Source organism: Bifidobacterium scaligerum (genome assembly GCF_002802865.1).
GTDB lineage: Bacteria > Actinomycetota > Actinomycetes > Actinomycetales > Bifidobacteriaceae > Bifidobacterium > Bifidobacterium scaligerum.
Window position 1 is genome coordinate 403,699 of record NZ_PGLQ01000001.1, and the last position, 57,671, is coordinate 461,369.

At 53.2% G+C, this 57,671-nt stretch carries 41 protein-coding genes; 31 read left to right on the top strand and 10 right to left on the bottom strand.

Features of this window, described 5'->3' with window-relative positions; genetic code table 11:
• Positions 1 to 19 precede the first annotated feature (19 nt).
• Both CUU80_RS01665 and CUU80_RS01670 read right to left on the bottom strand, forming a co-directional pair.
• Positions 20 to 580 (bottom strand): YczE/YyaS/YitT family protein, encoded by a 561-nt coding sequence (locus tag CUU80_RS01665; protein WP_133119380.1) that lies wholly within the window; start codon positions 578 to 580, stop codon positions 20 to 22.
• 209 nt (positions 581 to 789) lie between these two features.
• Positions 790 to 1,401, bottom strand: a complete 612-nt coding sequence (locus CUU80_RS01670) for a TetR/AcrR family transcriptional regulator (RefSeq protein ID WP_100495646.1) — start codon at positions 1,399 to 1,401, stop codon at positions 790 to 792.
• A 213-nt stretch (positions 1,402 to 1,614) separates the two neighbouring features.
• On the opposite strand from CUU80_RS01670, the gene CUU80_RS01675 reads away from it, so the two are divergent.
• Both CUU80_RS01675 and CUU80_RS01680 read left to right on the top strand, forming a co-directional pair.
• Positions 1,615 to 2,316: an ABC transporter ATP-binding protein gene (locus CUU80_RS01675; RefSeq protein ID WP_100495647.1), complete on the top strand. Its 702-nt coding sequence runs from the start codon at positions 1,615 to 1,617 to the stop codon at positions 2,314 to 2,316.
• 2 nt (positions 2,317 to 2,318) lie between these two features.
• Positions 2,319 to 5,717: an ABC transporter permease gene (locus CUU80_RS01680; protein ID WP_243388592.1), complete on the top strand. Its 3,399-nt coding sequence runs from the start codon at positions 2,319 to 2,321 to the stop codon at positions 5,715 to 5,717.
• A gap of 366 nt (positions 5,718 to 6,083) precedes the next feature.
• On the opposite strand, the gene CUU80_RS11075 is transcribed toward CUU80_RS01680, so the two are convergent.
• A complete protein-coding gene (locus tag CUU80_RS11075; protein ID WP_277348143.1) occupies positions 6,084 to 6,209 on the bottom strand; it encodes a hypothetical protein in 126 nt (41 codons plus the stop codon).
• Positions 6,210 to 6,321: 112 nt separating this feature from the next.
• A complete protein-coding gene (locus CUU80_RS11080) occupies positions 6,322 to 6,450 on the bottom strand; it encodes a hypothetical protein (protein WP_277348144.1) in 129 nt (42 codons plus the stop codon).
• A 399-nt stretch (positions 6,451 to 6,849) separates the two neighbouring features.
• On the opposite strand from CUU80_RS11080, the gene CUU80_RS01685 reads away from it, so the two are divergent.
• The 12 genes from CUU80_RS01685 to CUU80_RS01745 all read left to right on the top strand — a co-directional run bounded on the left by CUU80_RS01685 (position 6,850) and on the right by CUU80_RS01745 (position 23,373).
• The gene (locus tag CUU80_RS01685; RefSeq protein ID WP_100495648.1) at positions 6,850 to 7,884 is read left to right on the top strand and encodes a LacI family DNA-binding transcriptional regulator; all 1,035 of its coding nucleotides are present in this window, start codon (positions 6,850 to 6,852) and stop codon (positions 7,882 to 7,884) included.
• Positions 7,885 to 8,322: 438 nt separating this feature from the next.
• Positions 8,323 to 12,894 carry a glutamate synthase large subunit gene (gene gltB / locus CUU80_RS01695; RefSeq protein ID WP_100495649.1) on the top strand — a complete coding sequence of 1,524 codons (4,572 nt, stop codon included), beginning with the start codon at positions 8,323 to 8,325 and terminating at the stop codon, positions 12,892 to 12,894.
• A 1-nt stretch (position 12,895) separates the two neighbouring features.
• On the top strand, positions 12,896 to 14,434 hold the full coding sequence (locus tag CUU80_RS01700; protein WP_100495650.1) for a glutamate synthase subunit beta: 1,539 nt from the start codon (positions 12,896 to 12,898) through the stop codon (positions 14,432 to 14,434).
• Between the two features lie 333 nt (positions 14,435 to 14,767).
• A complete protein-coding gene (locus CUU80_RS01705) occupies positions 14,768 to 15,673 on the top strand; it encodes a C39 family peptidase (RefSeq protein WP_100495651.1) in 906 nt (301 codons plus the stop codon).
• A gap of 225 nt (positions 15,674 to 15,898) precedes the next feature.
• The gene (locus CUU80_RS01710) at positions 15,899 to 16,360 is read left to right on the top strand and encodes a hypothetical protein (RefSeq protein WP_100495652.1); all 462 of its coding nucleotides are present in this window, start codon (positions 15,899 to 15,901) and stop codon (positions 16,358 to 16,360) included.
• A gap of 311 nt (positions 16,361 to 16,671) precedes the next feature.
• Positions 16,672 to 17,922, top strand: coding sequence for a glycogen synthase (gene glgA, locus CUU80_RS01715; protein ID WP_100495653.1), 1,251 nt, complete (start codon positions 16,672 to 16,674; stop codon positions 17,920 to 17,922).
• A gap of 28 nt (positions 17,923 to 17,950) precedes the next feature.
• A complete protein-coding gene (locus tag CUU80_RS01720; protein ID WP_100495654.1) occupies positions 17,951 to 18,799 on the top strand; it encodes an ABC transporter ATP-binding protein in 849 nt (282 codons plus the stop codon).
• 480 nt (positions 18,800 to 19,279) lie between these two features.
• Positions 19,280 to 20,020, top strand: coding sequence for a glycerophosphodiester phosphodiesterase family protein (locus tag CUU80_RS01725; RefSeq protein ID WP_133119381.1), 741 nt, complete (start codon positions 19,280 to 19,282; stop codon positions 20,018 to 20,020).
• Between the two features lie 2 nt (positions 20,021 to 20,022).
• Complete coding sequence (locus tag CUU80_RS01730) at positions 20,023 to 21,279, top strand: MFS transporter (RefSeq protein ID WP_100495656.1); 1,257 nt, start codon at positions 20,023 to 20,025, stop codon at positions 21,277 to 21,279.
• A 143-nt stretch (positions 21,280 to 21,422) separates the two neighbouring features.
• The gene (locus tag CUU80_RS01735) at positions 21,423 to 22,265 is read left to right on the top strand and encodes an HAD family hydrolase (RefSeq protein WP_100495657.1); all 843 of its coding nucleotides are present in this window, start codon (positions 21,423 to 21,425) and stop codon (positions 22,263 to 22,265) included.
• Between the two features lie 3 nt (positions 22,266 to 22,268).
• The gene (locus tag CUU80_RS01740) at positions 22,269 to 23,129 is read left to right on the top strand and encodes a nitrilase-related carbon-nitrogen hydrolase (RefSeq protein WP_100495658.1); all 861 of its coding nucleotides are present in this window, start codon (positions 22,269 to 22,271) and stop codon (positions 23,127 to 23,129) included.
• Between the two features lie 16 nt (positions 23,130 to 23,145).
• A complete protein-coding gene (locus CUU80_RS01745) occupies positions 23,146 to 23,373 on the top strand; it encodes a hypothetical protein (RefSeq protein ID WP_243388593.1) in 228 nt (75 codons plus the stop codon).
• A 61-nt stretch (positions 23,374 to 23,434) separates the two neighbouring features.
• On the opposite strand, the gene CUU80_RS01750 is transcribed toward CUU80_RS01745, so the two are convergent.
• Entirely contained in the window at positions 23,435 to 24,286 is an 852-nt protein-coding gene (locus CUU80_RS01750) for an SDR family NAD(P)-dependent oxidoreductase (RefSeq protein ID WP_243388594.1), read from the bottom strand.
• 163 nt (positions 24,287 to 24,449) lie between these two features.
• Positions 24,450 to 25,298 (bottom strand): aldo/keto reductase, encoded by an 849-nt coding sequence (locus CUU80_RS01755; RefSeq protein WP_100495943.1) that lies wholly within the window; start codon positions 25,296 to 25,298, stop codon positions 24,450 to 24,452.
• Positions 25,299 to 25,523: 225 nt separating this feature from the next.
• On the opposite strand from CUU80_RS01755, the gene CUU80_RS01760 reads away from it, so the two are divergent.
• Together CUU80_RS01760 and tenA are read left to right on the top strand one after the other, a co-directional pair.
• Entirely contained in the window at positions 25,524 to 26,249 is a 726-nt protein-coding gene (locus CUU80_RS01760; protein WP_279324967.1) for a putative ABC transporter permease, read from the top strand.
• A gap of 288 nt (positions 26,250 to 26,537) precedes the next feature.
• Positions 26,538 to 27,275 (top strand): thiaminase II, encoded by a 738-nt coding sequence (gene tenA / locus CUU80_RS01765; RefSeq protein ID WP_165775783.1) that lies wholly within the window; start codon positions 26,538 to 26,540, stop codon positions 27,273 to 27,275.
• Between the two features lie 255 nt (positions 27,276 to 27,530).
• Here tenA and CUU80_RS01770 read toward each other — a convergent pair whose 3' ends face one another.
• Positions 27,531 to 28,142 (bottom strand): alpha/beta hydrolase, encoded by a 612-nt coding sequence (locus tag CUU80_RS01770; protein ID WP_100495662.1) that lies wholly within the window; start codon positions 28,140 to 28,142, stop codon positions 27,531 to 27,533.
• Positions 28,143 to 28,261: 119 nt separating this feature from the next.
• On the opposite strand from CUU80_RS01770, the gene CUU80_RS01775 reads away from it, so the two are divergent.
• The 4 genes from CUU80_RS01775 (at position 28,262) to brxC (ending at position 34,580) form a co-directional block, all read left to right on the top strand.
• Positions 28,262 to 29,305: a DUF6508 domain-containing protein gene (locus CUU80_RS01775; protein ID WP_100495663.1), complete on the top strand. Its 1,044-nt coding sequence runs from the start codon at positions 28,262 to 28,264 to the stop codon at positions 29,303 to 29,305.
• A gap of 38 nt (positions 29,306 to 29,343) precedes the next feature.
• Positions 29,344 to 30,024, top strand: coding sequence for a DUF1819 family protein (locus tag CUU80_RS01780; RefSeq protein WP_100495664.1), 681 nt, complete (start codon positions 29,344 to 29,346; stop codon positions 30,022 to 30,024).
• An 87-nt stretch (positions 30,025 to 30,111) separates the two neighbouring features.
• Entirely contained in the window at positions 30,112 to 30,861 is a 750-nt protein-coding gene (locus CUU80_RS01785) for a DUF1788 domain-containing protein (protein ID WP_165775784.1), read from the top strand.
• Positions 30,858 to 34,580 (top strand): BREX system P-loop protein BrxC, encoded by a 3,723-nt coding sequence (brxC, locus tag CUU80_RS01790; RefSeq protein WP_100495666.1) that lies wholly within the window; start codon positions 30,858 to 30,860, stop codon positions 34,578 to 34,580. The genes CUU80_RS01785 and brxC overlap by 4 nt, the downstream gene beginning before the upstream one ends.
• 106 nt (positions 34,581 to 34,686) lie before the next feature.
• Here the strand turns inward: brxC and CUU80_RS01795 are convergent, their stop codons facing one another.
• The 3 genes from CUU80_RS01795 to CUU80_RS01805 are packed head-to-tail and all read right to left on the bottom strand — an operon-like array spanning position 34,687 to position 36,213.
• Complete coding sequence (locus tag CUU80_RS01795; RefSeq protein ID WP_100495667.1) at positions 34,687 to 35,079, bottom strand: hypothetical protein; 393 nt, start codon at positions 35,077 to 35,079, stop codon at positions 34,687 to 34,689.
• A complete protein-coding gene (locus tag CUU80_RS01800) occupies positions 35,079 to 35,573 on the bottom strand; it encodes an EndoU domain-containing protein (RefSeq protein WP_100495668.1) in 495 nt (164 codons plus the stop codon). Before CUU80_RS01800 ends, CUU80_RS01795 begins: the two co-directional genes overlap by 1 nt.
• Complete coding sequence (locus CUU80_RS01805) at positions 35,560 to 36,213, bottom strand: DUF4417 domain-containing protein (RefSeq protein ID WP_165775785.1); 654 nt, start codon at positions 36,211 to 36,213, stop codon at positions 35,560 to 35,562. The genes CUU80_RS01800 and CUU80_RS01805 overlap by 14 nt, the downstream gene beginning before the upstream one ends.
• Positions 36,214 to 36,366: 153 nt before the next feature.
• On the opposite strand from CUU80_RS01805, the gene CUU80_RS01810 reads away from it, so the two are divergent.
• From CUU80_RS01810 to CUU80_RS01860, 11 genes are all read left to right on the top strand, one after another.
• Complete coding sequence (locus CUU80_RS01810) at positions 36,367 to 37,347, top strand: ABC-three component system protein (RefSeq protein ID WP_100495670.1); 981 nt, start codon at positions 36,367 to 36,369, stop codon at positions 37,345 to 37,347.
• A complete protein-coding gene (locus CUU80_RS01815) occupies positions 37,337 to 37,783 on the top strand; it encodes an ABC-three component system middle component 2 (RefSeq protein ID WP_133119382.1) in 447 nt (148 codons plus the stop codon). The genes CUU80_RS01810 and CUU80_RS01815 overlap by 11 nt, the downstream gene beginning before the upstream one ends.
• Positions 37,783 to 39,693 carry an ATP-binding protein gene (locus CUU80_RS01820; RefSeq protein WP_100495672.1) on the top strand — a complete coding sequence of 637 codons (1,911 nt, stop codon included), beginning with the start codon at positions 37,783 to 37,785 and terminating at the stop codon, positions 39,691 to 39,693. The genes CUU80_RS01815 and CUU80_RS01820 overlap by 1 nt, the downstream gene beginning before the upstream one ends.
• Positions 39,690 to 43,388, top strand: a complete 3,699-nt coding sequence (gene pglX, locus CUU80_RS01825; protein ID WP_100495673.1) for a BREX-1 system adenine-specific DNA-methyltransferase PglX — start codon at positions 39,690 to 39,692, stop codon at positions 43,386 to 43,388. The genes CUU80_RS01820 and pglX overlap by 4 nt, the downstream gene beginning before the upstream one ends.
• A 79-nt stretch (positions 43,389 to 43,467) precedes the next feature.
• Positions 43,468 to 44,835: an ApeA N-terminal domain 1-containing protein gene (locus CUU80_RS10645; protein ID WP_133119383.1), complete on the top strand. Its 1,368-nt coding sequence runs from the start codon at positions 43,468 to 43,470 to the stop codon at positions 44,833 to 44,835.
• Positions 44,836 to 44,865: 30 nt separating this feature from the next.
• Positions 44,866 to 46,371, top strand: coding sequence for an ATP-binding protein (locus CUU80_RS01835; RefSeq protein ID WP_243388597.1), 1,506 nt, complete (start codon positions 44,866 to 44,868; stop codon positions 46,369 to 46,371).
• Between the two features lie 142 nt (positions 46,372 to 46,513).
• Complete coding sequence (locus CUU80_RS01840; protein ID WP_100495676.1) at positions 46,514 to 50,041, top strand: SIR2 family protein; 3,528 nt, start codon at positions 46,514 to 46,516, stop codon at positions 50,039 to 50,041.
• A 120-nt stretch (positions 50,042 to 50,161) separates the two neighbouring features.
• The gene (locus CUU80_RS01845) at positions 50,162 to 51,466 is read left to right on the top strand and encodes an ATP-binding protein (protein WP_243388598.1); all 1,305 of its coding nucleotides are present in this window, start codon (positions 50,162 to 50,164) and stop codon (positions 51,464 to 51,466) included.
• Positions 51,463 to 54,099 carry a BREX-1 system phosphatase PglZ type A gene (gene pglZ, locus CUU80_RS01850; protein ID WP_100495677.1) on the top strand — a complete coding sequence of 879 codons (2,637 nt, stop codon included), beginning with the start codon at positions 51,463 to 51,465 and terminating at the stop codon, positions 54,097 to 54,099. Before CUU80_RS01845 ends, pglZ begins: the two co-directional genes overlap by 4 nt.
• A gap of 42 nt (positions 54,100 to 54,141) precedes the next feature.
• The gene (brxL, locus tag CUU80_RS01855; protein WP_207760063.1) at positions 54,142 to 56,328 is read left to right on the top strand and encodes a BREX system Lon protease-like protein BrxL; all 2,187 of its coding nucleotides are present in this window, start codon (positions 54,142 to 54,144) and stop codon (positions 56,326 to 56,328) included.
• Between the two features lie 179 nt (positions 56,329 to 56,507).
• On the top strand, positions 56,508 to 57,632 hold the full coding sequence (locus CUU80_RS01860) for a tRNA (adenine-N1)-methyltransferase (protein ID WP_100495678.1): 1,125 nt from the start codon (positions 56,508 to 56,510) through the stop codon (positions 57,630 to 57,632).
• Positions 57,633 to 57,671: the final 39 nt, after the last annotated feature.

Sequence of the window (57,671 nt, forward strand, 5' to 3'; positions counted from 1 at the left end):
TAATCACGATTGCCCCCGTTTAATCAGCGGTGTTCGCAGCTGCTGAAGTCTGTACGCCCTTCTGGTTGTTTGGTTCGACGGGGGAGACGAAACGAACATGGCGGTTGAAGAAGTTCACAATCAGCCCGGTGATGGCCGCGGCGATAATCGTGCCGATGCCGAGCTCGTTAAGCCGACCGAAGAAGATGAACGAGAGTACGCTGGCGATGACGATCAGCGAGATGTCGAAGCAGACTTTGACCGTGCCGAAACGCACTTTGGTCACCATCGAAAACGCGCGCACAATGCCTTCACCGGGCACCATGATGAGTTTTGGGGCCACTTCCATGCAGATGCCGAATGCCAGCAGTGTGGTGCCCAACAACAATCCGATGCCACGAAGCCACCAAGAATCGGGGGAGAACCAGTTCAGCAGCAGCATGCTTACGTCGAGCGTTGCGGCGAACCAGAACGTAACCGCTAATTGCAGGTATTGTACGGCGTGGAAGTCACGGCGCAGCAAGATGACCTCGATAAGCACAAATATCGCATTCATCACAAACGTGGTGATGCCGAAGCTGCCCCGTTTGGTCCCTGCCAACAGCCGTTGGCAGTCCCGCGCGGTGACGAGTGAATTGCTGCGTAATGCAATGCGACGTATGGGTCGATGTTGACCCGAATTGAGCGTTGACTGGGATGAGGTTTGCAAGCATTCGGAGGAGTGGCGGATATGGAAGAGGCATGTCTCATTCGCAAGAGACGCCTCTTCCCCCCATATGACTTGCAATGGATAATAGATAGGTTACCGCTTCACCACAACACGTCAATCGGCGCGGTGGTTTTGTTGGTTTCAATGATGTGGCAGATCTGCTCAGGGGTTTCATTGCAGCCGCGGCGAATCCACAGCCAGATGATCGAGGAGACGGCGGAGACGAGGATTTCCATCGCATAATCGGCGGGAATACCGTTGTAATCATGCTTTGGCTCCTCGCCGAAACGCTTGGCCTGCGCCACAATCAGCTGCTTCAACACGTTCTTCAGGCGATCATACAGTTGCATGTCGGTGCCTGAACGGGAGATGGCGTTGAAGAAGGCGTAGTCATTCTTAACGTAATGCAGCGCTTTGGCTATGGCTTCTTCCTTGAACGCATCGCAAATCGCCTTGCCGTCGGTGGTGATGGTCTGCCCGTTATCATCCGAATTCTCCACAAGAATCTCAGTCAGATCGTCAATGGTGTCGTCGATGAGCTGCTGGCGAAGGTCGAACTTATCGATGTAATGCATATAGAATGTGCCGCGATTGATACCGGCAGCGCGGGCGATGTCGCTCACGGTCATGGCATCGAATCCTTTGGATTGCATCAGCGAAGTAAACGCCGCCTTGATTTTCGCCTCGGTTTTGGTATTGCGCTTACCTGCCATATCTGCCTCCGTTCTTGATTCGTATTCTGTCTAACTGTGTTGTGCAATCATTGATTCTATCAACACGTTGTCCGATTAGCGTGCGGAATCGGCAATATTGCCTGAAGTGTTCAATTTAGACAGTTCGTCCAATTGTGGTTATTGACCGACTGTTCTTCGCGAAATTACGATGCAGGAAATAAATCAACACGTTGTTTAATCAAGGATATTTTCATGGCATACATCGAAATGGTTCATAGCTTCAAGCGGTATCAAACCGGCAGCACCACCATCACCGCCAATAACGATGTCAGTTTCGGCATTGAACAAGGCGAGTTGGCTATCATCCTCGGTGCATCCGGTGCCGGCAAATCCACCGTGCTCAACATTCTGGGCGGCATGGACACCAACTCCGAAGGTCAGGTGATCATTGACGGCAATGACATCTCCAACTACAACGCCCATCAACTCACCGACTATCGCCGGTACGACATCGGCTTCGTCTTCCAGTTCTACAATCTCGTGGCCAACCTGACCGCCAAAGAGAATGTGGAACTCGCCTCCGAAATCGTCAAAGATGCACAGGACCCAGTGCAGACACTGATTGACGTCGGGCTCAAAGACCGCATCGATAATTTCCCCGCTCAGCTTTCCGGTGGCGAACAGCAGCGCGTGGCCATCGCCCGAGCTGTGGCCAAGAATCCCAAAATCCTTCTGTGTGACGAGCCGACCGGCGCACTCGACTACAACACCGGCAAACAAGTGCTGCAGATCCTGCAAGACCAAAGCCGTAAGAAAGGCGCCACCGTGGTCATCGTGACCCACAACTCAGCCATCGCACCGATAGCGGACCGCGTCATTCATATGCACGATGCGCGCGTCAAATCCATCGAAATCAATGAACATCCGATGGATATCAAGGATCTGGAGTGGTAAATATGACTGATTTCAACGATTTCCTGGTGGCCGACGAAACCGATGCTCGACAGTCATCGGCTCGTCGCAGCCATAAACGAAGCATGACATCACGCACTGGAATGCTACGCAAACACATGCTGTGGAAGGACATCTTCGCGACCCTCAACAAATCCAAGGGCCGGTTCCTGTCTATCGTGAGCCTGATGTTGCTCGGCTCGTTCGCACTCGTAGGACTGTTCGTCACCGGACCGAACATGCGCATCACCGGCACCGATTACTACCGCGACAATCATCTGGCGGATATCACTGTTGTCAGCGACTACGGTCTGACCGATGAGGATACGCGCATCATTCGAAATACCTCGGGCGTCAAATCCGCGGAATTCGGCTACTTCAAAGATGTGACCATCAAGAACAGCAACCATAGCCTGCGCGTCTACTCCAATCCGAAAACCATCTCCACGTTTGACGTGGAGGAAGGTCGATTGCCAAGCAAAGCGAACGAAATCGCCTTGGACCGCACCGAGCGGAACAAGTACGCCATCGGCAGCACCATCACCTTGAGCGAGCAGCCGGATATCGCGGGGGACAAGGTCCTGAAGCGCAGCCGATACACGGTGGTGGGATTCGTGAATTCCACCGAGGGGCTATCGAATGTAAACCTCGGCCAATCCACGGCAGGCACCGGCGAACTCGACGGTTACGCAGTGGTGACGGATGCCGCTTTCGATTCCAAGGTGAAGATGATCGGCCGCGTGACCTTCAAGGACACGCAGAACGTCGATTACTGGACCGGCGAATACCGCGATCTCGTACAGGCGCATAAGGACACCTTGACCAATCGCCTTGCCGATCAGCCCAAGGCCCGTGAGGAATCCATCAAAAACGAACGCCGTGAGCAGATTGACAAGGCGCAATCCCAAGTCGATGCAGCCAAGCAGCAGTTGAGCGATGCGCAGACACAGCTGGACGATGCCAAAGCCCAGATTGAATCAGGCAAAGATCAACTCGCCGATGGTAGCGTACAAGCAGTTGATCAAGCGTCATCTGCACTGGCAGAACTTTCCGGTGCAAGCGCGCAAATCGCTTCCGCAGGCTCGCAGCTGACTGCGGCGCAAACCAAGTTGGCGTCAGGCGGCCAGCAGCTGAGCCAGGGACAAGGCCAACTTGACGTGGCTTGGCAGCAGCTGTCAGACGCCAAAGCGCAATTGGATATGGCCCGCACGGCGTTGGATGCTTCCAAAACAGTACTGGACAAAACCGGTGCGACGCTGCAATCCTGGGCTGATACGGGGCTTACCGGCAACGCATACGACAGCGTGAAGGCACAGTACGACAAGGCATTGCAGGCATACAACGATGCGGCAAAGCAATACAACAGCAAGCTCGGTGAATACAACACCGCATTACAGCAGTGGAACTCCAGTGCCTCGGCTCTCAAACAGGGCAGTGAGGAATATCAGCAGAATGCGGCCGCCATTGCGGATGCCGGCAATCAACTGGCCAACAAACAGGCCGAATTAGGCGCAGCAGTATCCAGTGCTCCGGCCAGCGTATCAGCAGGAGCCAGCCAGCTGATCGAAGGCAGTCGGAGTATCGAACAAGCAGAGGAGGAATACAACCAGAAACTGCAGGAATTCAACGATGCCAAGCCGGCCGCCGAAAAGAAAATCAAGCAGGCCGAGCACGATATCGCACTGGCCCGCGAAAAGGTGGATACACTCGAAGTTCCCGTATATTCAATAGACGGGCGCCGAGAGGGATTGACTTCGGAAGGTTACCGAGTCTACGAGATCATAGCGAATATCGTGGAAAAACTGGCGATGATTTTCCCGGTGTTCCTGTACTTTGTGGCTGCTCTCGTGACTTTCACCACGATGGGCCGCATGGTGGATGAGGAGCGCACCAACTCCGGTACATTGAAGGCCTTGGGCTACGGCAATCAGGACATTCTGAAGAAGTTCGTATTCTACGGGTTCACCGCCTCCACCATCGGCACGATTCTGGGCGTGCTGCTCGGCCACACCTTGCTGCCGATGATCGTCTACCATGCGTACAGTGACGGGTTCACCGTGCCGCGCATCGCGCTGGTATTCCATCCGGTTGTGACCGCGATGGCGTTCCTGCTCGCTTGGGTGAGTGCCGTGGTACCGGCCGTACTCGCCGCATATCGTGAACTTCGGGAGAAGCCAGCGGCACTGCTGCTGCCGAAGCCGCCGGCCAAAGGTTCGAAGATCTTCCTGGAGCGCATCAAGCCGCTATGGAATCGGCTGAACTTCACGCGCAAAGTCACCGCACGCAATCTGTTCCGCTACAAGACCCGAGGACTCATGACCATTGTCGGCGTGGCCGGAGCCGTAGCACTGCTCACGGCAGGACTTGGTGTGCAAGCCTCCATCGGGCAGATCGGCGAGCGGCAGTTCGACGAAATCATCCACTACGACCTCATCGTGGCCGAACGCAGCGATAACAACGAGGAACAGAACAAGACGGTGGCCGATTCCATGAAACGGTCGGCTGTCGATTCCTCCACGCCAATTCGTTACGAGGAACTCACCAAAACCGCCGGCAAGGAGCATGACAAGCAGAGCATCACCTTGTTGGTCACTGATGATACCTACAACTTCGGCGATTACCTGACGCTGCGTTCGCGCGTCGGCCGCAATCCACAGGTGCTCACCGACCGCGGAGCAATCATCTCTGAACGCATGGCGGACATGCTGAACGCCAAGGTGGGGGATACCATCACCGTAACTGACAGCAATGGTGTTGATCGTCGTGTGCGCGTCGACGGCATCTCCGAAATGTATATCGGCCATTTCATGGTGATGAGCTCGGGCGAATACGAGCATGTGTTCCATAAGGATTACCAGTCGAATGCATATATGGTGAAGCTCACAGACAACAGCATAGAGAACGCTGAGCGTCAAGGCGCGAAGTTCATGAAAGTGGACGGTGTTAGGTCAGTGGTGCAGAACACCACGATGAAGAACCAGGTGGCCACCATCGTGAACTCGCTCAATCAGATCATGGAGGTGCTGATTCTGGTGGCGGCATTGCTTGCCATCGTGATCCTCTACAACCTCACCAACCTGAACGTCTCCGAACGAATCCGCGAGCTCTCAACCATTAAGGTGCTCGGCTTCCACTCGAACGAGACCACGATGTACATCTACCGCGAAACCATCGTGTTGTCTGTGATAGGCGTGCTTGCCGGCTATGGGTTTGGTGCCGGGCTTCATCGGTACATTATCAACGAAGTGCCGCCGGACGAAGTCATGTTCGACCCGGCGCTTGGCTGGTCTGCATGTGTGGCACCCGCTGTGCTTGTTGCTGCAGTGCTAGGTGCGCTTGGCGTGGTTGTCTATCGGCAGCTGCGTGACGTGGACATGCTTGCCGCCCTCAAATCGGTGGAATAATCGCGACGAATTATTACTGGTAGATGTGGCGTAACAACGAACTATTCCGATCTTTGGGACCACTCCAGTTGTTGCGCCACATATATTGAATGTCGTGACTGTTGCCATGATGACGATACATAACTAATACCTAGGTTGGCGCGCACGATGACAGGCACGATGACGAACATGACGGTGTGGATAGAGATGGTATGTAGGAAAGAAGAATGAAGCGGACGCCGTTGTCCGATTATTCATTGCATCGGCTACGAGCCGATTGTTGAATTATCGAATCTTCAGTTGTGTGACCTCTGTGCATTGATTACAAGGCCAAAAGAAACGTTACAATCATACGTTTCTGCTGTTAGACAGCGGTGGGCTGAATACTCAGCGAGCGGACTCGTTGTCCTTGAGAATGTCGTTCAGCATCTTGCCGTTGGACATACCGTGCTGAATCATCGTGTTGGCGCCGAGGGTAGCGAGACCGCGAATCATGGAATCCTTGAAAGACATGGGTGCTTCCTTACTCTAATGGTGTTTATATGTGGGGCTTTCGCCCTTTTGGTTAGTGGTGGCGCAAGCCATCCAGTCAGGCTTTGATGTCAATCAGCCTTGGTGAAATAGTTCAGCGAGCGGTCTTAGTGACGTCGTTGAGAATGTCGGCGATCATCTGGTTGTTGGACGGGCCAGACTGAGCCATGGAGTTAACGCCGTACATTGCCAGACCGCGCAGCATGGAATCCTTGAAAGACATGATTTTTCCTTTCGTATGTCCGAAGTAAGGCTTCGGTTTATTTGTTGTTTTCGTTGGCCTCATTTCTGAAACCGGTTTCAGAATAGCGTGGCCTGCGGTCTAGGTCAAGTGGGGGACGAGTTTCGGCGTTTCTTAGTTATATTGCGGGAAATGAGGAGTTATCTATATCGAACCGGTTTGAGAAAAAATACTATCTAATGAATATTAGATTCATTGACGAAGCGATGTGAGCCGGGGCATGCCGGATACTTCGTGTCCTGTTCCCGTCCTGTTCCTATTCTGAGAACGGCATATGGATGTCGCGGGAGCAAAGCTTTATATAGTGTCCGACCCGGGATCGTTAGCCATGGAAATAATTAGTGCAGTAAAAATGGCTGCTGGCCAGGGAATGGGGAAACAATGACACGGGGTGCGAAGCGGGATCGTCCGGTGATTAAAGATGTCGCACGCCTTGCTGGGGTTTCCGCTCCTACGGTTTCCCGATATCTTAACGGTACGGTCAACGTTACCGAAGAGAAACGGCGTCGTATCGCGGAAGCTATCAAGGAACTCGGTTACGAGCCGAGCGTAGTGGCGAGGGCTTTGTCGAATCGTGAGATGGATGCTGTAATCGTGTTTGCCTCGAAGCCGGACATGTTTTCCACATCCGCTACCAACCATGGCGTGGAGGCGGCTGCACGCAAGCGTCGTTTCTTGACCAACATCGTCTCGTTGGATGAATCGGATATGAGTTCCGTCGAGGCTCGTGTACGTATGGGTTTGTCGGTTCGTCCTGCTGGCGTGATCGTCTACGAATATGGCTGGGCTGGCGTGGAGGCGCTCAAATGCCTGCCCCATGACATACCCACCGTGGTTGTCGGTGGAGGCTTCGGCGATGGTGACTATCAGATTATCAATGCCGAGCGTGATGGCGGTCGTTGGATGACCATGCATCTGCTGGACCTAGGACACGAAACTGTGTTCCATGTGGCTTGGGATCGGCAAGAGGGAGACAATTCCCGGACAAATGGTTGGCGTGATGCACTTGAAGAGCGCGGTATCGAAGTACCTGAACCGATTGTGGTACCGTCCGGTGATCTGAGAAAGGCAGTGTCAGCCGGTAAGGTTCTGGGAAGGCGTAAGGATGTGACTGCCGTGTTCGCCGCCAGCGACGAAATCGCCATCGCGGTGATGAAGGGGCTGCGGGAAGCCGGACGCCGTGTGCCGCAGGAAGTAAGCGTGGTGGGCTTCGATGGTATGAACTTCGACGTATTGTGGGAGCCGCCGCTGACGAGCTACACCCAGAACTTTCATGAGATGGGGGAGCGGGCGTTCCGTATGCTCTACGAGCAGGTACGCGCCAAACGTGCCGGGCATGAGCCGCCACAGCCTCAAGTCGAAGTCGTTCAAGGCAAGCCGTTGCTCCGTGCCTCTGATGCCGCGCCGTTCGTGTGACCGCAGCGTGCTGCGGCCCCGGTGCGGGCAGTATCCAGGCCGTATCTATTGTGTATTGATATCTGGTCGTGTTCCTTTGTATGTGCGCGCGGTTGACGGGTAGTGCGCGAACATACGATTATTGTTGCCACCTGATTCGTTTGTATGTGCGCGTAGGCCTCGTTATTTGCGCGAACATACAAACTCCGGTCTTTCCGCATGTGTAAATCCTGAGACATTGCGATCGAACTATGGGCGAATATGGATGGGGAAACGGCTACGACATGGCCGGTGCCTTGTTGATCGAAAAAAATGCGTAAAATTGACTCTTGACTTTTTCCGCAACTCGGTATATGGACAGCGAAACGTAAATGACATACCGCGACGCTACGCTGTCAACAGCAACTTAGAGGAAGAGGCACGTTGTGAGCGCGCCCATAACCAATTGAGGTGATTTCGGTGACATTCAAAGCCCCGCTTGATCTCACGGTCCATGCTCCGGACGGCATGTACGACCCCTCCAACGAGCATGACGCCTGTGGTGTGGGTATGGTCACCACTCTGAACAAGCGCCCTGAGCACAAGATCGTTAAAGACGCCATCGAGGTGTTGGTCAACCTCGATCATCGTGGTGCCGTGGGTGCCGAGGAGAACACTGGTGATGGTGCCGGCATTCTGATGAGCATGCCGGACGAGTTCATGCGTGCCACTGTGCCCGCGGAACTGCCGGAAGCTGGCCACTACGCCGCCGGCATCGCATTCCTCGACCGCGATATCGAAACTTCTGGTCAGCAGGAGCAGGCCATCGCCAAGATCGTGCGCGAGGAAGGTCTCGAAGTCCTCGCGTGGCGTGTGGTTCCCACCAACCCGGATGGCCTCGGTCTGCAGGCACTTGCCGCCATGCCGGGCTTCAAGACGCTGGTCATCGCCTCCGAAGACGGTTCCTTGGGCGGTGTGGAGCTTGACCGCAAGACCTTCCGCATCCGTAAGCGTGTAGAGCATGAGGTCGGCGTCTACTTCGCTTCCCTCTCCGCCCGTACCATCACGTACAAGGGCATGCTCACCACCATGCAGCTCACTCATTTCTTCCCGGATCTGGTTGATGAGCGCATGAAGGCCACGGTAGCTATCGTCCACTCCCGTTTCTCCACCAACACATTCCCGAGCTGGCCGCTGGCTCAGCCATTCCGTCTGTTGGCTCATAACGGCGAGATCAACACTATTCAGGGCAACCGCAACTGGCTGTCCGCCCGTGAAGGCCGCCTGAGCTCTGAACTGCTCGGCGAATTCAAGCCGTTGCTGCCGATCACCACCCCTGGCTACTCAGATTCCGGCACTTTCGACGAGTGCCTCGAACTGCTGCACCTCGCCGGACGCTCCCTGCCGCATGCCATCTGCATGATGCTGCCGCCGGCTTGGGAGAAGAACAACGATCTCGACCCGGACGTGCGCGCCTTCTACGAGTACAACAACACGTTGATCGAGCCGTGGGATGGTCCGGCGGACATCGTGTTCACCGACGGCACTCAGGTCGGTGCACTGCTTGACCGCAACGGTTTCCGTCCCGGTCGCTGGCAGCTCACCGATGACGGCTACATCGTGCTCGCCTCCGAAGCTGGTGTACTTCCCGAGACCGAGCAGGACCACATCGTGTCTAAGGGCCGTCTGGAGCCTGGCAAGATGTTCCTCGTGGACACTGCCGAAGGCCGCATCATCCCGGACGAGGAGATCAAGAAGAACCTCGCCGCCCAGCACCCCTACCGTAAGTGGGTCGAGGGTAATTCCGTGGAGCTCTCCGACCTGCCCAAGCGTGAACACGTGAGTCACTCCGGCCAGTCCGTGCAACGCCGCCAGCGCGCATTTGGTTATACTGAAGAGGATTTGAAGATACTTCTGGCTCCGATGGCCAATACCGGCAAAGAGCCGCTCGGATCCATGGGTAACGACACTCCGCTGCCGGCTCTTTCCAGTCGAAGCCGCATGCTGTTCGATTACTTCACTCAGAAGTTCGCACAGGTCACCAACCCTCCGCTGGATTGGGAGCGTGAGGAAATCGTTACCTCACTCGAATCCGCTATCGGCCCTGAGCCGAACCTGTTGGCTGATTCCGAGCTGCATGCCAAGAAGATTCTGATTCCGCTGCCTGTGGTCAATTCCGACGAGATGGCTCAGCTCAAGCGTCTCGACCGTGCCCGCATTCTGGGCGATTATTACCGTCCGTACGTGGTCAAGGGCCTCTATCAGGTAGCTGGTGGTGGCAAGGCGTTGAAGGAGCGCCTTGACGAGATCTTCGCTGAAATCGACGAAGCCATCGAAAACGGCAAGAACTTCATTGTGCTTTCCGATCGTGACTCCAACCACACGTGGGGTCCGATTCCGTCCCTGCTGCTGACCGCAGCCGTGCAGCATCACCTGCTGCGCCGTCACACCCGTACCCAGATTTCCATGGCCGTCGAGGCCGGCGATGTGCGCGAGATTCATCATGTGGCACTGCTCATCGCTTATGGCGCCGCCTGCGTGAACCCGTACTTGGCCTTCGAATCCGTGGAGAACCTGGCCCGCACCGGCTACCTCAAGGTGGACGAGCGCACCGCTGTGAAGAACCTCACCAAGGCTCTCTCCACCGGCGTACTCAAGATCATGTCCAAGATGGGCGTTTCCACCATCATGAGCTATCGTGGCGCACAGCTGTTCGAAGCCGTGGGCCTGAACCAAGAGGTTGTGGACGAGTACTTCACCGGCACCACCTCCCGTGTGGGAGGCGTCGGTCTGGATGAGATCGCCGAAGAAGTGGCTATCCGCCACCGTGTGGCCTATCCGAACCAGTGGACCGCAGCTCCTCACCGCAACCTCAGGACCGGCGGCGACTACAAGTGGCGTCGTACTGGTGAAGACCACTTGAACGATCCGGAAGCCATCTTCCTGCTTCAGCAATCCACCCAGCGTGGCGATTACCAGATGTTCAAGAAGTACTCGCATCACATCAACGACACTTCGAACCGACTCATGACCTTGCGCGGTCTGATGAAGTTCAAGAACACCCGCAAGCCCATCGACATCTCCGAAGTTGAGCCGGCCAGCGAAATCGTCAAGCGCTTCTCCACCGGTGCCATGAGCTATGGCTCCATCTCCCAGGAAGCTCACGAGACGCTCGCCCTTGCAATGAACTCCATTGGCGCACGCTCCAACTCCGGTGAAGGTGGCGAATCCGAGGATCGCATCAACGATCCGCAGCGTTACAGCCGCATCAAGCAGATCGCATCCGCTCGCTTCGGCGTCACTTCCGATTATCTGGTGCACGCCACCGATCTGCAGATCAAGCTCGCACAGGGCGCCAAGCCTGGCGAAGGTGGACACCTGCCGGGCGCCAAGGTCCCGCCGTGGATCGCTCACGTGCGTCACGCCACCCCGGGCGTGGAGCTCATCTCCCCGCCTCCGCACCACGACATCTACTCCATCGAGGATTTGAAGCAGCTGATCAACGATGCGAAGATGGCCAATCCGAAGGCCCGCATCCACGTCAAGCTCGTCTCCGAGTTCGGTGTGGGCACGATTGCCGCCGGTGTGGCCAAGTGCCATGCCGACGTGGTGCTGATCTCCGGCTACGACGGCGGTACGGGCGCAGCCCCGCTCAACGCCATCAAGCACGCCGGCACCCCGTGGGAGATCGGCCTGTCCGAAACCCAGCAGACGCTGATTCTGAACGGCCTGCGCTCCCGAATCGTCGTCCAGTGCGACGGCGAGCTCAAGACCGGCCGTGACGTGGTCATCGCAGCACTGCTCGGTGCCGAGGAATTCGGCTTCGCCACTGCTGCTCTGATCGTCGAAGGCTGCGTTATGATGCGCGCCTGCCAGAAGAACACCTGCCCTCAGGGCATCGCCACCCAGGATCCTGAGCTGCGCGCCCGCTTCCGCGGCAAGCCCGAGCACGTGGTCAACTTCTTCATGTTCATCGCAGAGGAAGTGCGCGAGATTCTGGCCGAGCTCGGCTTCAAGACCCTCGAAGAGGCCATCGGCCACGTCGAGTGCCTCGACCAGAACGAAGCCATCAAGCGTTGGAAGTCCGACGGCATCGATTTGAGCAACGTGTTGAAGCAGGCCGGCCCGGTCCCGGGCACCATCCTGCACCAGACCATCGAGCAGAACCATGAGCTCGAAAAGGCTCTGGACAACGAGCTCATCAAGCTCGCCGAGCCGGCGCTTGAACGCAAGGAGCCTGTGCGCATCGAAATGCCGATCCGCAACGTCAACCGTACGGTCGGCACGATGGTCGGCTACGAGATCACCCGCCGTTACGGCGAGGAAGGTCTGCCGGACGACACCATCGACATGACCCTGCACGGCTCCGGCGGCCAGTCCATCGGTGCCTTCATCCCGCGCGGCGAAACCCTGCGCATCTACGGCGAAGTCAACGATTACGCCGGCAAGGGTCTGTCCGGCGGTCGCATGATCGTCCGTGCCGAGGAAGGCGTCACCTTCGACAAGCACGAGAACGTCATCGCCGGCAACGTCACCGGTTTCGGTGCCACCTCCGGCCAGATGTTCGTGGCTGGTCGCGCAGGCGAACGCTTCGCCGTACGTAACTCCGGTGCCACGTTCGTGGTGGAAGGCGTGGGCGACCACGGTTGCGAATACATGACCGGCGGCACCGTTGTGGTGCTTGGCCCGACTGGACGCAACTTCGGTGCAGGCTTCTCCGGCGGCAACACCTACGTACTTGACCTCGACATGAAGAAGGTCAACCCGGGTGCCATCAAGTCCGGCAGCCTGCTGTTCAAGTCGCTGAACGCCGAAACCTCCAAGCTGGTGTACGACCTGATCAAGCAGCATGCCGAGGAGACTGGTTCCCAGTTCGCAGCGGCACTGCTTGAAGACTGGAACGAAACCGTCAAGCGTTTCACCCACGTTGTTCCGAAGCAGTACCTTGCTATGACCCGCGCCATGGAAGAAGCCAAGGCCAACAACATCGATTTCAACTCGCCCGGAGCCTGGGAGAAGGTTTACGAGCACGTCACGGAAGGAGTGCGCTGACATGGGCGACCCAAGAGGATTCCTGAAAGTCCGTACCCGCCGCGAGCTGGCCGAACGCCCCATTGAGGAACGTATCAAGGACTGGTTCGACGTGCACGCCGAATCTGGCCTCCAGCCGTGGACTCGCGAACAGGCGGCACGCTGCATGGACTGCGGCACCCCGTTCTGTATGACCGGTTGCCCGCTTGGCAACGTGATCCCTGAGTTCAATGATCTGGTCCGCCAGGGCAAGTGGGAGGACGCCTACAATCGTCTGTCCCAGACCAACAACTTCCCTGAAGTGACCGGTCGCATCTGCCCGGCACTGTGCGAGCAGGCCTGTGTGCTCGGCATCCACCAGCCGCCGACCATGATCAAGAACGATGAATGCACGATCATCGATCAGGCATGGGATTTGGATTACGTCAAGCCGCTGCCGCCGCAACGCCTGACCGACCAGACCGTAGCCGTGGTCGGCTCCGGCCCTGCAGGTCTGGCTGCCGCACAGCAGCTGACCCGCGCCGGCCACACTGTAGTCGTGTATGAGAAGGACGATGCCATCGGCGGTCTGATGCGCTACGGCATCCCGAACTTCAAGCTCGAAAAGGGCTTGATTGATCGTCGTGTGGAGCAGATGGAGGCTGAAGGCACCCGCTTCCGCACCAACGTGGAAATCGGCAAGGACATCTCCTGGGATGAACTGCGCGACCGTTACGATGCCGTGGTTGTGGCCATTGGCTCCCGCGTGCCACGTGACATGAAGATCCCGGGCCGCGAGCTGGACGGCATCCACTTCGCCCTCGACTTCCTGCCGGATGCCACCCGCCGCGTTTTCGGCGTCAAGCCCGTTAACGACATCACCGCCAAGGGCAAGCATGTGGTGGTCATCGGCGGTGGCGACACCGGTTCTGACTGCCTCGGCACATCTATTCGTCAAGGTGCGAAGGATGTTACCGTGTTGCAGATCATGCCGAAGGAGCCGGAGACACGTCCGGCCAACCAGCCGTGGCCGACCTTCGCGCGCACCTATCAGAAGACCACGTCGATGGCCGAAGGCGGTACGTACCTGTACAGCACCGATTCCGTGAACTTTGTCGGTTCCGAAGAGGAACAGTCCAAGGTCACCATCGAGAACTCCGCCACAGCGGAAGGCTTCGTGGCTGATGAGCATGGCCACGTAACCGGCTTGAAGATCGTGAATGTTGCTCCCGGGGAGAATGGTCCATTCACTCGCCAGCCCGGCACTGAGCGTGTCATTCCGGCCGATCTGGTGCTCATCTCCGTGGGCTTCCTGCACCCGGATACCACCACGCTGCTTGACCAGCTGCCGGTCGAGCTTGACAAGCGTGGCAACATCGCCCGTAACGACAACTTCGCCACTTCTCAGGATGGCGTGTTCGTCTGCGGCGATGCCGGCCGTGGCCAGAGCCTCGTGGTCTGGGCCATTGCGGAAGGCCGCTCCTGCGCCGCCGCCGTGGACGAGTACCTCTCCAGTGAGCAGACCAGCGAGCTGCCGGCACCGATCAAGGCGTCCGATCGCCCGATGATGTTGCCTCGTTGATTCGGTCCTCCGTTTCGGTTTTCGCATCCTGTCAGCTCCTCTTCCATCCGGGAGGGGAGCTTTTTGTTCTTTGGGCCATCCTCGGCACCCTGCCAGGGAGCTATCCGCCGGAAGCGGTTTGGGGGAAGTGAACGGGCGGGCCTCGGCCTCAGGAAAACAGTATCGCTCGAAACCGGTATTCAGTATACGGCTGCACGAAGGCCTCGCATACTCAGTGTCGGTTAGGACCGCAAAAGTGACATTAAGTATGCGGGAACATGGTCCGAGCGTATACTTAATGTCGTTTTGCGTGCCCGCACGGTACCATGGATTCATAGGGAAAGGCGGCACGCAATGAAGCGCACGCGAACAACCTTACTGGTTTTCATCATCGTTCCTGCTGTACTGTTCGGAGCTGTCGCACTGATGTGGAATACGGCCTGGCTTCCGGCGTCCTCCATGGCCAAACCCAACGCAGACCAGTCCGGTCAATCGCAGGAAATCACGCCTAGCGAAGACCGATCGGCAACGAAACAGGCTGTGCCGGAACCTACGACACTGCACAACCCCAAGGAGCTCGCCGGACTCAACGCAGATGTGGACGAATCCTATCCCGGCGATGAATGGCTCTGCAACGCTGCTGGCGAGAAAGCAGAATCCCTGCCGGAATGCGCGGACAGGGAAGTCCAAGCCGAATCGAACACCGGTCGCGTGATGCTCGACGTGCCACAGCGTGTGCAGGAGACCGGCTACTGGTGCGTGCCTGGCTCCCTGCAGATGGTTCTGGCATATAAAGGAGTAGACGTAGACCAAGCCACACTGGCCGAACGCATGGACACCAAGCCGGTGACCGGTACGGAATACGTGGATCTGGCCCGCGTTGCCAACGCCTATCTGTTCGGTGAGGAAACGCCGACGCCTTCTGGCGCAGGATACCGTGTGCAGACCATTGCCATAGGGGATAAAGATCCGTCCGTCGCGCAGATGTTCGCCCAACGGGTGAAGACGGATCTAGCCGACGACTATCCGGTGTTCGCCGCCGTGGACGTCCACGTGCTCTACCCATTGTTCGGCCATGGCAACCATGTGGTGGTTGTCATGGGCTACGACATGGACAAGAACGGGACAATCACGCAATACCACATCCTCGACCCGTCCTATAACGTGCAGGATCCTGTCCATGCAGGCCACAAGGTCGTGGATGCGGACACGATGATGAGCGCCATCGTGGATAACGAAGAGCCCGCTTACGTGTGGTGATCCATATGGATGACTGCGCTATCGACGTGAAGTGAGCAAGCCTTACTCCGTATTTCAGGTCACGGACGGCAGCCACCTTCATGTCGTTGCAGGAATCTGCGGTCAAAAAGCTCAGTACAACGAGGTGCTCCAGTGCAACCGTACGTTTCGTGGATTCCGTGCGCCCGGCCGTCGGCAAGCGAGTAATATAGCCAACAGTGTCATCGTTGAAACAGGAGTATTGAAATGCCAAATCGTGCAGAACGTCGTGCCCAGGCCAAAGCCAATCGCAAGGGCATTCCGTCGCAGTATGATGCCACCCGCGGTCGTGGCCGGGCCGGCATGATTGATGAATATCAGCTGCAACAGAAGTCGATCCGTCTACAGGATGGCACGGATGGCGAGTGGAAGCCAAGCGGCGGGCGCATCGCCGAAGTGGAAACTGTTCTGAACACCAATCCGGATTATACGGATCCGAAGATGTTCAAGGCACCTCACTCCGTGCGCCAGTGGTTCCGAGTGGGAAGTTGGACGCTTATCGCATTAGCCATCATCGCGTTCTTCGTGGTGATGTGGCTGCCGAGTCATCCGATGTGGCTGATTGCCACCGTTTCCGGTGTGTTCATCGTGGGTGTTGTGAGCCTGTTCTTCACTGCCGGCGATTCCAAGCACAATCCGAATCTCGACCAGAACGGCACTGCAGTCTGACTCGGTGGTTGTAACGGGCAGTAACTGTGCGCATGTACGAATAGGACGCGCGGATACTGCCCGTTTTGTAATGAAAAAGAGGCAACAACTGCGCGGTACTCAGGTGGGCCAGCACAGTTGCCGCCTCTTTCTGCCGAGAGAATGGCAGCGTCTGTGCGGCACCTTGGTCACTACGCGCACATGAAACACTTATACACGGCAATACGGGAGCAATAACAAAACGCACGCTGGAAATTGTGCGTTTTTGCGGGTCTCGTGCTTTAAAGTGGGTATTGCTTGATTTTCTCGATGCACGAAGGAGAGCTAATCCGATGAAAGTTGACATTCTCACCCGTGAATATCCACCGCACGTTTATGGTGGTGCCGGTGTACACGCCGAAGAGCTGTCCAAGGTATTGGCCGAACGCATTGATGTGACCGTACGCGCTTTTGATGGCAAGCGCACCGAAGCCGATGTACCGGCTATTCCGAATGCTGCCGAAGCCAAGGGCAGTCTGAAGGTTGTGGGCTATGACACTCCATCCGAGCTCGCTGATGCAAACCCTGCTTTGAAAACCTTTGGCGTGGACCTGCAGATCGCCAACGATGTCGATGCTGACATTATTCATGCGCATACTTGGTACGCCTGCCTCGCTGGCTATCTGGCGAAAATGCTGCACGGTACTCCGCTGATCATCACTGCGCACTCCTTGGAACCGTTCCGCCCGTGGAAGCGTGAACAGCTCGGCGGCGGCTACAACCTGAGCTCCTGGGCCGAAAAGGACGCCTACGAGCACGCCGACCGTGTGATTGCTGTTTCCGGCGGCATGCGTAAGGATATTCTGACTGCCTATCCGAATCTCGACCCGGACAAAGTGGTCGTGGTCTACAACGGCATCACCATGTCTGAATTCGCCACCCCGGCCGATGACGATCCGGGTTGGAAGGTCTTTGAGCGTTACAATATCGATCGTTCCAAGCCGACCCTGCTGTTCGTGGGCCGTATCACCCGTCAGAAGGGTCTGCCGTACCTGCTGAAGGCCCTGCACTTCGTGAACCCGGATGTTCAGGTGGTGCTGTGTGCCGGCGCTCCGGACACCCCGGAGATCATGGAAGAGGTCAAGACCTCGTTCGCCGAGCTCGACAAGGAGCGCGGCAACATCGTCTGGATTGAGGAGATGCTGCCGAAGAACGAGCTGTCCGCGCTGGAACATGGGTGCGACGCCTTCATCTGCCCGTCGATCTACGAGCCGCTGGGTATCGTGAACCTTGAGGCCATGGCTTGCGGTCTGCCTGTGGTCGCTTCCGCTACCGGCGGCATTCCTGAGGTCGTGGTCGATGGTGAGACCGGTTTCCTGGTGCCGATCGATCAGCTGCACGACGGTACCGGTACTCCGACTGATCCGGATAAGTTCGTGCATGACATGGCCGATGCGATCAACAAGATCATGGCCGATCCGCAGCTTCGCAAGAAGATGGGTCAGGCCGGCTATGAACGCGCCCGTGACGTGTTCAGCTGGGAATCCATCGCCGACGAAACCGTGAAGGTCTACCAGTCCGTCCTCGACGAACAGAAGAAGTAATCGCAGTAATCAATAAGGACAACCGAGCATGCCTACCACCGTTCTTCAGCTCGACAACGTTGAGTTCCGTCGCAATCGTCGTGTGATCATCACCGATGTGAACCTGACTATCAAGGCAGGGGAGCGATGGGTGCTCTTCGGCCCCAACGGCATTGGCAAATCAACGGCGGTGGGCATGCTTGCCACGCGTACCTTCCCCTCTGAAGGGCGTGTGTTTATTCTGGGACATCAGCTCGGCAAGTACGACGTATTCAAGCTTCGCACACGAATCGGTCTTGCCTCCGCTGATTTGGGCCGCCAGTTTCCTGATTTCGAAGATCCGCTGGACGCTGTGGTCACCGGACTTTCCGCTGTGACCGGACGCTGGCAGGATACCTATTCCGAAGCTGAGTATGCGCGAGCCCGTCAGCTTCTTCATGATTTCCGGGTGAGCTACTTGGAAGGCAAGCAGATGTGGCGTTTGTCCGAAGGCGAGCGCACGCGTGTACTCATTGCCCGCGCACTGATGGGCGATCCGGAACTGCTGATTATGGATGAGCCGACTACGGGCCTTGATTTGGGTGGCCGCGAACAGGTAATGCGCACGTTGAGCCGTATCGGCGAGGAAAGTTCCGATCGTGCGGTGGTGCTCGTAACCCACCGTCTGGAGGAAATTCCAGCTGGCTTCGACCATATCGCCATCATGGGACGCGAGCCAATTCCGGCCGAGGATGCCACGAGCGATGGCATCGATGCAATGGGCAACCCCGGTGCCGGCACTATTATCTACTCCGGTCCGCTTAAGGAAGGCCTGACCGACGAGCGTCTTTCCGACCTGTTCGGCATGCCCATCGAAGTCGAGCACAGTCACGGCCGCTGGTCCGCCTACGCGGTGTGACTTATGCGGTGTGAACGGTGGCGGAAGCTGGATGCCCATAGAATCAAAGTTTGTCGTTTAATTGAGCAATCAACACCTAGCTTTGGGATCCGTCATTGACATGCCAAAGAATCAGCGAAGAATGCCCTGAAACTCCCACCTATGTGGTGGGCGATCATCTCATGGTTTACGAATATCCCGATAGGTGCAACGCAAGACTTGATGAGTTCCTCGATCCTATGAAGTAATCGGTGTATTCGGTAGTCGGCAGATTCCAGTGAAAACGGTAACGGGAAATCATCGATATGACTTGATTGTCGTTTCGTGCTTTCCTCAATGAGAGACGATACGAAACGGCAATCAAACCACATCGGTCTTGTTGTGTCTTTCCGCAATATCTCGCTTTTCAAGAACCATCGAATCCGTTTGTTCACCCAGTATTCGCGTTCCGGTATTGGCCCTGCATCGTGTTGAACATGTTGCATGGATAGTACTTAAAGCGTGAGCACTACAATTCTTGGGCATGCAGGCGCTGCCCATGCCGCACCGTCCAATACAATGGAAGCCTTCCGCCTTGCGATCGCAGAAGGCGCCGATGGTACCGAACTCGATGTCCAGATGACCGGTGACGGTCAACTGGTTTGCATCCATGATGCACAATTGGATGCCATGACCGACGGTCATGGATTCCTCAGAGACAAGACATACGACTATGTAAGTCGCCTGAACTTCTCGATCCAAATGCCCGGTTACATGAAGCCGACACGAGTCCCACTGCTCAGCGAAGTGCTTGAACTCTTCCGGAACCAGCCTGGATTCGTCGTGAATATCGAGATCAAAAGCGCTGAGGTGATCTATCCCGATATCGAGCGCAGGATTGTTGATCTTGTGCATAAGTATGATATGGCAGACCGTGTCTGGTATTCGAATTTCAACCATTTCAGTCTTCTTACATTGCGCGAATATGATCCCGATGCCGTAATCGCCCCTCTATACAACGAAGGATTGGTGGAGCCCTGGAAATATGCGGAAACGATGCATACCGACGTGATTCATCCGTTCTATAGGAATCTGACCGAAGGCCCTGGGATTCTTGAAGGACTGAAGAAGCATTCGATCAGGCCCGTCGCCTGGACTGTCGACGATGAAGATGACATTCGTTGGATGATTGAACATGATGTTCCCGCCATCATCACCGACAGACCGGCGGTCGCTCGCAGCATTCGCGATGGAAGCCGCTGACCATGTCTGCAAACGGTAAGACTCGTCTCAACTACGCGCAAACCTTCTCCATTGGATTCGGCATGTTTGCCATCAGCGCCGCATGGGCGCTGTATAACGCTTACGTGCCGATCAAGCTCAAAGACATGATGCTTCCCACGGCTCTTGTCGGAGTCATCATGGGCATCGACAATTTCTGTGGTTTTACCATTCAGCCGTTCTTCGGCCTGATTTCCGATAAGGTGAGAACCAGATGGGGACGGCGGATGCCGTTCGCATTGTTCGCGATACCCATCGCCTCCGTATGCCTGATGCTGATCGCTATCGCGCCAACCGCGCCGCTCACCGTCATCGCAATTATTCTGTACGCGGTCCTTATGTCCGCTTGCCGTGCGCCAATCGTGGCCCTTATGCCTGATGTAACCGATTCACATGTACGAAGTCAGGCGAACGGCATCATCAACTTCATGGGTGCCGTCGGAAACGTAATCGCATTGTTGGCGGGCAGCTACTTATACAAACACTACGGAATGGGGCCGGCGTTCATCAGCGGAAGCATCATCATGGTCGTCGCGTTGCTTGCCTTGAATCTTCTTGTCAAGGAGCCGGATGATTTCCGGACCAAGCCAGGTGAATCTGCTCGAATACCGTTTGTCAGCTGGAAAGAGTTGAAACAAGCCGTAATCCCGAAACTTGATTTGGACGTGGAGTCGCGCAGAAGTTTCGTATTGATTCTCTTGGTGCTGTTTCTATACACGTTTGGAGGTAACGCGGTTGAAACGTACTTCAGCTTGTTCGCGGTTCATGATCTTGGCATGGAAGCTGCAGTAGCTGGCGGTAGCTTGGTTTGGTATGCGATAGGCGCGATGGCCTCCGATATACCTGCAGGTTGGATCGGTACGAAATACGGCCGCAGGAACACGATGAGCGTCGGCCTGATTCTTGCGATACTCATGTTCGTTCCTATGCCTTGGGTTGCGTCAGCTCCCTTGGTACCGATGCTTGCATTCGGCTACGGGCTCCTGTGGACGCTCGTCTATGTGAATGCGTTTCCATGGATTGCCGAACTGGGAGGCCGAGAAAACACTGGAGCCATGACGGCTTATTACTATCTGGCAACAGCATTCGCGGCGTCAGTCAGTCCTGCGGTATTCGGGTTGATTCAGCAGGTGACGGGAACATACAAGTGGATGTTCATTTATGCTGCTGTATTCTTCGCGCTCGCGTTGTGTTGCATGCCGTTCATTACGCGAGGTGAAGCGGAAGAGCACTCGGTGTAAGTGACTTGGACAGATTGATCGTGATATCGCGTGTCCGGCATTGATCGATATCGATGGCTCACGCGGATGGGTGAAAACGGTCTGATGTATTCTTGTCGTTGACGTAGACGTGGTTGAATCGTATGTGCAACGAGGAGAAGTGTATGGTTGCAAGCAAACTGGTGTTCATTGACATTGACGGCACATTGGCGGATGAAAAGCATATCGTGCCGGAATCAGCGAAAAACGCATGTCGCAAAGCGCAGTCCAATGGGCACAAGCTATTCATTTGCACCGGACGTTCCATGCCGAAAATCGAGCGCAGTATTCTTGATCTCGGCTTCGATGGCGTGGTCTCCGTGGCTGGCGCACAGGCGAACGTGGGGGATAAGCTGCTGTTCCAGCACCTCGTATCGGCCGATGCCGTGGACGCGGCGATGGAGTATTTCCGTGAACACCACATCGAGAGCTATCAGTGGCAGGGTGCGGATGGCATGTATATTTCGGAAGGGTATCGTCGTCATTTGGAATCTAAAGGCAAGGTGTTCAACCGCGGTGAGTTCGCGCGATTCTGGCATCTGATCGATGAGGTAGAGATTCCCTCCGGGGCCACATTGGGACAGGTGATTCATGTAAGCAAGGGTTCGTATTTCACTGGGCCGGATCCTGATGTGACGTTTGAACAGACCAAGCGTGATCTGTCGCCCTGGTTCGAGACCGTGCACGGTTCATACGACAAGATCTCTCCGAACAATGGCGAACTGTTGATCAACGGTATCGATAAAGGTACTGCCGTGCGCAATGTGGCCGATGCGCTTGGCTACACCATTGCCGACACGATTGCCATCGGCGACTCCGACAACGATACCGCCATGCTCAAGGCCGCCGGTACATCCGTGGCCATGGGCAATGCCGTTCATGGCATCGAGAAGTTCTGCGACTTGCAAACCACCGATATCCATGACAACGGCCTCGCCAACGCCTTCCGCGCCCTCGGACTGGTGTGAACGATGAAGACTCTTGACTGCCTGCCGGTAGCGGTCGCGCAGTTTACGGTGACACGGGAACCGGAACGCAATCTGGAGAGGATTGATGCGTTCGCCCGCGAAGCGGCGGCCGGTGGCGCGAGGTTGCTGGTACTGCCGGAGGGTCTGATCGCGCGTGACAGGGATGATGATTCGTTCGCGGCTGCCCATGCCCAACCGCTTGATGGGCCATTTGTGACAGGGCTGCAACGAATCAGCGCAGTACATCACATCGTATTGATGGGCACAGTCCATGTTGTTCCGGCGGCTCGGGAAGCAAGACGTGGCGAAGCCGGGGCGGGGCGCGAGTCCGTTGTGAATCCTCGTGTGATCAATGTGTTCCTCGTCATTTGCGAGGGAGAGATCGCGACGTCCTATCGCAAGCTGCATCTATACGATGCGTTTGCCGCGAGGGAATCGGATGTGGTTCTTTCTGGGAATGAACTGCCGCCGATAGTAACCATCGATGGCTGGCGCATCGGCGTGATGACCTGCTACGACGTGCGATTCCCGGAAACCGCGCGTTCCTTGGCCGCACGCGGAGCCGATGCAATCGTGGTCAGCGCTGCATGGGTGCGCGGACCGCAAAAGAAGTACCACTGGAACCTGCTGACGGCCGTCCGCGCGGTGGAGAACACCTGTTACGTATTGGCCTGCAGTGAGGTGAGCAAGCGCAACATCGGCTGCAGCCGCATCATCGATCCCATGGGAGGGGTCATCGTCGAAACTGGAGATGACGGTTTCGCGATGATTACCGCCAAGCTCAGCCGTGAATCTCTCGATTCAGCCCGTCGAATTCTGCCGGTGCTGAACAACCGACGCTTTGCCGACCCGCAGTTGAAGTGAATGACAGGTGCCGACCATGAGTGAGGGGCAGAACAACGGTATGGATGAGCGATGGTGGAAGGCGCTGAAAGCAAAGAACATCGCCGTTCGAGGTCAGACGGCGAATGACGATGAACACCGTGGCGGAGACAAACGGAAGAGCGCACGCAAAACGGCTGTGCATGCTGCGCGCAGAACATCGGCGCATGCACAGCCGTTCAAGGCGACCGGTCATAAAGGCGGTATCAGCAGGCAGGGAAACTGATTAGAAACGACCGCGTTTCGTTGCGCTGGCTCTATCTCATCTGCTGCATTCACTGTGGTATTTAGTACACGGAGTAACCGCCGTCAACCTGCAGGTTGGTTCCGGTGACATACGAGGAGGCGTCGCTGGCAAGGAACAACACTGCGGTGGCGATTTCCTCATTCGTGCCGAAGCGGCGCATCGGCACGGGAGCGGTCATCATATCGTGTGCCTCGGGAACGATGCGGCCTTCGAAAATACCGGACCACACGTAGCCGGGGGAGACGGCGTTCGAGCGAATGCCATACGGTGCCAGTGCGGCCGCCAAGTAGCGCGCGTATTCGTAGATACCGGCTTTGGACGCGCCGTACGCGGCCACCGGGGAAGGTCCACCGGCGATGAAGTTCGCATTGTGCGCGGATAGCGACGAGGTGAACACCAGAGAGCCGCCATGGTTGTGCTCGCGCATGATGTGCTGGGCAATCTGCGCGGTCAGGTAGGCGCCGGTCAGGTTGATATCGATGGTCTTCTGCCAGACCTCGTACGGTTCATCGGCGTCGTCTCCGGGCACATTCACACCGGCATTGATGAACGCGACATCCACGGTGCCGAGCTCATCAACAAGTGAGGTCTTCAACGCGTCGACCTGAGTTTTGTCGGAGACATCGCAGTAGAGTGGCACGACTTTCACGCCGTAACGTTCGGACAGTTCCTGAGCAAGCGGCTCAAGCGTCTCTTTGGTGCGCGGCAAATCAACGATGGCCACATCAGCCCCTGCCTCGGCCCACGCGGCGGCCACATTACGGCCAAGGCCACCGGCGCCGCCGGTCACGAAGCCCTTCTTGCCGGCCAGTGAGAAGCGATCCATAATACGGTGAGATGGTTCTTTCCACTGGTCGAGTGGGTACTGATCGAATACTGAAGCGTCGGTCATATTATTCTCCGTTCTGTTCGGTGGCGGCGTCATTGTTGCCATCAACAAGGCGAGCCTATCACGGACAATCAGGTTGTCTGCGATAGGCTCGCCTAAAAAGTTCAGGAAGTTAACATTCGCGTGATTGCGGATTCATGAAACTGCTCGCAATCACCGCAAGAGATCAGTCTTCCTCGTGCCAATGCGGATTCTGGCCGAACGTGTAGCCTTCCGGATTATCCATGACGGCGATATCCTGCATATCCTGCTCGTCTAATTCGAAGCCGGTCAGATCGAGGTTCGCGCGCTGACGATCGGCATGCATCGACTTCGGAATCGCCACATCACCCAACTGCAGATGCCAGCGCAGGATTGCGGCCACAGGGGAGACGCCATGCTTTTCGGCGATACGCACGATGGTCGGATCCTTCAACATCTGGTTGGCCCGGCCGAGCGGACTCCATGCCTCGGTGATGATGCCATGCGCGTCATCGTAGGCACGCTGCTCGTTCTGCTGGAAGAACGGATGCAATTCCACCTGGTTCACGGCCGGGGTCACACCGGTGGCGCGAATCAGCAGATCGATATGACCGGGCAGGAAATTACTCACACCGATATGCTTCACAATGCCTTGCTTCTGAGCATCGACCAATGCCTGCCACGCTTCCACGAACTGGCCCTGGGATGGGTTCGGCCAGTGAATCAGATACAGATCGATGTAATCCAAACCCATGCGAGCCACGGATTCCTCAATGGTCACGCGAGCCTGATCGTACTGATGATGGCGGCCCGGCAGCTTGGACGCCACGATGATATCCTTGCGCGGCACCTCGGATTCGCGGATCGCCTTGCCTACGATGCCCTCGTTCTCGTAGTTGAATGCGGAATCAATCAAACGATAGCCGACCTGAAGTGCGGACTTGATGGCTTCCGCACCTGCGAAACCGTTGACCTTATATGTGCCGAATCCGATGGCTGGAAGTTCCAACCCATCGTGCGCCTTACGCACCGGAATCGCCGGCGGTTCCATCAATGCCATAGTTGCTCCTTTGCCGTTTTGCTTGTCCCGCGTGAATGCGTGGGAACAGGAATTATCGGACGAATACCCTGTCACGCAATACTGTACTCGTCGCGCGCACATTGAACCGGAATTCAATTCCGTGCCTTTTGCAGGCGAGAGACTATTTGCCAAGTCTTGTCTATCCTTGTGATAATCCGGCATATTCCAATCGACGAACACTCAGGAGTGAGCATGACGATGCTACTGATCTGCGCGCAATGGTTTCTGTATTGGACGGCGTATTCGTTTGTGGGCTGGGCGTGGGAGACGATGCTGAGCGTGGTGCTACGCAAACGGTTTGAAGACCGGGGCATGCTCAACGGTCCTATCTGTCCGATTTACGGGTTTGGCGCGCTGTTGGTGCTGGCGCTTCTGCATGACGTGCGTAACCCGGTTGCATTGTTTCTCGCCAGTGGCGTGGTCGCCTGCACGCTGGAGTATGTTTCGTCATGGGCGATCGAAAAGCTGTATCACGTACGGTTTTGGGACTATACAGGTAAACCGTTCAACATCAATGGACGGGTATATCTCAATGGATTTCTGGCATTCGGTTTGGGAGCTGCGACCATAGTGCTTGTGGTTCAGCCGCGGATGGCGGACATTGTGGAATCATGGCCAGATATTATGGTCGGCATTGCGGCAGCCGTGTTGTTTGTGGCTACAGCGGTGGATTGGGCTATTACCCAAGCCGGTCTGCATAGCTTCGATTCGCGTCTTGCCCGTGTCTCTGAGCAGATCAAGATGCGCAAGCTCGAACAGATCGAAGCCATCGATACGCGTATTGACATAGCCAATGAGGTGCTTGCGCGATCGCTCAGCTGGCAGCAGCGTCGTCTGGTGAGGATTTTCCCAAGACTGACTTCGCCAAGGGATCCGGATGTCGTTTCACGCATTCGCCGGATCTTGGAACGGCGCGGATGGTGATGGAGATATTCCGACTTTCTCGGTGATCATGATGCTCTGACGAATATGACAGACCGGACGATGCTTGCGGGCGTCTTGTGGGAGCATATGGAGCGGCAGCATTGTTCTTTTATCGCCTCTCGACCAGACCGGCCCATACCACGTATAATGATCGACGTTGCAGGGGAACTGTAGCCGGAAAATAACGGTTTTCGCTTTTGTTGACCAGTTCTTAGTTTTTCGGCAGGTTGAGAAAGGCTTGACCTGACCCTTGGAACCTGTTGGCCAACACCATCGAAGGGAGCAATTATGGCATTCGATGCCGCCCAATTCGGCCCAATCACGCTCGATCATCTGCCGCCATTCGCCCAGCGTCTGCGCAAAGCCGCCGACCTGGTGTGGGAGGAAGGCTACAAGCAGCCGTTCCTGCGCGAACTCGGCAACGGTACGCTGGTACGTGAGAAATTCGCGTTCTACCTGCTGCAGGACTACCGCTACCTGAAGGATTACGCCAAGGTGCACGCGCTCGCCCTCACCAAGACGCAGGATCCGGAGATCATGCAGTTCATGGCCAACGTGCAGAACGCGATTTTCAACGTGGAATCCTCCATGCATCGCGAATACATGGCCAGTTTCGGCGTTAGTGCGGAAGAGATGAACAATGTGCGTCAGTCCGCGTTCGCCCGCGCCTACACGTCGAACATTCTCTCCATCGCCTACGGCGGTTCACTCGTGGACGTGCTTGTGGCCGTACTGCCATGCGCATGGGTGTACGCCGATTACGGTCAGCGTCTGGCCGCCGAGTTTGCGGATTCGCTTGAGGGTAACCCGTACAAGAGCTGGGTCGACATGTACAAGACCGAGGAGTTCTGGAGCTCCTCCGCATGGCTGCTCGCGCATATCGAAGAGTTGGTCGAAGGCTTGAACGAGGAACGCAAGCAGGAGCTTGTGGACATCTTTGTGGTCGGCGTGGAACACGAATACATGTTCTGGGCCTCCGCGTATGACATGCAGTACACGTGGAAGCCTGAATGGGACGTGCGCTAGAGTCTTGAAGGCTTTCGCTACTTCTGTATTGCAGAGCTATGAGCACGTATCTGCCTTACAGGGGGTACATTGGCTGAACTCCGGATGTCTATCTGCTTTGCGAGGGGTACTTCAACAGTAAAACCTGAAGTATAAACGTTGGAATAACACCGTTCATACTTCAGGTTCTCATAATTGAGTACCCCTCGCAAAACAGATAGACATCCGTAAGCATTCGGATGTACCTCTTACAAGGGAGATAGCCATACAACTGGGCTACAGTTGGTTCACGAAGTCGTGCAAATCGATAATCTCTGCATCGCAGATGGCATGGCCCATGCCTGGGTATTCGCGATATGTCAGATGGCCGGTGTCTTCCAACACTAAGCGAGCATTGTGCTGATCAGGCAGCGGGATGGTACGGTCTGAAGAACCGTATGCGAGGAAGAGCCGAGCAGACGAATCCAGCCGCGCGCCTTCCTCACCCTTGAACGATGGGCTCAACAGTATCGCCGCATCGAACAGATTCGGGTATGCCTTCACGAGTCGATAGGAAAGATAGCCGCCCTGTGAGAAGCCGACCAGAACCTTCTTGCGATTGGTAAACGCCGCCGAATCCAGCAATGAAGCAACCGCTTCGCCAACCGCCGCGCACTTGCGTTGTCGCTCATCAACGCCGCATCCATCCGGATACCAGTATGCTCCGCCCATGTAGGGACGAGCATAGGTGCCGCGGAACGACAGATAGTCAGGCGCTTCTCCTGTGCCTACATACACCGCGTCGATGATGCGCACCATCTCGCTCTCGTCGTTGCCATACCCATGGAACATCAGGAACAGCGGGCCCTTGCCGCCCGTATCGAAATCACTGACCATTTGTAGCCGCATATCTATCACCTCTTGTTAGCGAGTGTAGTCGACAGGGCTTCGTCCTGAATCGTGCTCCTATGACATCTCGGATATCCTTGTGCATATCGTCGTAAGCCGTTTCGTAGCGAGGAAATACTATGGATGACACTGATTTCGATTATGCAACAGCAGATGTCGCGTGCGGCGGAGCCATCTCGCTACAATTGGGCGCACGGGCATATGACGCTGCAATGCGTGAATCTCAATCAGAGGAACGCGAGCGATTATTTCATTTGGCGGCCCACTGGTATGAGCGAAGTGCCGAAATTGGCAATGCACAGGCCGCGACGAATCTTGGCTATGTGTACCTGTATGGCCGTAGTGGTCACATAAACGAGACGCTCGCATTCACTTGGTTTTCGCGAGGTTCAGAACTCAGGAACGCGGAAGCTTGCTACAAACTCGGAGATCTATATAAAACCGGCAGAGGTTGCACTCAAGATATGAACAAGGCTGTCGAGCTATATGGTGAAGCAGCGCGGATTGCGAGAGCGACATGCAACCCTGACGATCCACAGGATGCCGCAGTACTGGCCAGCATTGATCTGCGTCTGGCCGAGTGGTATGAACATTCCGCTGCAACGGGAATGAATTCTGAAAGCGCTTGCAATTTGTATATGGAGGCGGCCGCTTTATTCGAAGTTGCCGTGGATGGAGGTCTTGACTGGTACGCCAAGGCTCTGGAAAATGCTCGTAATGGTTGGAGTCGTACGAGTTCCAAAGAAGAGGATTTGATCGAGGGACGTCGATACGGCAAGAGGAGCCAAGGTGAGCATGTCCCGAATATTCGCCCATTGTTGGCCCTGACCGATGCGATTGGTGTACTTCAGGGTATATCGCAGGATTCCAAGGCCGAAATGTACTCCTACATGGTGGGTGCCGTATTGGACGCTTTCTACAACGATTGGGAAGGCGGCGACCATGAGTACTCGGAAACTTTAGATCAAGCGGGAATCAGGAATCCATATCAGTATCTCTACCATGGTGATCTCGATGCGTTGGACACGAAGACAGTCATGGCGCTTCTCACATTCATAATCCGTGCCGACCATTGGAATGAAGGCGCTCTCGCTACGTCGATTGAAGATGGAGGGTTGTTCAAGCTTTTGCGCCACATGCGGCATATCCCGCATGAAGTGTAGTCTGAAATATTCTTGTTCAACAAGGTGAAGGAGCGGTAATGCCAGGTTCGTACGGTACGGAGACCCTGCAAGGCGGCGAACGCTATCGTCTGTCGTTCACGGTCGGTGGCCTGCTCGCCTCACAAAGCCGAATCATCGCTTCACTGTTTATCGATAACGGTTACTGTGACCAGTTTTGCCGGGAACAACCAGATTCGATTGAGCTGGGAGAGTACGTTACGTTGGTGCGCAAGCGGGCTATTGACGAGAATGTGTTGGGTATTCGCACGCAATCGGCGAATGCTCGTGTGGTCAATGAGGTGCTCAAACGACTGAGCACGCTGTCCGATGTGGAAATAAGGTTCTTGGCTGATCAAGACGTGGCATTATCGGATTGCCGTGCGCTGATGTGGGTGTCGATGTGCCGCTATTATGCCATCGTGGGGGAGTTCGCTAATGAAGTCGTTCGGGATCATTACCTGTTAGGCGACCTTAGCGTGACCTACGAGGATTACGATCGGTTCATGATCGGCAAAGCGATGTGGCATCCGGAACTGGAGGAGCTCAGTAAAGCCACTCAGGCCAAGCTTCGAGGCAATGTGTTCAAAGCGATGGATGAAGCCGAACTGGTGAAAAGAAAAGACAACACATTGCTCCCCTCCATACTGTCAGGTTCGGTTGCCAGTATTCTGGGCAAGAGACCGGAATCGTTCGGCTTTTTCCCCATGCGGGAACGTTGAGGGATACTAATTCGGGAACACGCCTCGGCATTGAAACCACAATGATGTTCACGAAGACGTATGCAGATATACGGGAGGAGAACCGACATGGTGCAGACAAGGACTGATGCACGTCTGCAGTCCGGCATTATTGAGCAGGATTTCGATAGATTGTTCCGCTACATGCGATCCAAGCGTTTTCGCAACGGCGAGGATACCGGCGGTGAGCCTGCGAACTACATTTACGCATACCACCCCGAGCAGGAGCTGGATGTGGAGCGTCGCATCCCACTGCTCGTCAACCGTTTGCAAAGCATGGATCCCGTGGACTCTGCCGATACGGCTCCAGCAGTGCTCGTCATCAACATCTATGAATTCGCCATCGACTTCATGAAGAAGAATGACGTATTCGATGCCGCCATCGAACAGGAACCCGACATGCACGGCGAAGAAGACACCGAAAATGACAATGACGGAATCGCAGCGGCAAGCAGTTGGCCGAGGCTTCAGGATGATGATTTCTATCAGGCGCTCGCCGGTATGCTTGGCCCGGATAATGATGATTTCAAAGCCGCTCTCAAGGAACGCTACGAGCAGGCGGCGGCCAATAATGAAGCGGATCTGGTGTTCTTCACCGGTGTCGGCCAGGTGTACCCGTATATTCGCACCCACGCGTTGCTCAATAGCATTCAGGACATAGTACGTTCTTCCACGCCGGTGGTGGTGTTCTTCCCCGGAACCTATAAGAAAACCGCTTCCACGGTGTCGGTGATGCGCCTGTTCAATACGCTTGACGCGGACAACTATTACCGCGCGTTCAGCCTCAATACTGCGATCATGGAAGGAGCCCGCGCATGAGCGCCGGAGTAACGTTGAAAGACATTTTCGCCAAAAACATTGAGGATAAGATTGATGGCGTCATCAAGGCTGGAGACAACAGCCATCTCGCTGATGAGGTCAACGAGTACGTGCTCACCAACGAGATTCAGGCCAACCTTGAACAATTCCTCGACGTGTATAACGCTCCATCCGCCGATTACACGAACGGCGTGTGGATTTCCGGCTTCTTCGGCTCCGGTAAATCCCACTTGCTGAAGATGCTCTCCCATATTTTGGGTGATTATCCCCGCAACGATGCTGGTGGATCAGGATCGCAGAACGCCGACGAACAGGCTGCATCATCGATGACCCGCGCCCAGGTCATCGAAATCATGAAAGCCAAGGCTCGCGAGGCCGAGAACCATGAGCTTGAAGCTCTGTTGGATGTGAACGCGCATATTCCCGCCACCTCGCTGCTGTTCAATATCGATAGCAAATCGCAAAAGGGCAGTAATACCGCGTTGATGGACGCGTTCATCCGCGTGTTCGATGAAGCCCGTGGCTATTACGGCGCGAATAAATACGTGGCGAAAATGGAGCATGATCTCGACAGCAACGGGTATCTGGACGAGTTCAAACGCCAGTTCGAACAGGTAGCCGGTAAACCATGGTCGAAGGGCCGTGCCCAAGCGGCGTTCTCCGGTGCCAAGATCGACAAAGCTTTCGCGGCGACGACCGGCGACGAGGTCAAGGATATTCTCAAGGATTATCAAAAACAGTACAATCCCACCATTGCCGATTTCGCCGATGACGTGAACGATTGGCTGCAGCAGAAGCCGACTAACTATCGCCTGATTTTCCTGGTGGATGAGGTCGGCCAGTTCGTGGGCAAGAACACTGACCGTATGCTGAACCTGCAAACGATTACGGAGGAACTGTTTTCCCGTACCAACGGCAGGGCATGGGTGATTGTGACCTCACAGGAGGATATCGACGCCGTAATTGGTGACCGCAACGTGAGCCAGGGACTTGACTTTACGAAGATCAAAGGCCGGTTCGCTGTCAACCTGAAGCTTTCCAGCACTGATGCCATTGAGGTCATCCAAAAGCGACTGCTGGTCAAGAACGAGACTGGTGACCGTGAGGTCGATGCATTATGGAACAGGCATCGCGATGAGCTGGATGCTCTGTTTACCTTCCAAGGTGAGGGTGGAGTCAACAGTTACAGCGACCGTAAGTTCGGCACTTGGGATGATTTCGAGGCTACTTATCCGTTCGTGAACTACGAGTTCACGCTGTTCAGGGATGCTATGCGTGGCATGAGCGCCGCCGGTTTCTTTGAAGGTCAGCATCGTTCCGTGGGCGAACGGTCGCTGCTGTCCACTATCAGCAGTGCGCTGGCCGATCATAAGGACGACCCGGTTGGCAATCTGATTCCGTTCAGCGCCCTCTACGATGGCATTGCGGGAACGATTCAAAGCTCGGTGAACCATTTGATCAATGAGGCCGAGCGCTCGTTCGATTTGGAAACCCAGAAACTGGCGTTGCCGTTGCTCAAAGCCCTGCTGCTCGTCAAACACGTCGAGGGATTCAAAGCCAACGTGCGTAATCTGCGCATTCTGGTATTCAACCGTTTTGACGCCGATCTGCCGCAATTGGAGCAGAACATCCGGGACACGTTGGACATGTTGGAACGTAAGAATTACGTGCATCGTACCGGCGATGAATACGTGTACCTGACCAACGATGAGCAGGCTGTGGAAAGCGAGATCAAGAATCTCGACATTGAGGATAGTCAGATCATCGATTGCTTCAGCGGCATGGTGAACGAACTGGTCAGTCCGCTGCAGGTGCAATATGAGACTGGTAAGCAGAAGCCGACCTTCCATTACGGCCTGATGGTCGACGGTTCTCTGCGTGGCCGGTCGTACCCCATAACGTTGCATATCGTGACGCCCATGGATAGTTCACCCACGGAATCCAAGATTCTGCGTTCTGCGGGAGCCCGCGATAGCGTGTGCTTCATTCTCAACGCCAATGGATCCAAACTGATGCAGGACGTGGCGCTGCTGGTGCGCACGGAGAAATACCTCCGTCTGCATTCCAATGAGCTGGGGCCGCGCGGCCGTATCATCCGGGAGAAGAGCAGCAATCGTGACGTTATGAGGCACGAGCTGCGTATCGAAGTGGCTCATGCCCTCTGTGAGGCCACGATTGCATACAACGGCTCGCAGCTGGAGGTCAAATCCAGTCAGGATGCAGCCGTCATGGTTCATCAGGCAATGCAGACGCTTATCGGCCGCCTGTATACGAATCTCAGCATGGTGGCGGATCTGCCTGCCTACGCCGACCGGGACCTGGCCACCGTGCTCGCACACACTTCCGACGACGAGGCGACAGTAAGTGAAGCAAACAGTGTCGCGAACCGTCTGGATTTGCCGTCACAGGAGATATACGACTATGTGGCTGGCCAACAGCGCATGAACACCACGCCCACCGTACGCGGCATTGTGCAGCATTTTGAAGACATGCCGTATGGTTGGCCGCTCATGTCTACATTGGCGTGCCTGTGCCACTTGTATGGCGGTGAGCGAATCCGACTCATCCTGGATAGCAACAGGGTGGCACGTACCGATGCTGTCGCATGGCTGAACAATCAGAAGAAGCGCGAGAACATCCGCGTGGAGATTCCCAAGCAGTATGATGCCGGCAAGCTGAGAACGCTGAAGGAATTCGCCGACGAATATCTGGATATCACTCCGGATCGATTGAGTAATGATGCCGAGATCATGGCGCAAACCATCAAGGAATCGCTGCGGGAAAAAGCAATCCAGCTTGAGAAGCTGCAAGCAGCAAACGGTCAGTTCGCGTTTGTCGCTCAGCTTGCCGGGCCTCTGGAACGGTTGAAGTCGGTAGCATCCATGCCGGTGAGCTGGCTGCTCGAAACGTTCCCCGTGGACGGCGAAAACAACAGTGCGGAAGAGCTGCTCGATGATAAAGACGATGTGATCGATCCGATCCGTAAGATTCTCCATGGCATGCAACGTAATACGTTAGTTACAGGTTTGGAATGGATTCGCGCCAATGATTCCAACTTCACATTGGCTTCCGATGAGCTGCAGCAGGAGCGCGATGAGGTTAGCGCCATCGCCGCCGACCCGCAGCTGTATAAGGGCAACAAGGTCAATCTGTTCAAGACAAGGCTTGCCGAACTGCAACAGCATCTTGGTGATCTGGTGAACACGGAACGCGAACAGGCTCTGAATGTAGTCGGTGGCATTCGCGAAAACCTGAAAAGCATTGACTCCTATCGCATTGCTGCTGAGGATGCTCAACAGCGGGCTATGCGCTCGCTGGATGATGCAGCAACCAAGATTACGCAGGCGAAGTATATTGCTGACATTCGTCAGACTGCGGAGACAGTGGAGAACCGACTGTATCTGGAGTTGATTAATCAGCTTGATGCGGCCAAGGTGCAACATGAACAGACAGTTGTGCCTACGGCGCAAACCAGTCAGCAGCAGTCTGCAGCGGAAGAAGCACTGGCTCGCAGAATTACGTCTGAAGCGCAGAATGCGCCTAAGCATTTCGCTCAGACTGAGTCTCAGCAAGCCAAGCCGGAGGAGCGCACCATTCGCGTCGCGCCACCACGCCCGAAGCCGATGCTACGCACGGTAGACGATGTGGATGAATTCCTGGACGAATACCGGCGCAAGCTTGTCGCTGTCATCAAGGATGGAAAACGTATTTTACTGTGAGCTGGTTTCTGCATGGATTTAAAACCGATTTAAAATCCATGCAGAAACCGGACATATTGTAAATAGGGTTACGATAGGGCTTGAGTTTAACGAGGATCGATTATCGTCAGCTCTGGGCCTTTTCGAGATCCTCCGGAGAAGGCCTCCAAACTATCAGCTGATAAGCTTGAGAGCGGTCTTTCAGCATGGATTCGATTGCATCATCGAGCGTTGCTCCAAGATGGAACCGCTTGTTTTCTTTTGGATGCAGCCTGACGGCAATTCGATATGCCTTGATGATGTCCGTGCTTTGAGTCTTCCAGATGAGTTCATCAAGGACCTCGCCTACAGTGGACAGCTCTTCATCGGAGCAGTGCAAGATGAACTGAGCTGTCTGATCCGGGTCATGGCTAAGCTCCTCAACCAATCGATTCCAACAATCCTCGATTCGATCGTCCCATTCGTCATTGGTCGCATTACGTTCGGTGATAATCTGCTTCACCTTGTTGACATCAAACATTAGTAGTTCCTTTTCCTCCTATGGGACCGTGCTGGCTGCTTGGTATCAGGGAATATCGTGGCGATTTGACCATTGGTTTTTATCACACCGACACGCACACCTTTCCAGGTTCCCCACATGATCACACCATCATGACTCTTTCGGTTATGTCTTAGACTGCTCACATGCTCTCCGGCCTTGACAATGTCACGGGTTGTCCAGTTCTTTGGGAACCAAGTCTGTCCGGTTCCTGTTTGCTTCCTGCGATTTGCATGTTTGGGCACATACCCGACCCTCACTCCATTGGGATATGTTTTACCGATATGGTACTCGATGCCATTCCTCTCTAAAATCTTGATGTTACTTTGGCCATGTCCGCCGCTGCGAAATTTCTGGATTTTTCCAGTCCGCGGATTACGGCTGAAATTACCGTCGATAGAATGAATGAGTGCCTTATGATGCACGCGACGGCTGCCATGTGACGTGTAGTACTGCTCGCTATCACCGCGACCCATTTGCGGCCTCCTTCATCATTCGCGTCCAACACGGGTACGCCTTAAAAACTGTGGTTGATTGATATTGTTCGATGAATTCTTCAGGCATCTCGCCGTTGACGACTACGCGCGTCGGCTCAAGAATCTCCATCATTTTGTCCAATCCTTTGCGGAACACAACGCGTTCTTCGGTCTTGGTCATGATTCCGACGGTGCTGATCGAGATGATGTTGCGGCGTGGAGCGCCTTTGAAACAGAACTTGTATGAGGGCTCATCTGCCCAGCAAACATCGGTAATGACCGGAATGCCATTGCGTTGCATATAGCTGCCGACTGCACGGTTGCGATAGACATTGGCAATCTGGACCGGCTCAGGAGCATCGCGATAGATACTGAAGTCCGGTGTGATTACTCCGTCGTATTGCAGCAGCTTGTCGATGCGTTGCGGGAGATTCGCGATGAAGGGACGAAACCTTACATCAGCCAGATAGAAATGAGCGAAGCCATTCGTGCTATCAACCTTGTTCAGCTTATCGACTGGAATTAATTTCGTAGGGAATGGAACGGTTTCTGGCAGGGGCTCAATAATGGGATAGCCGTCCTCAAATGTCGCTCCATCCACCAGCCAAGGTGCGAATCCGTCATCGATAATTGTTTTCATCGTTACTCCTTTAACCGAATTGCTAACGAGTGTCTTCATCCTCAAGAGAGGCGAAGGCTGTGCACTGCAGTGCTGGCCTCTACATTCGCAGAAACATGATTTTCAACCGTTGAAGTAGCGATAGAATGCGATAGATTGCGATAGGAGGTACTGATGGCAAAGGAGACGCAGTTCCGGAAACTGATCGATCGATTGAGACCGTTGATGAAAGGTACGCGTAACCTCGGTGCATTCGTCATGCAGCTTGTCGATATGGGACTAAAACCTGCTGAGGGAAATCAGCCGGAACGCTCAGCTCAAACCATACGTAAAGAAAGCACATGGAAGAGCTATGCAAATGGGACTCTCTCTTTGTCTAAGCCGGTAGCAAGTGAGATTGTCGGTCGATGGGATAGTTATCGTTTCGAGAAAAATCTGCTTGCAGTCTATGACGAAGAAGCATTGAATGATCTAGCTGATTCGTTACATGTAATCGATCCTCGAATCAACAAAGGAAATGTTGCACAGGGAATTGGTTCCTACTTTTATGACGTATTTGCGGCGGCGGCCGGACATCGTAGGCTGGCGGTTTCTGATTTACCGGCTGCTATTCAGAAGGCAGAAAGCACTGGCGTCCCCTACTTCAATCAGAAGACTGGCCGCATCCATATTGGGGATGATTTCCGGACTACGGCAGATAAGGCCGACGATGTGCCCACGGATATTCAGCCAAAGGAACTCACCTATGTAAGAGCGCTGCTTCGAGCGTACTGCGAGCAATGTGAGCTGCATGGGAAGGAGCCTAAGACCTCCGACATCCCGAAGAAATATCGGGAACATTTCGTTGATCAACGGAAAGCGTATTTCAGCGCTGAGTGGCTGCGTGACCAATCAAGGGATTGCATTGACGATGGGGAACTAGCCTTTCGGCAATTCTTAGAGGAAATTCGGCAAGGAGTCTGGGAAACGAATTTGGATGATTACCCCACGCAGGTGAAACGCTTGTTTGAGACGCTGAAACAATCTACCAACGTGCAATTAAGCAGTATTGGACTTAACCAGATTGAAGGCTTGATTGATGTCTGGTGCAGGAAAGGTGCATGTCATGAGCTCGTGTCTGAGGGGCGTATGAGCTGGGAGGTCAATGATGAGTGAATCGTTGCTAGACACTTCCTATGAAACCGAGTTGCGCCTATTAATTCTGCTACGTGCCGTGGATTCGGCAGTAACCTGTGAGTACCTTGCCGCGTTGGATACATTGACCGTGAATGCTAAAACGCTGGGAGTCGGAGACCGAAACCTCAATGGGGATCATCGCTTTGCCGCAGGTGAGCTGGAACACAGACTTAGTCTGGTTAATGATGCTCTTAAAGATCTCGCTTTGCGTGGCTTAGTTGCGTATAAGCCAGAAAAAAGCGGCACATATATACTCACGCGAGATGGTCGCCGTACAGCCAATGCTATGACTACGGCATACTCAAAGCAATTAGCCGTCATGGTTCAAACAGCTCTCAAACAATTAGGTGATAAGTCGGAAGAATGCTTGTTCAATTTTATTACTGAACAGGCGGTTGTGGGAGGTGATCTCTGATGAAGCCCGCTTTTACGATTACATCCATCAAGGTGGTTGGTCATCCTGACAGGAGGGATTCAGAGGTTTCCCTCAAACCTGGATTAAACGTTATTTGTGGTCCGTCTAACTCTGGTAAGTCATGGGTGTTGCACTGCATTGACTACATGTTTGGCGCTGAAGCTAAAGATTTTTCTTTGAAAGAGGCCGATGGGTATACACGTGTTGTCATGACGGTCAAAACCGATGTTGGGCAAATAACGCTGAGTAGACCGATTGGTGCCGGCCATAATGATGTTGAAGTACATAGCAATGACCAGCGTATTCAATCAGGGATATATAAATGCGGCAAGGCATCTGCCAACACTCTTCCTATTTCTCATGTTTGGCTTAAGCTAATTGGGTTTGAGTCGCCAGAGAGTGTCCGGGTTATTAAAAATAAGAATTATCTCGGTCAATCATTGACTTGGCGTACCTTTTCGCACATATTGTTTGCTGATGAGACCTCAATCAGCAAAAATGAATCTATTCTTTTTCCGGTACAAAATACGGGAGTAACGGCATTTAAATCGGCGCTTGCCACGTTGCTAACCGGCAGGGACTTCTCCGCGGAAGAGTCTGACGAATCGCCGGAGGAAAAGAAGCGTGCTAATAATGCTGTCATTGCGTATCTAGAAACGCAACCTGATGCTATTGTGTCGAGGTTGAAGCTCATTGATAGTGCGTTAGTTGCTAATAGATCCAATACGTTAGAAGAGGAATTTGATGAGCTGGGCAACGATGTTGCTCAAGTGCAGGACTCGCTTCGTAACGCTACGTCTCAAGGGCAACGCATCATTGCCGACTTGGGGACTGTGCGGGAACATATAGCTGAGTCCAAGATGCTTGAACGTCGATACGAAGAGCTTGCTTCCTCCTATCAGGCTCGGCTTCAACGACTCGACTTTGTTGTCGAGGGGCGTGAACTAACAGATAGACATCCTTTGCCGATGATCTGTCCTGTGTGCGATCAGGTGCTTCCTGCGGACGCGCAATCTCGAATTGCGCATCCCGGCAAGGAAGAACAAGAGTTATTGAAAGCGAAGCTTAACGATTTGCTTGAGGTCATACATGAGGTAAAGACCTCGATACATCAGGATTCGTTAATGGAGCAGAATCTGGCTTCGAAGTCAGATGACATTAACAAGCTCATTAAGAGCGCCTTGCTTCCACGTTTGGATGGTTTGAAAAGGAAGTTAGACGAGCATAACGCACTGGTTGCTATGCGAGCGGAGCGGGAGCAGCTCGAGAATGAACTCGAGACCGTGCGCAATGAAATCGAACGACGAAAAGCCATGCCGTTCCCCAAAGAGCAATTCGATCCGCTTGATTATTATCCTGACAGTTTCTGGGATGACATTAGTACATTGTTGTTGGATACTCTGGGTGCATGCGCATTTCCGAATCTGAAGGAAGCATACCTAAATCGCAAATCTTTTGATGCGGTCGTTAATGATAAGTTCAAGCGCCGTGAAGGCAAAGGATACCGTTCTTTTGTGAATACTGTGGTCCTGCTTGTTCTTCATGATTATTTGGCTTCGGACCATGCTGCACATAATCCCAGCATTTTGATGATAGATACCCCATTGTTGGGATTGGACGATCCGCAAGAAGACCCGGAATTACAGGAGATGCGTGAAACGATTCCCGCTGCACTCTATGACTATCTTGCAGATGCCGATATGGACGGTCAGCTCATTATTGCGGATAACATCAAATTTATGCCTGATATATCTGAATTAAAGGATAGATGCAATATTATTCGGTTTACTAAGCAGAGTAATGAAGGTCGGTATGGTTTCCTACTGGATGTGACCGATTCTGATTTTATGGATAAGGACGAAAAGGAAACCAACACCACAGATGGCAGCGGAGAGGAACAGAACGCATGAACACGAGTAAATTGCAGGCTTTTGCGGCTGAGGCTCGCGCGGAGCTTATGAAGATGGTGCGGGCCAAGCTGGATGCTGCGATGGAGCCGGATTCGGCGGCTCGTGTGGACAATTCGGGTGCGTTTGCCAAACTGGACGAGGAGATTCGTCAGGCTGGTGGTGGTGAGCAGGGCCGCGCCAAGACTGCGGAACGTCATGCCTACCGTTGGTTCAATCGGATCATCGCCTTGCGGTACATGGATGCGAATGATTTCACCAGCCCGCATGTGGTTTCCGGTGATGATGCGGATAATCCGAACGCTCTGCCCGCTGTGCTGTCTGCTGTCAAGCGTGGCGAATTCGATGATGCTGTGTTTGGTTCGGCTGTCGGTACCAAAACCAAGCTGGTGCCAACGATTACCGCGCTGCTTGATGGCAGCAGGACTAGTAATGATCCTCAGGGTGAGGCATACGGGTTGCTGTTGCGCGCCTACTGTGATTACTGGCACAAGTTCATGCCGTTCATGTTCGATGACGCCGGTGCCGCCGACGAGATCCTGATGCCCGCAGACCTGCTCGCTTCCGATTCCATTCTGCGCAAAGCCGTAGAGATCATGACCGTTGCCGATTGTGTCGACGATGAGAGACAGGGCAACGTAGAAATCATCGGCTGGCTTTACCAGTTCTATATCTCTGAACGCAAAAACGAAGTGATGGCTGGCTTTAAGAAGTCGAAAAAGGCTGGTGCTGCCGAAATTCCCGCAGCCACCCAGCTGTTCACTCCAGATTGGATTGTGCAATACCTCGTTCAAAACACCGTCGGACGCCTCTGGACCCAATCCCACCCCGAATCCCAACTTTGGAAGAATTGGGCCTACTACATCAAGCAGGAAGAGAGCGCAGCGGGGGAGACGCTGACAATCAACTCCCCGGAGGAATTAACCGTCTGCGACCCCGCCTGCGGCTCCGGCCACATGCTCACTTACGCCTTCGACCTGCTTTACGACATCTACGACGAAGCCGGTTATTCCGCCAACGAAATCCCTGCGCTGATCTTGCAGCACAATCTGTTCGGCATGGAGATTGACGAACGTGCCGCCAACCTCGCCGCCTTCGCCCTGACCATGAAGGCCCGTGGTCGCTACCGCCGTTTCTTCCGCAAGCAGGTCCAGCCCAACATTCAGCGCATCACGCCTGAATACTTCACCGAAACCGAAGTCGAAGAACTCAATGAGCTGTATGGCGTCTCCTTCGATGCTGACACTTGGAACACCTACCAGCACGCCGACATCTACGGCTCGTTGATTCAACCTCCATCAGACCTTGCCGCTTTAGCGGTGCAGTTGGCCCCCTCTGACAGGACATCGCCGCTAAGCAAACAGCCCAGTGGGCTGTTTGTAGGCGATGTAGCGAGCGATAGCGAGCAAAATAACAGCGTGACTGGGGGAGAGAATACCCTCCTCGCCCCAGATCTCCTCGACCGCTCCCGCACCCTACTCGCCCAAACCCGCCTTCTTGCAACCAAGTACGCTACGGTTGTTGCCAACCCGCCCTACATGGGCTCCGGCAACATGGGCGATGAACTGAAAAAGTACATTAATAATCACTACGAAAACGGTAAAGCGGATCTTTTTGCTACGTTTTATTACAGGGCAACCTCTCTCACATGTGAGAGAGGTTTTTCCGCCTTAATAACTGGCGATGCGTGGATGTTTATTAAGTCTTTCGAAAATATGCGTAGAGATCTGATCAGAGATCAACGTCTTTACAGTCTAATTCACCTTCGAGATTCCGCATATCATGCAGATACTTTTGGGGCAAATAGTGCATTTGTTTTCTCCAAGAAAATGGAGCCTATATTTAATTGCGGAATAACTCGATTTATAAAAACTGTCGCGAATAGTTCCGATATGAAGAAGAATGATGTTTTAACTGCAATTAATGATAAGAATTTCTTCACTGTCAACCAGCAGGATTTCGCCCAGATTCCCGGCTCACCGATTGTCTATTGGCTATCCGATGCCATGAAGAGAATTTTTGCAGAGGGGAAAGTACTTAGTTCTCGAGCCGAATTGCGCGAAGGAATCAACACAGGAGATAATGATCGGTTTATTCGGCTTTGGTGGGAGGAAGCATCAAATTCTTCTGACTTGAATCGGCATGATTTGCATCATTGTCATAAATGGATTGCCTATAAAAAAGGTGGAGAATTTCGCAAATGGTATGGAAATCAAGACTACATTCTTGATTGGGATAAAGACGGATTTGATTTACGAAATTTCAAAGATTCTAGAGGCAATCTCGTACCGACCTTGCGAAATACCCAATATTTCTTTAAAAAGTCGTTGTCATGGACTCGCATATCGAGTGGAGATTTTTCGATTAGAGATTATCCAGCTGGGCAAGCGTTCGACTCGACTGGACCATCATTATTTAGTAACGAATCCGATTCAATTCCTCTTCTAGGGATATTGAATAGTGCGGTCTGTTCGACCTTGCTGAGCTCAATCAGTCCTACTCTAGATTATCGTCTTACCAGCCTTGGCCGTCTTCCTATCAGGGAAGTCGCCAATGAGAATTATCTAGAAGTTGTAAAACAACTCGTTTCTGTTTCTCAGTCCGATTGGAACTCCTGCGAAACCTCGTGGGATTTTGCTGGATTGGAAGTGCTCAAGACCGACAATCTCTCCCTCAGTCAGCCTTCGGCTGACAGCTCGCTCTTCAGAGGGAGCCAAGGCTTATCTCTTGCGGAGAGGATTCCGGCTTATATCGAGCACTGCAAGGTTATTGCCGAAGAGCAACGCCAGCGTGAAGTCAAGAACAACGAGTTGGTGGCGGACGCCTACGGCGTACGAAGCGAAGTGCTGTGCGATGTGCCGATTGAACGCGTGTCGCTGAAGCGCAACCCGGCGTTCGCGTACCCGAAGAACACGCCCGCTGAACGCGACGAGCTCATGACCCGTGACATCGTCAAGGAGATCATCTCCTACGCGGTCGGTTGCATGTTCGGCCGTTACTCGCTCGACAAGCTGGGCCTGATTCTCGCATCCCAAGGCGAAACCATCGACGACTATCACGCGCAAATCCCGAATCCCACGTTCGAGCCGAATGCGGACAACGTGATTCCTGTGACCGACGACGAATGGTTCGAGGACGACATCGTCGCCCGCTTCCGCACGTTCCTCGCCGCAGCCTGTGGCGAACAGCATGTGAACGAGAACGTCGCTTACATCGAGGAAGTACTGGGCAAGCCCCTGCGCAAGTATTTCGCCAGCGACTTCTATGACGATCATGTCAAGATGTACAAGAGCCGCCCGATCTACTGGATGTACTCCAGCCGTACCGACAAGAAGGGTACCTTCAAGGCGCTCGTCTATCTGCACCGATATACGCCGGCTACCACGAACAACGTGCTGAAGTACTTGCGTGAGTTCACAGCCAAGCTCAACGCCCAGTCGGAGCACCTGCTTGCTTCCGAGAATGCCGCTGAAGTACGTAAAGGTGAGAAGCTCCGCGTATCCATCAAGGAGTGTACCGACTACGAGCGTGACGTGCTCTACCCACTCGCCACCCGCAACCTGGCCATCGACCTCGATGACGGCGTGCTGGTGAATTACCTCCGCATGGGCAAAGCCGTCCGCGCCATCAAGCCCATCGAAGCCAAACGCAAAACCGTCCAATCCTGGACCTGGCCCGTCAACCCATTGGAGGATTGATTCAGCTAAGAGCTAAGTTGCGGGAATAGAACGTTTGTTCGATATAATAATCGAACAAACGTTCATGTGGGAGGGTGAAATGTCGATCAATGTGGAATTAACAGAACCCTTGATTGGATACATTATAACGGGGTTGAATTCGGAATCCACGATACCTGCAGTTCTTCGTGATACCGGTACTCGAATTGAGCTCTGTGTGCCTTTTAAGGACATTGGGACTGTGCCTGGTTGTTGGTTTGTCTCTTCGTGGAAAGAACCTAATGGTGGGGTATCCGTCGGGAATCAGATTCCAAATGTTATGCCGCATGAGCTGTTGTTTGTTTGCAGTGCAGCAAGTTATACATTAGTGGGGTGCCGTATTGGATCCTCTGGTTTTTCTGCTTTCGGACCAGGCACTGGGGTGGTTATTCCCACATATGTTGTTTGCGGCGGACGACAAAATGATTATGCGAAAATTAACGGTCTGAGGACACGGTGTCCGGATTTAGTTCGTTGGTTCGATTTATCTTCGACATCATGTAGCGCGAAGCTGGATGAGTTAGGAAGATGCAAAGATGTGAATGTCCATTCTTCGACAATTTCGCCTATTAGTATTGATGAACGTATTGGCTTATCTATTAGCCCTCATTTTGAAGTAGCCGAATCGTCTGAAACTGATTCCATTATTTCACGCCAATCTGTCTTGATTGAGACGAAGATGGATCGTGCGGAAAGTTGGGATTATCATCTTTCCATTCATCGTGTAATTAAGGATTTAGTATCGATTACGGATTGGAATCCACGAGAATTCACTGATATGTCAGTTATGGGATCGGATGATCCCCAAAGGGTTGAGGCTGGAACAGTTATACAGGATCGATGGTCTCCGGTTGTGTCGTATTATCCATTAGTGGATAGGGGTAGTACGAATAATTATCGTAGTAGATTTCTTTTTTCGTACCAAGATATAGGCGATACTGGAATCAAGAAGTGGTTGAGCCTTCGTGAAGAATGCAAGAAGGGCATGACTTTATTGTCCTATCTAGCACGTGAGCACAATCATTTAGCTATAGAAACTGTGTCTACTCTTGTAGGAATTACTCTAGAATGTGTGGGATGGCATATCGTTTCATCTGAAAATCAAGAAAGGCGCATGAATCGTCGATATTCTGAGCCTCAACCAGGTACGTATACTCAGATGTTAGACGCAATCATTGAAAAATTTAATGACACTGTTCCTATTCTCAATGTTGCAGAATGGAAAGATACAATGCGAAATGTCTATGTTGGGAATAAGCATGCAGAGACTCCTGCTCCTGATTTCCAGACCATGTATCAGACCACTATGCAGGGTCTCATTATTTTGCGAATGTGGTTGGGCATTCAACTTGGTGCCGATATTGTGAAAATGCAAAAGATGCTTGGCCAAGACGAGATAGGCAAAAAAATTAGGAATTTTCTTGTGTGATGATATCTGCATGTAATGAAGGACATATCCATGAATTATCTGGCTGGCGAATCCAAGAACGTTGAGTATAAGGTGGCGTTGCCGGACCGGAGCGTCAAGTATGTGAAGACGGCGGTGGCGTTTGCCAATGGTGAGGGTGGACGTATCGTCTTCGGCGTCGAGGATCAGACGCTGAACGTAGTCGGCGTGCCAGATGATCAGGTGTTCACCATCATGGACGCCATTTCCAATGCCATTGCCGATAGTTGTGAACCGCTGATTATTCCGGATATCTCCATGCGCGACATCGACGGCAAAACGGTGATTGTTGCCGAAATCCTGCCGGGCGCGCAGCGACCGTATTACATCAAGTCAATGGGTCGAGACCAAGGCACTTTCGTGCGCGTTGCCGGCACCACGCGTCAAGCCGACGCGGCGACCATTAAGGAACTGATGTTCGAGGGCAGCAATCGCAGCTTTGACCAAACCTTGTGTCTTGAATTGGAGGCAACTGACGAGGATGTCGCCAAGCTCTGCAGTACAATGACCGAAGTTGCCAAGGCCAACGCGAAACATGATGCCGGCTCAATCAAGCCGGTGACCGCCAAGCAGTTGCTCTCATGGGGCGTACTGATCGAACGTGACGGCGAGCTCAAACCGACGAACGCCTACGCGATTCTGTCCGGCGTAAACGATCCGGTACGCTCCGTCGTGCAATGTGGTGTGTTCAAAGGCTCCACCAAAGCCGTGTTCGTTGACCGGCGTGAGTTCACTGGCACACCTTGGGAGCTCATCGAACAGGCATATCAATACGTACTGCGCAACATTCACATGGGTGCACGGTTCGAAGGTGTGTATCGACAGGATGTGTATGAGATTCCGCCGGATGCTATCCGCGAACTCATCGTCAATGCCGTTGTACATCGCAGCTATATCGACCATTCCAGCATTCAGATTGCGATTTACGACGACCGACTCGAAATCACGTCTCCCGGGCGTCTTCCGATGGGCCAGACTATTGCGCGCATGAAGGAAGGTTATTCCAAGATTCGCAATGAAGCATTAGCTGCTGCCTTCTCCTATATGCGGCTTATCGAGCATTGGGGCAGTGGCATTCCTCGCATTATCGAGGAGGTGCGTGAGGCTGGATTGCGTGAACCGGAATTCCTTGGTGGCGACACTGATTTACGCATCAATATTTACCGTCAATTAGATGCCAGTCATTCGGTTGTAGAAACTTCGAATAATACTGTGGCAGCGAACGAAGAAGCAGCATTAGAAAGGCAAAGTGCCGGATCAGTGCCGGATCAGTGCCGGATCAGTGCCGGATCAGTGCCGGATGTTGGCAATCTAACTCAGGGGCAATCCATTGTCTACCGGTATGTACGCAAACATGGTCAGATTACATCAGCAGATGTGGAAGATCTGCTGAATGTACAGAATCGACAAGCCAGAAAAGTCCTATCGGAACTAGTCGATGCAGGGATACTGCAACGGCGTGGCTCAGCACGATACACGCGATACGTGATTTCGGGGTCTGGCGCGCAAGAAGTTTGACTGCATGCTCATTGATAAGATTTCTTTTATACCATTCTTGCCTCGATAATTACTTATGATTCAGGCCTAAAAAACGACTCGCCAAGCAGTTAGAACAGCTAAGAGCAAACGCTGGAAATAATATGAGATTGGAAGGTGCCATATGTGGATTACTTGTGATGTAAATGTCCCTGAATCCTTGCTGGATGCTTTTCAAGAAGATAGGGTTGTCTTTTTTGTTGGGGCAGGGGCTTCATACAATCCACCTGCTAATTTGCCTCTCTACAAGGAGTTGGTGGAGCAACTTGCATATGAGGCCGGAGTCCATTCTCCTGGTTATGATGAACAACTTGATCGTTTTGTGGGCTTACTACCGGAAAATTTTAACGCTCATAGTGCTACGAAACGTATTATTGAGAAATCCGATGCGAAATATAATGAAACGCATGAGGCCATTGTTCGGCTTGCTGATGCGATTGGCACCCCGAGAATAGTTACGACAAACTATGATTTACTTCTTGAGAGTGCGGCCAAAGAGAACTCGATTAATCTTCGGAGAGAGTATGCTGGTCCTGCCGTGCCAAGAGGCAGCTCATTTTCCGGTTTGCTTCATATACATGGTTCAATTAACAGTCCAGATGACGAACTTGTTCTTGATGATAGGGATTTTGCAAATGCTTATATTTCCGAAGCATGGGCTACGAGATTCCTTTTACAACTGTTTGAATCATATTCTGTGGTATTCATCGGCTATGGTTTCACAGATCCAATCATGCGATATCTGGCTCTTGGAGTTTCATCTTATGCCCAGCCTCGATATGCCTTTGTTGCCGATGGGTCCGATAGAGATGATGAATGGCATCGCAGCGGTATTGAGATAATTTCGTATCCGAGTGTTAACGCGCATCAGGCATTGCCGGACGTATTAAATGCCTTGTCTAATCATCTGAGCGCCACTTATATGAGTCAGCGAAACCGCATATCGGACATAGTTAGTAACGGTGTTCCATCTGGGTACGTTGAATCCGATTACATGAAGTTGCAGTTGCAAACTGTGAGTGGAATACGTTGCTTTATTCAATCGGTTAATGATGACACCAAGAGGATGTGGCTGAAATGGATTACTGAGGATACAGATCTCAGCAAGTGTTTTAGTGATTCTATAGAAGTGGACTGGTATAAAGCAATGATCAATTGGTTCGTTGTTGAATTCGTCCAAAGAGCAGAAGAACAAAATGTCGTTCTTTCGGTTATTGGAAAATATCAAAATCACATGTCTGACCATCTTTTCCATCAACTATGCATGATTAGTAGCCACATGGCTAGTAAAGAGAACGGTAATGCTTTTATTCCAGTTTTTACTGTATGCATGACCTCTATTATGGGTTATTCGGCACCGAGAACGATGAGAGAACTTGATGCAACGGTGGAAGCATTGGAGGAAATGAATCCTGATATAAAGTGGGAAATTGCCAATCAGTTTATTCGTCCATACCTTAGATTGAGGGCTACCTTTGAAGCTGACGAAAAACCGTATGCTTACGTGGATTGGCCGTGTTCCAGTGTCTCTTTTTCGAGAGATGCTGTCGATGATGTTTTTACTGGCCCTGTAACTGTATATCAAGCGCGATTTGCTGAACGAAAGATTAGAGAAGCCTACTCGCTGTTGCAAGCATACGGAAGCAAAGAGATGACTTCTGTCCTTCTCAGGCCCTCTATTGAACGGCATGAACAGAATAAGCGAATGAGAGATCTCCAGAATTATTTCGTAAGTCTTTTGAGGACCTATGTGGAAGAGCATTCTACAGATGCACCGCGTCACGCAGAACGTTGGATTTTATCCAACGTTCCACTCTTACAAAGACTCGCTGTGCATGCCATTGGGATTTCTGAAAAAACCGGTGATGAAAAAATACAGTGGTTGATTGATCATCACCTTATTTATGATTATGAAACACGGCATGAAGTCTTTACCGTGCTTAAGAATGCGGTGACAGATTTATCTAGTGATATGTGTACCCGGTTATTGCGTTGCATGCAGGAATCCGTCCATGACATTGATAATGAAGGTGCAGTAGCAAGATATCAATACGATTTATTAGAATGGATGCTCCGTTTTGTCCCACAATGGGGCGAAGCGAAAGAGTGGATGACTGAACTGGCTGAAGACAACAAGTTTGTTCCTAACAAGAATCCTGATTTTAGCGTTTGGTTTGAGGAGATGCGTTTTGTCGACTCTGATCTGAGCGATGAAGCTTTTATTGATTTGCTTAGAAATATGCCAACGAGGCTTAAGAGGCTTCTCTTTGGGGGCTCTCAGCCGGAGGATATGCTCATACACTTCAATGCTTCAGCCTATCGGCAGCAGATAGCGAGGATTGTCAAAGAAGAACCAAGCGTAGGCCTTATTCTATGGAATTTTTTGGATTCTTTTGCAAATGAAGGCCTAGTAGATTGGTACAAGTGCGCTGTTGTTGATGGTTGGAGCGATGCGGACTGCAGTGAACCGCAGAATGAAATTATTGACATAATGTATAGATTATCTTCTATGACGGATGAAATGGTGAGTTCCATCTCTAATTTCCTTTCTTGGCAAATGTTTTCGAATAAAACTGATTTTACCGAACGTTCTCTTGCCGTTATGGATGAAGTGGCCAATAAAATATGGATTAACAATAATATCAATTTTAATCCCGACACCAATGAATATTGGTCTAATAATCCATACACTTATTCACTTAATTGTTGGCCGGGAAGGATAGCACACTATTGGGTTGGAAGAATTCGTTTACGATATGTCAATACGAATAATGATTGGTCTGGGATGAATGAATCCGAGAAGCGAGCTTTAAATTTATTGTTCGAATGCAATCATACTTTCGATTCATCAGTTAAGTCTGTATTATTGCATGAAATTAATCTGCTTCATATGTTGGATTCAACTTATATTGAAAGTAAGTTGCCTAAAATTTTTAATGATGTCGATACTGTTCTTATATGGGAATCCATGTTTCCGCATCCGCGACTTAGTAACCGTCTACTTGCTATGGGCTTCTTTGACAGCTGCTGCAATCTTCTTGAGCGGTGCGATGAACTTAAAAATAATACGCGGTTTTTAGCGGATTATATCTTCAATATTCTCTCTTATGCGGATATCTCTGAGAAGCAAAAGGATCGTGTTCTGCGTGGGACTTTGGTTGCTAAAGATGAATCGTTCCGCGTTGCCTTTATGAAAAGCATCGCTTGGTATTTCGAGTTTCGTCTGGATTCTAAAGAAAAAACTGCGATATGGTCATCGTGGCTTTCTAATTATATTGATTCTAGGTCTAAGAATAAATCACGTGATTGGGAACAGGATGAGCGACTGGAGTTTTCCAAGATGATACCGTATCTGGAGAAATATGCTGGTGAAGGTATGAAAGCCCTTGGCGATCGGTTCCCTTCATATTCTGATTTTGATATCACAAGTTGCTTTGCCAAAGGTTTGCCGGATTGTTTGCAGGAAAGGGATGCCAGCACGATTATGTCCTATTATCGTTCTGTCGCATGCCAGTGCCCGGATGGTTTTTGTCCTCCATGTCTCAGTGAATTCGTTAGCAAGCTGAAAGATACACTGAAGCCTGACGTATATGAGTCCTTCGAGAGAAAATGTATTGAAAAAGGTCTCATTGACGGAAAGACGTCCGCATGATTCATTGGATTCGCTAGTGGCACGTGATTATCTAATGTTGTTTCGACTATACTCGACATTTTATGTGAAAAACAGTGAGGTGTCGAGTATACTCGACACTTAAGGGTAAATTCCTTGAATATGTCGAGTATGGAAGACGGTGATGCCTGCATGGTCAAAGTGCTTTACCCGCGTCCGAAATACCAATCGTTGCTTGAGCGATATCGGGATGTTGACCAGATCAAGGTGCTGCGTGGTGTACGCCGATGCGGCAAATCTGCGATACTGACCATGTATATGAGGCATCTCGTTGCAGATGGCGTGCGGTCTGAAAACATCTTCTATAAACGATTCGATGAATTCGGCATGTCTGCTATGCAGACAGTGGACGGACTGACCAAAGAACTCACCGAGGCGATGGACGCCAGCGACCGTCAATCCATGTTCTACGTGTTCCTTGACGAGATTCAAGAGGTCCCGGAGTGGGAACATGTGGTTCGTGGATTACATACCAAGGATGGCGTGGATGTGACCATCACTGGGTCGAATGCCCATTTCCTTTCATCCGATCTGGCCACGCTACTTGCCGGACGATACGTGCCGATTGACGTATACCCATTGTCATTCCGGGAATATGTGGATTTCCTGACGGCCTCAAGCGGGCAAAGTGGCAGTGTGGATGAAGCGTTCGCAACATACCTACGTTTCGGCGGCATGCCCGGACTGTTTTCCCTGAAGGAACAGGATGAAGACGATGTGACGCGCGAACTTTCGGCCGTGTTCGACACGGTCATCTTGAACGACGTGGCAAAACGACTTGGCATCCGTGACCTACCGTTGTTGGAACGACTCGTCACCTACCTGTTCTCCACATCCGGCAATCTTTTCTCCACCAGAAAAGTGACGGGCGCACTCAAAAGCGCCGGATACCGTGTCTCGCAAGACACCATCGAGAACTACATCGATGCGCTGGAACGCGCCTATATTCTCAATGGCCTGAGCCAAAGCGGACTCAAAGGCAAAGAACTGCTCAACCCGTTACGTAAGTTCTATCCGGTGGACACGGGTTTGCGTAACCTGACTACGAATTTCGCTGTTGAAGATCTCGGATTCCAACTGGAAAACGTCGTGGCCAATGAGTTGCTGAGACGTGGCAATCAGGTATCGGTCGGCGCAGTGCCAATAGAGCCATCGGGAACTACCGAAATTGATTTCGTGGCCACCAATCATCAACACCGCGCGTATTACCAGGTCACACAAAGTCTTATCGATGAGCAGGTATTCGAACGGGAGATTGCACCATTGCGAGCGGTCGGTGATTCATTCCCCAAAACGGTTCTCACCTACGACCATGCTCGTGGCGGCATTACTTCAGACGGCATTCAAATTGTTTCCATACCGGATTGGTTATTGGAGGACGGTTCCGATGGAAAGGAATTCGCATGAGCAGCGGCGAGCAGATTGGCCGATTACTGGCAGCCCGCTTTGCGGCGTTCGACGGTACGCCTCATAGCGAGGGGCGTGTGGTGTTCTGGCATGACGAACACGGTGAGTTCACGCAACTGGTGGATGAAATCGCCGGGCCGAGCTCATCGATCGAAGTGCTGCGAGACGTGGAAGTCGTGCGCGTCGAGCGCAATCCGTTCGCGTTGAAATACCGGATGCTTATCGACCAACCCACCACGAAATTCCTTGTGTACCTTCCCGGCAAATTGCCTAACAACGAGGACAATTGGCTGCTGGATCTCGAACTGGCGTACGGCCCCTTGTTCACAGCCGACAAGCTCACGATGATCATCAACGAACTGTTCCCGCATGAGGCATCCGCAGAGACGCGCGAAACATGGCTTGATATCATGCAGAGCACTAAGCAGTTCTTCGACGATGACGATCTTGTGGATGCGCTGGCGAAGCGATTGCGTGCTGAAGATGACAAGCGTGACTTCCAGGCGAAGATGATTGCTGTTCTTCTGGACTTGCCGGCGGGGGAGCACAGCTTGCAAGCCATTTGGCGCAAGCTTCTTGCACAGTATGCCCAAGATGATGCGGATGGCATCGAACGCATAGCAGCAATGGGATTGTCCGATTATCACTGGTCTGGCACCCGAGCTATCTACCGATTCGATGCCGCGCGCGAGCTCAAGCATCCCACGGTCAAGGATTTCGTACTATGGCTGTTCCGCCTGGCTTGGAATGGATTCAGTGATGCCGAGCATGGTGTCGATTATTATGCGAACATTCGTCGCGATTTCGACATGTGGCGCAACGATCCGCGCTTCACGCAGGTAATGCGAACTTTGGCCGATGATGCTTTCCGCGAGCTGTCTCTCAATACCACAGTCGTGAATATGGGGTTGGAGGAACTGGCCTCACATGACATCTTCCACGAAGTTGACGAACAACTCGTAGAACTGCTGTGTGCGGCGCTTGGCAATGAAAGCATCGCCGATAGTGATGTGCAGCGGATTGTGGAATCGCGCCGATACGGCTTATGGCATGATCATTACGCCAAGGATTATGCGATTATCGCAGCCGCCAGCGCATTGCGCGCGCAACTGCGTGCCGCACGCCCGCTTATGGAATCCATTGCATCATCACAGCAAGGTTTCCAACTCTATGCCAGTGATCTGTACCGAGCCGACGGCTGCTATCGGAAGTTCATTGCGGCGTGGAAACGAGGCAATGCTCCGTTCAGTGGTATGCCAATAGCCAAGAGTCTGGAGCAGGAATACTCCCGATACCAGGATGATTTGGCGGTCAAGTGGCAGTCGCAGATAAACACAATGCAAAACTGGGCCATCAACGAAGTCCCGTCCCAGGCTCGCTTCTATGAGCGCAATGTAAAGAAGGTGACCGACGCCAATAAGAAAATCGCCGTCATCATCTCCGATGGATTGCGTTACGAGGTCGCTCAGGAGTTCTGCGAGCGGCTTACCGCGCAAAGCCGCTGGAACGCCACGATCGAATCGCAGCTCAGCACAATGCCTTCTTATACGCAACTAGGCATGGCCGCATTGCTGCCGCATAAGACGTTGGCATTGGACGCTTCAGAGCATTACTACGTACAGGCCGACGGCAGGCCCACGGATGGCAAAGACGCACGTGCCGCTATCCTCGCTACAGTAGGCGGCAATGCCATTAAGTCAGACGATCTGCTGCATATGAAGCGGGATGAATACCGCGATTTAGTGAAACATGCAAACGTGCTGTACGTCTACCATAATGCGATTGATGCGACTGGCGATGATGCGGCGAATGAGAGCAGTGTTTTCGAAGCATGCAGTCGTACGATTGATGAGTTGGACACCATTGTCAAGCGTTTGGCCAATGCGAACGTGACCAATATGATCGTCACCGCAGACCACGGTTTCCTCTATCAGAATCATGCTGTAAAGGAATCCGAATGGCTGAGCGAGACTCCTTCCGGCGATGCGATTTGGCAGAAAAAGCCGCGATTCGTGATCGGTTCGAATCTTGCACATAAGCCGGCATTCACCACGTTTACCGCAGCACAAGTGGGATTAGACGATTCGCGCGGTGAAGGAGTGACTATTCAGATTCCCAACGGCATCCATCGTCTGCGCATTCCTGGTTCCGGCGTGCGCTACGTACACGGCGGTGCCGCGCTACCGGAAATCGTGGTGCCCATCATCCATATCAACAAGGGCCGTACAGCGGCCGGAGATGCTCGTCAAGTGGAGTTCAGGATTCTGCAAAGTACCGACCGTATCACCACCGGGCAGATTACCGTTGATTTCCTGCAAACCGAGCCAGTCGGCGGCAAAGTATCCGAGCGCACGGTACTTGCCGGATTGTGGGGTGTGGAACAGGACGGCAATGCCGTGTTGATTTCAAACGAAGTACCACTTGCCTTCTCCTCCACATCCAAGGAGATCGCCGAGCGCCACATGCCGGCAACGTTCCTGTTGACGAGCGACGCAGACCGATTCAATAACACGGTTATCGAACTTCGACTCAGTGAACGGATCTCTGGCTCCAGTCAGATGCGCACGCTCGGCATCAAAGCGGAATACCGTCTACAGCGTGGGCTCATCATCGATGACGGTTTTGACTTCTGACATTGGCTCATAAGGGGCTCTCAATGTGGGTAAGGTAGGAGTATGGCTAACGAAGAGCAAGCAGATGCTGATGGTGCCGTAGCAGATGGCGTTGGTGCCGTCCCGCCGATGAATGATCTGGACCGCAAGGTCACCAGTGAATTCTCTGGCTACACGGTACGCAAAGACTTGGTCAGTAAAGTCAAAGGCAACGCGCTGGTTCCCACATACGTACTCGAATATCTGCTCGCCAAGTTTGCGACCACCACGGATGCGAACAGCGTGCAGACTGGCGTCGAACATGTGCGTTCCATCCTTGCGGACAATTATGTGCACCGTGAGGAAGCGAACCTCATCCAATCGAAGATTCGTGAAAAGGGGCGCTATAAGGTCATCGACAAAGTGCAGGTGGCGCTCAACGAGAAACTTGACCAATACGAAGCCGCATTTGAAAACCTCGGCATCAGCAGGGTGGTGGTCGATGCGCAGACCGTGAAGAACAACCCCAAACTGCTGGTCACAGGCATCTGGTGCATGTGCACGATCGTCTACGCCTACTCGGGCGATCCCAAGGATGTTCCGTGGCGACTGCACCGACTGATGCCCGTACAAATGTCACACGATGATCGTGAGAACTATCTGGCGATGAGGTCGAAATTCACCGCGCAGGAATGGATTGATTTGCTGATGCAATCGGTCGGTTTCAATCCTGACCTGTTCTCCGACCGTGCCAAGTTGCTGCATCTGGTGCGCATGATTCCATTCGTGGAACGTAATTACAATTTGATCGAACTTGGTCCTAAGGGCACGGGCAAGTCGCATATCTATTCCGAATTCTCCCCGCATGGCATGCTGATTTCCGGTGGCGAAGTCACGGCGGCGAAACTGTTCGTCAACAATTCCAATGGACAGATTGGCCTTGTTGGATTCTGGGATACAGTGGCGTTCGACGAGTTCGCCGGCAAAACCAAAAAGGCCGACCGTGCGCTTGTAGACATCATGAAGAACTACATGGCAAATAAGTCGTTCTCGCGAGGGCGCAACACCTCCCATAACGTGCCGTACATGTTGAAGAACACCGACTTGTTCGAGGAGCTGCCGGCGCAATACCATGACCCAGCGTTTCTTGATCGTATTCACTACTATGTGCCCGGCTGGGAGTTCGAACAGATTCGTAGTGAGATGTTCACCAGCGGTTACGGTTTCGTGGTGGATTATCTGGCAGAGATTTTGCATAATCTGCGCAACGTGGATTACGGACTGGCCTTTGAAAAATACTTCGCGCTTTCATCCTCGCTCTCCACACGAGACAAGGACGGCGTGCGCAAAACCTTCTCCGGTTTGATGAAGCTCATCTATCCATCCGGCGAGGCCACGATGGATGAGATGGAGCCGTTGCTGCGCTGTGCCATCGAAGGACGCAAACGAGTCAAGGACCAGCTATGCCGCATCGATTCAACTATGGCGGAAGTCGATTTCTCGTATACACGTGTAGGTGCCGCCGAGCCGACTACTGTGCATACGTTGGAGGAGATTGAATACCCGGAGCTGTATTGGCGTGGCCGTCAACAGGGCGAAGAAGATGTCGAAGGCCCCGCTGATACCACAGTGGAGTCTGATGAAAAACCAAACCTGCCGGTTGCCGCTCCCGCTCCGGCTGCCACGGTATCTGCTGAGAAAACTTCTACAGTTACTCCGCCAGCCGCACAACCAACTGCGCAGCCGAAGCTCACACGAATCGAGCGTGCCGCTGCCGCAGCGCAGGAAGGACGCCTGACATTCACGGAAGACCAGCGCGGAGTCACCTACAACAAACTGTTTGGCGCGTTTGTGGCTGGAGCGCACAGCATCACTATTGTGGATCCATACATTCGGCTACCCCGCCAAATTCGAAATTTTGCGGAGTTCTTGGAAACGGTGTTTGCATACACCGAACGAACTGAAGAAGTGCATGTGCATCTTGTTACGGCATATACGGATGCCAAGTATGTTGATAATCAAATCGAGGATCTGAATCAGGTGCAGAATCTTTTTGGACAGCTAGGCATCGTAGTCACCTACGAGTTCAGCGACACTGCACACGACCGCTCGATCGAGACCGATACAGGCTGGATTATCGCGCTCGGACGAGGTCTTGACATTTTCCAGCAGTATGACACCAATTGGCTGAGTCCGCTCACCCGCCAGCAGCAGTTGCGCCGAGTCAGAGAGTTCTCCGTGATCTATCAACGAGCCAAGTCCAACGGATAATGCCTCTGATTGTTGATGTGAACCATATGATTGCTCATAAATCAAGCAGTCAAGTCTGCGTGAGTGCATCACAAGATTCTATGCATTACACTAAAACGGTTTGAACCGTTTGCTGTGATGGCAATGTGCGGCGAATGCGCGAGTGCGTGTTGTGCGCAGATCTGAGCGAAGGAGAATCCATGAATCCCAGGCGTGGAGCGTTTGTTGCGGGCGAGAAGGTACAGTTTACCGATCGCAAGGGCAAGAAGATCACCGACCAGCTGGTGCCGGGCGGATCCACGCAGACCGAGCATGGGCTGATCCTTCACGATGATGTGATCGGCGCGGTGGAAGGCACTGTCATCACCACCGTGCATGCCAAGCGCGAAGCGCAGATCAATCAGGTGTATCCGGAGAAAGACAAGAACAAGCCGTGGAAGTCCTCACGTGCCATCGGCGGCTGGGAGTATGCGGCCATGCGTCCGCGCCTTGCCGACTATGTGCTTTCCATGCCGCGTGGTGCGCAGATTATGTATCCGAAAGACATCGCCCAGGTGATTCAGCTTGGTGATATCCGCTCCGGGCTGCGTGTGCTGGAATCTGGCGCAGGCTCGGGGGCGATGAGTCTGAACCTGCTGGATGCTGTGGGGGAGTCCGGCCATCTGACCACCATTGAGCTGCGCTCTGAATTTGCGCGCGTGGCCGAGGCGAACGCCACATTGTATTACGGTGAGAAGCCGGCTTGGTGGCGTTTACTGACCGGTGACTTTGATTCTGTGGCAGCAGGTCTTCCCGAGCACTGGTTCGACCGCGTCATGCTCGACATGCTGGACCCTTGGAACCGTCTTGAACAGGCGTATCGCGTAATCGCTCCCGGCGGCGTGCTGGTCTGCTATGTGACCACCACCACGCAGATGAGCCGCTTGGCGGAGGCCTTGCGTGCGGACGGTTGCTGGACCGAGCCGCAGATTCAGGAGACGCTGGAACGTACGTGGAAAGCGCAAGGCTTGGCGGTCCGTCCGGATCATCAGATGATTGGTCATACCGGTTTCCTGGTGATTTCGCGTGCGATGGCACCGGGCTTCGCGGCATTGAAGAAGCGCGAACGCTATTCGAAGGACACGGTGACCGACGTGGATGAACTGACCGATGAACAACGCGAAGCACGTCTGGAAGAGCTCGAATTGAGAGATATTTCCGATCACAAGCTGCGCAAGGTGCTGCGTGATTTGGACCGACAGGTACATGAATTGGGCGAGATCGGCGAGAGTGAAGAGTCTGAAAAATGCCAGAATCCTGAGAATATTGAGCAATCCGCCGACTAATGTTCGCTTAAGGTATTTCCGATAGGCATGTGACCGTTC

Bases quoted from the DNA above. Each gene is read 5' to 3' on its own strand.
- CUU80_RS01670 (WP_100495646.1), bottom strand. From the start codon at position 1,401: ATGGCAGGTAAGCGCAATACCAAAACCGAGGCGAAAATCAAGGCGGCG.
- CUU80_RS01675 (WP_100495647.1), top strand. From the start codon at position 1,615: ATGGCATACATCGAAATGGTTCATAGCTTCAAGCGGTATCAAACCGGC.
- CUU80_RS01680 (WP_243388592.1), top strand. From the start codon at position 2,319: ATGACTGATTTCAACGATTTCCTGGTGGCCGACGAAACCGATGCTCGA.
- CUU80_RS11075 (WP_277348143.1), bottom strand. From the start codon at position 6,209: ATGTCTTTCAAGGATTCCATGATTCGCGGTCTCGCTACCCTCGGCGCC.
- CUU80_RS11080 (WP_277348144.1), bottom strand. From the start codon at position 6,450: ATGTCTTTCAAGGATTCCATGCTGCGCGGTCTGGCAATGTACGGCGTT.
- CUU80_RS01685 (WP_100495648.1), top strand. From the start codon at position 6,850: ATGACACGGGGTGCGAAGCGGGATCGTCCGGTGATTAAAGATGTCGCA.
- CUU80_RS01700 (WP_100495650.1), top strand. From the start codon at position 12,896: ATGGGCGACCCAAGAGGATTCCTGAAAGTCCGTACCCGCCGCGAGCTG.
- CUU80_RS01705 (WP_100495651.1), top strand. From the start codon at position 14,768: ATGAAGCGCACGCGAACAACCTTACTGGTTTTCATCATCGTTCCTGCT.
- CUU80_RS01710 (WP_100495652.1), top strand. From the start codon at position 15,899: ATGCCAAATCGTGCAGAACGTCGTGCCCAGGCCAAAGCCAATCGCAAG.
- glgA (WP_100495653.1), top strand. From the start codon at position 16,672: ATGAAAGTTGACATTCTCACCCGTGAATATCCACCGCACGTTTATGGT.
- CUU80_RS01720 (WP_100495654.1), top strand. From the start codon at position 17,951: ATGCCTACCACCGTTCTTCAGCTCGACAACGTTGAGTTCCGTCGCAAT.
- CUU80_RS01730 (WP_100495656.1), top strand. From the start codon at position 20,023: ATGTCTGCAAACGGTAAGACTCGTCTCAACTACGCGCAAACCTTCTCC.
- CUU80_RS01735 (WP_100495657.1), top strand. From the start codon at position 21,423: ATGGTTGCAAGCAAACTGGTGTTCATTGACATTGACGGCACATTGGCG.
- CUU80_RS01740 (WP_100495658.1), top strand. From the start codon at position 22,269: ATGAAGACTCTTGACTGCCTGCCGGTAGCGGTCGCGCAGTTTACGGTG.
- CUU80_RS01745 (WP_243388593.1), top strand. From the start codon at position 23,146: ATGAGTGAGGGGCAGAACAACGGTATGGATGAGCGATGGTGGAAGGCG.
- CUU80_RS01750 (WP_243388594.1), bottom strand. From the start codon at position 24,286: ATGACCGACGCTTCAGTATTCGATCAGTACCCACTCGACCAGTGGAAA.
- CUU80_RS01760 (WP_279324967.1), top strand. From the start codon at position 25,524: ATGCTACTGATCTGCGCGCAATGGTTTCTGTATTGGACGGCGTATTCG.
- tenA (WP_165775783.1), top strand. From the start codon at position 26,538: ATGGCATTCGATGCCGCCCAATTCGGCCCAATCACGCTCGATCATCTG.
- CUU80_RS01770 (WP_100495662.1), bottom strand. From the start codon at position 28,142: ATGCGGCTACAAATGGTCAGTGATTTCGATACGGGCGGCAAGGGCCCG.
- CUU80_RS01775 (WP_100495663.1), top strand. From the start codon at position 28,262: ATGGATGACACTGATTTCGATTATGCAACAGCAGATGTCGCGTGCGGC.
- CUU80_RS01780 (WP_100495664.1), top strand. From the start codon at position 29,344: ATGCCAGGTTCGTACGGTACGGAGACCCTGCAAGGCGGCGAACGCTAT.
- CUU80_RS01785 (WP_165775784.1), top strand. From the start codon at position 30,112: ATGGTGCAGACAAGGACTGATGCACGTCTGCAGTCCGGCATTATTGAG.
- brxC (WP_100495666.1), top strand. From the start codon at position 30,858: ATGAGCGCCGGAGTAACGTTGAAAGACATTTTCGCCAAAAACATTGAG.
- CUU80_RS01795 (WP_100495667.1), bottom strand. From the start codon at position 35,079: ATGTTTGATGTCAACAAGGTGAAGCAGATTATCACCGAACGTAATGCG.
- CUU80_RS01800 (WP_100495668.1), bottom strand. From the start codon at position 35,573: ATGGGTCGCGGTGATAGCGAGCAGTACTACACGTCACATGGCAGCCGT.
- CUU80_RS01805 (WP_165775785.1), bottom strand. From the start codon at position 36,213: ATGAAAACAATTATCGATGACGGATTCGCACCTTGGCTGGTGGATGGA.
- CUU80_RS01810 (WP_100495670.1), top strand. From the start codon at position 36,367: ATGGCAAAGGAGACGCAGTTCCGGAAACTGATCGATCGATTGAGACCG.
- CUU80_RS01815 (WP_133119382.1), top strand. From the start codon at position 37,337: ATGATGAGTGAATCGTTGCTAGACACTTCCTATGAAACCGAGTTGCGC.
- CUU80_RS01820 (WP_100495672.1), top strand. From the start codon at position 37,783: ATGAAGCCCGCTTTTACGATTACATCCATCAAGGTGGTTGGTCATCCT.
- pglX (WP_100495673.1), top strand. From the start codon at position 39,690: ATGAACACGAGTAAATTGCAGGCTTTTGCGGCTGAGGCTCGCGCGGAG.
- CUU80_RS10645 (WP_133119383.1), top strand. From the start codon at position 43,468: ATGTCGATCAATGTGGAATTAACAGAACCCTTGATTGGATACATTATA.
- CUU80_RS01835 (WP_243388597.1), top strand. From the start codon at position 44,866: ATGAATTATCTGGCTGGCGAATCCAAGAACGTTGAGTATAAGGTGGCG.
- CUU80_RS01840 (WP_100495676.1), top strand. From the start codon at position 46,514: ATGTGGATTACTTGTGATGTAAATGTCCCTGAATCCTTGCTGGATGCT.
- CUU80_RS01845 (WP_243388598.1), top strand. From the start codon at position 50,162: ATGTCGAGTATGGAAGACGGTGATGCCTGCATGGTCAAAGTGCTTTAC.
- pglZ (WP_100495677.1), top strand. From the start codon at position 51,463: ATGAGCAGCGGCGAGCAGATTGGCCGATTACTGGCAGCCCGCTTTGCG.
- brxL (WP_207760063.1), top strand. From the start codon at position 54,142: ATGGCTAACGAAGAGCAAGCAGATGCTGATGGTGCCGTAGCAGATGGC.
- CUU80_RS01860 (WP_100495678.1), top strand. From the start codon at position 56,508: ATGAATCCCAGGCGTGGAGCGTTTGTTGCGGGCGAGAAGGTACAGTTT.